This is a genomic window from Roseomonas sp. BN140053, from assembly GCF_047690175.1.
Lineage (GTDB): Bacteria > Pseudomonadota > Alphaproteobacteria > Acetobacterales > Acetobacteraceae > Roseomonas.
Map to the genome: position 1 here is coordinate 1 of NZ_JBLLEB010000024.1, position 56,260 is coordinate 56,260.

50 protein-coding genes (1 of these 50 cut by a window edge) are annotated in these 56,260 nt (G+C 73.9%); 25 read left to right on the forward strand and 25 right to left on the reverse strand.

The window, feature by feature from the left end; all coding sequences use genetic code 11:
- The 7 genes from ACLIBK_RS18215 to ACLIBK_RS18245 all read right to left on the reverse strand — a co-directional run.
- The coding region (locus tag ACLIBK_RS18215; RefSeq protein ID WP_415388764.1) for a transposase at positions 1-76 on the reverse strand (76 nt) is incomplete at its 3' end.
- Between the two features lie 92 nt (positions 77-168).
- Positions 169-735 (reverse strand): acyltransferase, encoded by a 567-nt coding sequence (locus ACLIBK_RS18220; RefSeq protein ID WP_415388714.1) that lies wholly within the window; start codon positions 733-735, stop codon positions 169-171.
- 67 nt (positions 736-802) lie between these two features.
- Positions 803-1,573 (reverse strand): competence/damage-inducible protein A, encoded by a 771-nt coding sequence (locus tag ACLIBK_RS18225; RefSeq protein WP_415388715.1) that lies wholly within the window; start codon positions 1,571-1,573, stop codon positions 803-805.
- A 110-nt stretch (positions 1,574-1,683) separates the two neighbouring features.
- The gene (locus tag ACLIBK_RS18230) at positions 1,684-2,718 is read right to left on the reverse strand and encodes a bifunctional GNAT family N-acetyltransferase/(deoxy)nucleoside triphosphate pyrophosphohydrolase (protein ID WP_415388716.1); all 1,035 of its coding nucleotides are present in this window, start codon (positions 2,716-2,718) and stop codon (positions 1,684-1,686) included.
- Positions 2,706-5,939 carry an Rne/Rng family ribonuclease gene (locus ACLIBK_RS18235; protein ID WP_415388717.1) on the reverse strand — a complete coding sequence of 1,078 codons (3,234 nt, stop codon included), beginning with the start codon at positions 5,937-5,939 and terminating at the stop codon, positions 2,706-2,708. The genes ACLIBK_RS18230 and ACLIBK_RS18235 overlap by 13 nt, the downstream gene beginning before the upstream one ends.
- Positions 5,940-6,511: 572 nt before the next feature.
- Positions 6,512-7,648, reverse strand: a complete 1,137-nt coding sequence (locus ACLIBK_RS18240) for a hypothetical protein (protein ID WP_415388718.1) — start codon at positions 7,646-7,648, stop codon at positions 6,512-6,514.
- A gap of 14 nt (positions 7,649-7,662) precedes the next feature.
- On the reverse strand, positions 7,663-8,178 hold the full coding sequence (locus tag ACLIBK_RS18245; RefSeq protein WP_415388765.1) for an adenine phosphoribosyltransferase: 516 nt from the start codon (positions 8,176-8,178) through the stop codon (positions 7,663-7,665).
- A gap of 258 nt (positions 8,179-8,436) precedes the next feature.
- On the opposite strand from ACLIBK_RS18245, the gene ACLIBK_RS18250 reads away from it, so the two are divergent.
- The 3 genes from ACLIBK_RS18250 (at position 8,437) to ACLIBK_RS18260 (ending at position 11,479) form a co-directional block, all read left to right on the forward strand.
- Positions 8,437-9,003 (forward strand): LemA family protein, encoded by a 567-nt coding sequence (locus ACLIBK_RS18250; RefSeq protein ID WP_415388719.1) that lies wholly within the window; start codon positions 8,437-8,439, stop codon positions 9,001-9,003.
- Positions 9,004-9,013: 10 nt separating this feature from the next.
- Complete coding sequence (locus ACLIBK_RS18255; RefSeq protein ID WP_415388720.1) at positions 9,014-10,198, forward strand: M48 family metalloprotease; 1,185 nt, start codon at positions 9,014-9,016, stop codon at positions 10,196-10,198.
- A 117-nt stretch (positions 10,199-10,315) separates the two neighbouring features.
- Positions 10,316-11,479 carry an SMP-30/gluconolactonase/LRE family protein gene (locus ACLIBK_RS18260; protein WP_415388721.1) on the forward strand — a complete coding sequence of 388 codons (1,164 nt, stop codon included), beginning with the start codon at positions 10,316-10,318 and terminating at the stop codon, positions 11,477-11,479.
- 386 nt (positions 11,480-11,865) lie between these two features.
- Here the strand turns inward: ACLIBK_RS18260 and ACLIBK_RS18265 are convergent, their stop codons facing one another.
- From ACLIBK_RS18265 to radA, 3 genes are all read right to left on the reverse strand, one after another.
- Positions 11,866-13,143, reverse strand: coding sequence for an MFS transporter (locus tag ACLIBK_RS18265; protein ID WP_415388722.1), 1,278 nt, complete (start codon positions 13,141-13,143; stop codon positions 11,866-11,868).
- Between the two features lie 160 nt (positions 13,144-13,303).
- Positions 13,304-13,669: a hypothetical protein gene (locus ACLIBK_RS18270; RefSeq protein WP_415388723.1), complete on the reverse strand. Its 366-nt coding sequence runs from the start codon at positions 13,667-13,669 to the stop codon at positions 13,304-13,306.
- A gap of 49 nt (positions 13,670-13,718) precedes the next feature.
- Positions 13,719-15,125 carry a DNA repair protein RadA gene (gene radA / locus ACLIBK_RS18275; protein WP_415388724.1) on the reverse strand — a complete coding sequence of 469 codons (1,407 nt, stop codon included), beginning with the start codon at positions 15,123-15,125 and terminating at the stop codon, positions 13,719-13,721.
- A 391-nt stretch (positions 15,126-15,516) separates the two neighbouring features.
- Here radA and ACLIBK_RS18280 point away from each other — a divergent pair, with 391 nt between their 5' ends.
- Both ACLIBK_RS18280 and ACLIBK_RS18285 read left to right on the forward strand, forming a co-directional pair.
- The gene (locus tag ACLIBK_RS18280) at positions 15,517-16,356 is read left to right on the forward strand and encodes a PstS family phosphate ABC transporter substrate-binding protein (RefSeq protein WP_415388725.1); all 840 of its coding nucleotides are present in this window, start codon (positions 15,517-15,519) and stop codon (positions 16,354-16,356) included.
- Positions 16,353-18,212 (forward strand): putative bifunctional diguanylate cyclase/phosphodiesterase, encoded by a 1,860-nt coding sequence (locus ACLIBK_RS18285; protein WP_415388726.1) that lies wholly within the window; start codon positions 16,353-16,355, stop codon positions 18,210-18,212. Before ACLIBK_RS18280 ends, ACLIBK_RS18285 begins: the two co-directional genes overlap by 4 nt.
- 355 nt (positions 18,213-18,567) lie before the next feature.
- Here ACLIBK_RS18285 and ACLIBK_RS18290 read toward each other — a convergent pair whose 3' ends face one another.
- Positions 18,568-19,410 carry a DUF4743 domain-containing protein gene (locus ACLIBK_RS18290; protein WP_415388727.1) on the reverse strand — a complete coding sequence of 281 codons (843 nt, stop codon included), beginning with the start codon at positions 19,408-19,410 and terminating at the stop codon, positions 18,568-18,570.
- Positions 19,411-19,514: 104 nt separating this feature from the next.
- Here ACLIBK_RS18290 and ACLIBK_RS18295 point away from each other — a divergent pair, with 104 nt between their 5' ends.
- The 4 genes from ACLIBK_RS18295 to ACLIBK_RS18310 all read left to right on the forward strand — a co-directional run bounded on the left by ACLIBK_RS18295 (position 19,515) and on the right by ACLIBK_RS18310 (position 23,061).
- Positions 19,515-21,428: an ABCB family ABC transporter ATP-binding protein/permease gene (locus ACLIBK_RS18295; RefSeq protein WP_415388728.1), complete on the forward strand. Its 1,914-nt coding sequence runs from the start codon at positions 19,515-19,517 to the stop codon at positions 21,426-21,428.
- Positions 21,429-21,463: 35 nt separating this feature from the next.
- Positions 21,464-21,745: a hypothetical protein gene (locus ACLIBK_RS18300; RefSeq protein ID WP_415388729.1), complete on the forward strand. Its 282-nt coding sequence runs from the start codon at positions 21,464-21,466 to the stop codon at positions 21,743-21,745.
- A gap of 160 nt (positions 21,746-21,905) precedes the next feature.
- Complete coding sequence (rpmB, locus tag ACLIBK_RS18305; RefSeq protein ID WP_415388730.1) at positions 21,906-22,202, forward strand: 50S ribosomal protein L28; 297 nt, start codon at positions 21,906-21,908, stop codon at positions 22,200-22,202.
- Between the two features lie 46 nt (positions 22,203-22,248).
- Entirely contained in the window at positions 22,249-23,061 is an 813-nt protein-coding gene (locus ACLIBK_RS18310; RefSeq protein ID WP_415388731.1) for a sensor histidine kinase, read from the forward strand.
- A gap of 28 nt (positions 23,062-23,089) precedes the next feature.
- Here the strand turns inward: ACLIBK_RS18310 and ACLIBK_RS18315 are convergent, their stop codons facing one another.
- Positions 23,090-24,031 carry a threonine/serine dehydratase gene (locus tag ACLIBK_RS18315; protein WP_415388732.1) on the reverse strand — a complete coding sequence of 314 codons (942 nt, stop codon included), beginning with the start codon at positions 24,029-24,031 and terminating at the stop codon, positions 23,090-23,092.
- Positions 24,032-24,177: 146 nt separating this feature from the next.
- On the opposite strand from ACLIBK_RS18315, the gene ACLIBK_RS18320 reads away from it, so the two are divergent.
- The 5 genes from ACLIBK_RS18320 to ptsP all read left to right on the forward strand — a co-directional run bounded on the left by ACLIBK_RS18320 (position 24,178) and on the right by ptsP (position 28,407).
- Positions 24,178-24,666 (forward strand): HPr kinase/phosphorylase, encoded by a 489-nt coding sequence (locus ACLIBK_RS18320; RefSeq protein ID WP_415388733.1) that lies wholly within the window; start codon positions 24,178-24,180, stop codon positions 24,664-24,666.
- Entirely contained in the window at positions 24,663-25,652 is a 990-nt protein-coding gene (gene rapZ, locus ACLIBK_RS18325; protein ID WP_415388734.1) for an RNase adapter RapZ, read from the forward strand. Before ACLIBK_RS18320 ends, rapZ begins: the two co-directional genes overlap by 4 nt.
- Before the next feature lie 46 nt (positions 25,653-25,698).
- Positions 25,699-26,145, forward strand: coding sequence for a PTS sugar transporter subunit IIA (locus ACLIBK_RS18330; RefSeq protein ID WP_415388735.1), 447 nt, complete (start codon positions 25,699-25,701; stop codon positions 26,143-26,145).
- Between the two features lie 158 nt (positions 26,146-26,303).
- The gene (locus tag ACLIBK_RS18335; protein ID WP_415388766.1) at positions 26,304-26,570 is read left to right on the forward strand and encodes an HPr family phosphocarrier protein; all 267 of its coding nucleotides are present in this window, start codon (positions 26,304-26,306) and stop codon (positions 26,568-26,570) included.
- Positions 26,560-28,407, forward strand: coding sequence for a phosphoenolpyruvate--protein phosphotransferase (ptsP, locus tag ACLIBK_RS18340; RefSeq protein ID WP_415388736.1), 1,848 nt, complete (start codon positions 26,560-26,562; stop codon positions 28,405-28,407). Before ACLIBK_RS18335 ends, ptsP begins: the two co-directional genes overlap by 11 nt.
- 361 nt (positions 28,408-28,768) lie before the next feature.
- On the opposite strand, the gene ACLIBK_RS18345 is transcribed toward ptsP, so the two are convergent.
- Genes ACLIBK_RS18345 through ACLIBK_RS18380 form a run of 8 tightly spaced genes read right to left on the reverse strand, consistent with a single transcriptional unit; the run spans position 28,769 to position 40,345 of the window.
- Positions 28,769-30,670, reverse strand: a complete 1,902-nt coding sequence (locus ACLIBK_RS18345; RefSeq protein ID WP_415388737.1) for a response regulator — start codon at positions 30,668-30,670, stop codon at positions 28,769-28,771.
- Positions 30,667-32,373 (reverse strand): response regulator, encoded by a 1,707-nt coding sequence (locus tag ACLIBK_RS18350; protein WP_415388738.1) that lies wholly within the window; start codon positions 32,371-32,373, stop codon positions 30,667-30,669. The genes ACLIBK_RS18345 and ACLIBK_RS18350 overlap by 4 nt, the downstream gene beginning before the upstream one ends.
- Positions 32,370-33,440 (reverse strand): chemotaxis protein CheB, encoded by a 1,071-nt coding sequence (locus ACLIBK_RS18355; protein ID WP_415388767.1) that lies wholly within the window; start codon positions 33,438-33,440, stop codon positions 32,370-32,372. The genes ACLIBK_RS18350 and ACLIBK_RS18355 overlap by 4 nt, the downstream gene beginning before the upstream one ends.
- A gap of 38 nt (positions 33,441-33,478) precedes the next feature.
- Positions 33,479-35,998 carry a response regulator gene (locus ACLIBK_RS18360; protein WP_415388739.1) on the reverse strand — a complete coding sequence of 840 codons (2,520 nt, stop codon included), beginning with the start codon at positions 35,996-35,998 and terminating at the stop codon, positions 33,479-33,481.
- A gap of 19 nt (positions 35,999-36,017) precedes the next feature.
- Entirely contained in the window at positions 36,018-37,685 is a 1,668-nt protein-coding gene (locus ACLIBK_RS18365; RefSeq protein WP_415388740.1) for a methyl-accepting chemotaxis protein, read from the reverse strand.
- 5 nt (positions 37,686-37,690) lie between these two features.
- Entirely contained in the window at positions 37,691-38,275 is a 585-nt protein-coding gene (locus ACLIBK_RS18370) for a chemotaxis protein CheW (RefSeq protein WP_415388741.1), read from the reverse strand.
- Positions 38,276-38,279: 4 nt separating this feature from the next.
- A complete protein-coding gene (locus ACLIBK_RS18375) occupies positions 38,280-39,788 on the reverse strand; it encodes a CheR family methyltransferase (RefSeq protein WP_415388742.1) in 1,509 nt (502 codons plus the stop codon).
- Entirely contained in the window at positions 39,785-40,345 is a 561-nt protein-coding gene (locus ACLIBK_RS18380) for a chemotaxis protein CheW (RefSeq protein WP_415388768.1), read from the reverse strand. The genes ACLIBK_RS18375 and ACLIBK_RS18380 overlap by 4 nt, the downstream gene beginning before the upstream one ends.
- A 290-nt stretch (positions 40,346-40,635) precedes the next feature.
- On the opposite strand from ACLIBK_RS18380, the gene ACLIBK_RS18385 reads away from it, so the two are divergent.
- The 3 genes from ACLIBK_RS18385 (at position 40,636) to ACLIBK_RS18395 (ending at position 42,921) form a co-directional block, all read left to right on the forward strand.
- Entirely contained in the window at positions 40,636-41,316 is a 681-nt protein-coding gene (locus ACLIBK_RS18385; RefSeq protein WP_415388743.1) for a 3-oxoacid CoA-transferase subunit A, read from the forward strand.
- A gap of 130 nt (positions 41,317-41,446) precedes the next feature.
- On the forward strand, positions 41,447-42,154 hold the full coding sequence (locus ACLIBK_RS18390; RefSeq protein ID WP_415388744.1) for a 3-oxoacid CoA-transferase subunit B: 708 nt from the start codon (positions 41,447-41,449) through the stop codon (positions 42,152-42,154).
- Positions 42,151-42,921 (forward strand): enoyl-CoA hydratase/isomerase family protein, encoded by a 771-nt coding sequence (locus tag ACLIBK_RS18395; protein WP_415388745.1) that lies wholly within the window; start codon positions 42,151-42,153, stop codon positions 42,919-42,921. The genes ACLIBK_RS18390 and ACLIBK_RS18395 overlap by 4 nt, the downstream gene beginning before the upstream one ends.
- 130 nt (positions 42,922-43,051) lie before the next feature.
- On the opposite strand, the gene ACLIBK_RS18400 is transcribed toward ACLIBK_RS18395, so the two are convergent.
- Both ACLIBK_RS18400 and ACLIBK_RS18405 read right to left on the reverse strand, forming a co-directional pair.
- Positions 43,052-44,020 carry a tripartite tricarboxylate transporter substrate-binding protein gene (locus ACLIBK_RS18400; protein ID WP_415388746.1) on the reverse strand — a complete coding sequence of 323 codons (969 nt, stop codon included), beginning with the start codon at positions 44,018-44,020 and terminating at the stop codon, positions 43,052-43,054.
- Between the two features lie 8 nt (positions 44,021-44,028).
- A complete protein-coding gene (locus tag ACLIBK_RS18405; RefSeq protein WP_415388747.1) occupies positions 44,029-45,156 on the reverse strand; it encodes an LVIVD repeat-containing protein in 1,128 nt (375 codons plus the stop codon).
- Between the two features lie 387 nt (positions 45,157-45,543).
- Between ACLIBK_RS18405 and ACLIBK_RS18410 the strand changes: the two genes are divergently transcribed.
- From ACLIBK_RS18410 to ACLIBK_RS18430, 5 genes are all read left to right on the forward strand, one after another.
- On the forward strand, positions 45,544-46,890 hold the full coding sequence (locus ACLIBK_RS18410) for an amidase family protein (protein WP_415388748.1): 1,347 nt from the start codon (positions 45,544-45,546) through the stop codon (positions 46,888-46,890).
- Between the two features lie 83 nt (positions 46,891-46,973).
- Positions 46,974-47,417, forward strand: a complete 444-nt coding sequence (locus tag ACLIBK_RS18415; protein ID WP_415388749.1) for a hypothetical protein — start codon at positions 46,974-46,976, stop codon at positions 47,415-47,417.
- A 132-nt stretch (positions 47,418-47,549) separates the two neighbouring features.
- The gene (gene metX / locus ACLIBK_RS18420; protein WP_415388769.1) at positions 47,550-48,695 is read left to right on the forward strand and encodes a homoserine O-acetyltransferase MetX; all 1,146 of its coding nucleotides are present in this window, start codon (positions 47,550-47,552) and stop codon (positions 48,693-48,695) included.
- A gap of 135 nt (positions 48,696-48,830) precedes the next feature.
- Positions 48,831-49,109, forward strand: coding sequence for a PGPGW domain-containing protein (locus tag ACLIBK_RS18425; RefSeq protein ID WP_415388750.1), 279 nt, complete (start codon positions 48,831-48,833; stop codon positions 49,107-49,109).
- Between the two features lie 17 nt (positions 49,110-49,126).
- On the forward strand, positions 49,127-49,840 hold the full coding sequence (locus tag ACLIBK_RS18430; RefSeq protein ID WP_415388770.1) for a 3-keto-5-aminohexanoate cleavage protein: 714 nt from the start codon (positions 49,127-49,129) through the stop codon (positions 49,838-49,840).
- Between the two features lie 73 nt (positions 49,841-49,913).
- Here the strand turns inward: ACLIBK_RS18430 and ACLIBK_RS18435 are convergent, their stop codons facing one another.
- The 3 genes from ACLIBK_RS18435 to fsa all read right to left on the reverse strand — a co-directional run bounded on the left by ACLIBK_RS18435 (position 49,914) and on the right by fsa (position 52,254).
- Positions 49,914-50,852: a tyrosine recombinase XerC gene (locus ACLIBK_RS18435; protein WP_415388751.1), complete on the reverse strand. Its 939-nt coding sequence runs from the start codon at positions 50,850-50,852 to the stop codon at positions 49,914-49,916.
- Positions 50,849-51,502, reverse strand: coding sequence for a hypothetical protein (locus tag ACLIBK_RS18440; protein WP_415388752.1), 654 nt, complete (start codon positions 51,500-51,502; stop codon positions 50,849-50,851). The genes ACLIBK_RS18435 and ACLIBK_RS18440 overlap by 4 nt, the downstream gene beginning before the upstream one ends.
- Before the next feature lie 89 nt (positions 51,503-51,591).
- A complete protein-coding gene (gene fsa, locus ACLIBK_RS18445) occupies positions 51,592-52,254 on the reverse strand; it encodes a fructose-6-phosphate aldolase (protein WP_415388753.1) in 663 nt (220 codons plus the stop codon).
- A 35-nt stretch (positions 52,255-52,289) separates the two neighbouring features.
- Here fsa and ACLIBK_RS18450 point away from each other — a divergent pair, with 35 nt between their 5' ends.
- The 3 genes from ACLIBK_RS18450 to ACLIBK_RS18460 all read left to right on the forward strand — a co-directional run.
- The gene (locus ACLIBK_RS18450) at positions 52,290-54,515 is read left to right on the forward strand and encodes a primosomal protein N' (protein WP_415388754.1); all 2,226 of its coding nucleotides are present in this window, start codon (positions 52,290-52,292) and stop codon (positions 54,513-54,515) included.
- Between the two features lie 251 nt (positions 54,516-54,766).
- On the forward strand, positions 54,767-55,744 hold the full coding sequence (locus tag ACLIBK_RS18455) for a tripartite tricarboxylate transporter substrate binding protein (protein ID WP_415388755.1): 978 nt from the start codon (positions 54,767-54,769) through the stop codon (positions 55,742-55,744).
- Between the two features lie 50 nt (positions 55,745-55,794).
- Positions 55,795-56,260: the 5' portion of a cupin domain-containing protein gene (locus ACLIBK_RS18460; protein WP_415388756.1), read on the forward strand. It continues 416 nt past the right edge of the window; only the first 466 of its 882 coding nucleotides appear in the window; its start codon is at positions 55,795-55,797; the stop codon falls past the right edge of the window.

Consider the following 56,260-nt stretch of genomic DNA (forward strand, 5'->3'; position numbering starts at 1 on the left):
GCAGCAGCACGAGGTAGGGTGCGACCAGACCCCATTCCTCATCGGATACGTCGGACGGATAAGCCTTGCGGGTCATCCCGCAAATCTGGACCTCCCCTCAGTCCACAACAGCCTCTAGGGTGTATCGAGGCAGAGGGTAGCATTCTGCTCCTCCCGTATCGCTGAATACTATTCCTTCCAGCGGATCCCCTGCCGCACCACCCGCGCCGGGGAGCCCACCGCCAGGCTGGCGGGCGGGATTTCCCCGTTCACGATGGACCGCGCCCCCACCGCGCTGTCCGCGCCCACCCGGGCGTTGCGCAGCAGCAGCACGTCCTCGGCCAGCCAGACCCGGTCGCCGACCTCGATGTTGCCCGGCGGGTTCAGCACCTCGCCCGAGGCCGCGTCCATCAGCGTGTGGCTGTCGGAGGTGCGGAACTTCACGTTGGCAAACAGGCAGTCGTCGCCGATGCTGACGAAGCCGCCGGTGACGTTCATGAAGATGCCCGTCCGCGCGCGTAGGTTGCTGCCGACCGTGACGCGGGCGCCGGGCGACTTCATGTGGATGTCGCCCCGGGCAATGCTGCGGTCGCCGATTTCCAGGATACAGTCGGGCGAGCGGATATGCACGGTCAGGCCGGCCAGGACGCAGTCCGTGCCCAGGCGCACGCGGCAGCCCCGGCTGTGGAAGTGCAGCCGCAGCCCCTGGCTGTGGCCCTCCACGGTGTTGTCGTCGGTGTTGCCGAGAATCTCCATCACATCCTCCTCGCGGCTTCGCTACGCCGCGACGGGTATCCCGGATGCGACAAATTCCAGTGAAGCCTCAAGGCGCCGGGGCCGGCTCGCCGAACTGCGGCACCAGTCCGAGGTCGCGGATCAGCCCGGCCATGGCCTCCGCCGCGGCTTCGGCGCGCGCGGCATCGGTGCCCTTGGCCACCAGCGCCACGCCGTTCCCCGTCGGCCGCTCATAGGGGTAGGAGCCGATATCGAGGTCGGGAAAGCGTGCCTGGATGGCCGATAGCCCGTCGGCGATCCGCCCTTCCAGCAGTCCGACCGCATGCACGCTGCGCGACTGCACCGGCGCGCCGCCCACCAAGCTGGGGGCCAGCGCCTCGAACATGGACTGCATGATGCGCGGCACGCCGGCCATGACGTACACGTTGCCGATGATAAAGCCCGGGGCCACGGACACCGCGTTGGGGATCAGCGTGGCGCCGCGCGGCATGGTGGCCATGCGGCGGCGGGCGGCGTTGAACTCGCTGCCGGTCTTCTCGTAGTGCGCGCCCATGATGGCCATCGCCTCGGGGTGCTCTTCCCAGGGCACGCCGAAGGCGGCGGCGATGCATTCCGCCGTGATGTCGTCATGGGTCGGCCCGATGCCGCCGGTGGTGAAGATATAGGTGAAGTTGGGCCGCACCGCGTTCAGCGTGTCCACGATGGTGTCGCGGACGTCGGGGATCACGCGCACCTCGCGCAGCGGGATGCCGAGCTCGCCCAGCCGGGTCGCGAGGAACTTGATGTTGGCGTCCTGCGTGCGGCCCGAGAGAACCTCGTTGCCGATCACCAGCAGGCAGGCCGTGGGATTGCCGCTCATACCCGCCCGCTCCGCAGCGCGGCCGTGCCTCTGAGCCCGGCCGGGATGATGGAGGGGAGGGGCACGGATCGCGGCAGGTCGGGCATGGGGCTTCCTCGTCGCCCCGGAAGTTACAGGAAGTCCCGCAGCAAGGCCACCAGCGGCCGGTCCGCCGGGGGCATGGCGTAGTCCGCCAGCTTGTTGGGCCGCACCCAGGCCAGGGCCTGACCTTCGCGCGCGGTGGGGTTGCCCTCCCAGCGGCGGCACAGGAACAGCGGCATCAGCAGGTGGAAGCCCTCATAGGCGTGCGAGGCGAAGGCGAAGGGTGCCAGGCAGTTGGCGGACACGTCCACCCCCAGCTCCTCGCGCAGTTCGCGGATCAGGCCGGCCTCCGGGGTTTCGCCCGGCTCCACCTTGCCGCCGGGGAACTCCCACAGCCCCGCCAGCGCCTTGCCCTCGGGGCGGCGGGCCAGCAGCACGCGCCCGTCAGAATCGATCAGCGCGCAGGCCGACACCAGCACGAGGCGCGATCCCGCCGCGGCGCCCGGCACCGCCTCAGGCGCGGCCGGGGGCACGGCTTCCGCCGGAACCGAAAGCTCCGCCCGGCCGGCGCGGAAGCGCAGCACGGGCAGGCGGGCGTTGCGGGCCATGAACTCCGCCTCCCCGCGGCCATCCTCGCGGAAGCCGATCCGGCGTAGCACGGCGGCGGAGCGCGGGTTCTCTTCCAGCACGCTGGCGGACACCCCGTCGATGTCGAGATTGGCCAGGCCCCAGCGCGCCAGCCGCCCGGCCGCTTCCGTGGCCAGCCCCTCGCCGCGGTGGCGGCGGCCCAGCCAGTAGCCCAGCTCCGCATCCCGGCCCGCCAGGGTCAGGCCGACGCAGCCGATCAGCGGCCCGTCATCCGCCTCGCCGCGCACCACGGCCAGGTGAAAGGCGCGGCCGTCGGCGATCTCCTCGCGCGTGGAGGCGATCCAGGCGGCCGCCAGCTCGCGCGGGTAGGGGAAGGGGACGCGCGACAGCATGCGCGCCACCTCCCAGTCATTGACCAGACGGTGCAGCTCCGCCGCGTCGCCGTCGCGCAGCGGGCGCAGCACCAGCCGCTCCGTGCGCAACGGCGCGAAGGGCACCGCCTTCTCCGGCGGCGCTGCGCCGGTCAGCGCTTCCACCACCCCCGCCGGCGCGGTGCCGCATCGGCCGGGGCGCCGTCCAGCAGCACCGGCTGCACGACGGGGCCGGCCACCGGCTCCGCCGGGGTGGCCGGTGCGGCGGCCGGTTCCGGCTGGTCCGCGGTGGTGGCGGGCTCGGTGACCGTCTCGGCCGGCGCGGGAGCGGCGGCTTCCGGGGCAGCGCCTTCCGGGGTGGCCGCTTCGGGGGCCGTGGCTTCCGGCGCGGTGCTTTCCGGTGCAGCGCTCTCGGGCGCGGCGGCTGCCGCAACCTCCGGGATCTCCGCCTCGGCGCCGGGACCCTCGGCCGTCACGGGGGCTTCCGCCGCCGGCGACGCGGCCGCGGGCTCCGCGTCCGGGGTGGCGTCGGCCCAGCCCCCCGCGGCGGGGCTGGCTTCGGCCACCGGCGGCGCGCCGCGGCTGCTCACCGCCGCATCGCCGCGGGTGGCGCGCTGCGCGGCCGCCTCGGCCGCCGCTTCCGCCGCGGCCATGGCGTCGAACACGTCGTCATAGGTGCCGGCGAAGGGATCGGCCGGGGTGGGGCCGGAGTAGCGCGGCGCCGTGGGCTGCGGCGGCATGGCAGCGGCTTCCGGTTCCTCGGACGGGGTGGCGGCGCCGGTGGCGGACAGGCCTTCCTCCTGGCGGCGACGGCCACCGCGGCGGCCACGGCGACGGTTGCGCGGCTCCTCGCCGGCACGCTCGCCGGCAGCGTCCTCGGCCGGAACCTCCCCGGCGGCCGCCTCCATGATGGCAGCCTCCCCGACAGGGGCCTCCCCGGTAGGGGTATCCTCGGCGGCGGGCGTGGCATCCTCCTCCTCGGGGCCGGTCTCCTCCTCGTCCTCGCCCTCATCGGAGGCGCCCTGGCCGTTGGCGGCTTCGGCGGCGGTGCCGTCCTCGCGCCGGCCGCCACGGCGGCGGCGGCGGCGGCGGCGCCCCTCGGCGCTGCGGCTCTCGGCGCTGTCCTCGGCCCTCGCCTCCTTGGCGGGCTCCTCCGCGCGAACCGCGGCCGGTGCCGGGGCGACGGGCGCCGCTTCCTCTTCCGGCTCTTCCCAGTCCTGGGTGGATTCCGGGGCGTAGTCCATGCGCAGCGCCGGTGCCCGGTTGGGCGCGATCGGCACGTTGGTCGCGACCTGCGCCCGGGTGCGCTCGATCCGCAGGTTGGCCTCGGCCAGCTCGCGGTCGGGCACCAGCAGCACGCACATGGCGTGGCGCGCCTCGATGGCGGTCAGGCGGTCGCGCTTGCGGTTCAGGATGTGCAGGGCCACCGGCTCGGCGGCGCGCACGGTGATCTCGGCGGCGCGGCGCTTGGCGCCCTCCTCCTCGATGGCGCGCAAAACGTGCAGCGCGCTGCTTTCCAGCGAGCGGACGATGCCGCGCCCCTGGCAATGCGGGCAGGTGGAGAAGGCGTGCTCGGTCAGGGAGGGGCGCAGCCGCTGCCGGCTCATCTCCAGCAGGCCGAAATGCGAGATGCGGCCGATCTGGATGCGCGCGCGGTCCAGGCGCAGCGCGTCCTTCAGCTTGCGCTCCACCGCGGCGTCGTTGCGGCTGGACTCCATGTCGATGAAGTCGATGACGATCAGGCCCGCGAGGTCACGCAGCCGCAGCTGCCGGCCGATCTCCTCCGCCGCCTCGCAGTTGGTGCGGAAGGCGGTGTCCTCGATGTGGCGGTCGCGCGTGGCGCGGCCGGAGTTCACGTCGATGGCGACCAGCGCCTCGGTCTGGTTGATCACGATGTAGCCGCCGGACTTCAGCTGCACCACCGGGCTCATCATGGCGTCGAGCTGCTGTTCCACGCCGGCACGGGCAAACAGCGGCACGGCGGGGTCGCGGTACAGCCGCACGCGCTTCTCATGCGTGGGCATGATCATGCGCATGAAGTCGCGCGCCTGCTTCCAGGCTTCCTCGCCCTCGACCTCGATGTCCTCGATGTCGCGCCCGTAGGTGTCGCGGATGGAACGCTTGATGAGGTCGGCTTCCTCGTACACCAGCGCAGGCGCGGTGGAGGCCATGGTGCGCTCGCGGATGTCGTCCCACAGCCGCAGCAGGTAGTCGCCGTCGCGCTTGATCTCGGGCTTCGGCCGCTGGGCGCCGGCGGTGCGGACGATGATGCTCATGCCCTTGGGCAGGTGCATCTCCTCCACCGCCTCGCGCAGCCGCTTGCGGTCGGCGACCTGGGTGATCTTGCGGCTCACGCCGCCGCCGCGCGGCGAGTTCGGCATCAGCACGGAGAAGCGGCCGGCGAGCGAGATATAGGTGGTCAGCGCGGCGCCCTTGTTGCCGCGCTCCTCCTTGACGACCTGCACCAGCATGATCTGCCGGCGGCGGATCACTTCCTGGATCTTGTAGTTGCGCAGGAAGCGGGAGGGGATGCGGCGCTCACGCACGCGCTCCTCGCCCTCGCCGTTCTCGCCCTCGTCGCCCAGGGTTTCCGGCGGCGGCTCGTCGGCCTCCACGGTCTCGGCGATCTGGCCGCGCGGCGGGGCATCGCCCTCGGCCACGCGGTCCACATGCATGGACATCGGCTGCGCGCGCCCACCGGTCGCGGCGGGGTCGGCACCGCTGTCCGGGCCGGCTTCGGGAGCGGCGCCGGCTGGGTGCTCGGGAACCTCGGGGGAGGGTTCGCCGAAGACCTGGCGCGGGGCTTCCGCCGCGACATCCTCGCTGGCGGGAAGGGCCGCGGCGGCCTGCGGCGGCTCCACCGCGGCGGCCGGCTGGCCCGGGGCGTCGCCGGACGGCGCGGCAGCTTCGGTGCCGGCACCGGCCAAGGCGCTGCCCTCGGTGGACAGCACGGGCGCTTCCTCGGCCTGGCTGGTGCCGGTCAGGCTGTCGAACACCGGCTCGGCCGCCTCGTGCTGGCCGGCCAGGTCGCGGTCGTCGGCGGGGGCGAGGCGCTCGGCGGCGGTGTCGACCTCGGCCTCGTTGTCCTCTTCCTCGTCGTCCTGCGCCTGCATCTCCAGCAGGCGCTGCCGGTCGGCCACGGGGATCTGGTAGTAGTCCGGATGGATCTCGCTGAAGGCGAGGAAGCCGTGGCGGTTGCCGCCGTACTCGACAAAGGCGGCCTGGAGGCTGGGCTCTACGCGGACGACCTTGGCGAGGTAGATGTTGCCCTTGAGGGGAAGGCGGTCAGCCGCCTCGACGTCGAAATCCTCGATCCGGTTGCCGTCCAGCACCACCAGCCGGGTTTCTTCCGGGTGGGATGCGTCGATCAGCATGCGCTTGGTCATGGAAGCGATGGCTCCGCGACGGCAGGCCGCGCGGTGGCGCGGCGGCGTCGGCTGGGGTGGCGGGTGCGGAGCGGAAGCGCGCGGGCGATGGGATCGCGGCCATGCTGGAACTTCCGTCCTTCTCTCGGCGGGCGGCCCGATGGGGCCGGCCCGATGTTGGGCGCGCCGCGCGCTGGCCCCGCGGTTCGCGCCACCACCGAACGGCTTTCCGGGGGAACACCCCGGGAAGGGCGGGCGCGAGCGGGCCGGCAACGCGGCGCAACGCGGGCCAGCCGCGATTCCCAGTGTGCTGGTTCCGGCGGATAAACCCGTGCGCGCCGCAAAACGCGCCGGTGAGGGAGGCGGGGCCACGCGCCGCCCGGGAAAACGGTGCACCGCGAGGCCCTGCGGGCGGCGGCAACCAGTCCAGGTACGCGGAGCCGGGCCGGTCGGTGCTGCCGACTTCGCCCTCCATCTCCCCACCGGCGACGAACTTGCCGGGGCAATGCACCATACGCAGGCCCCCCCTGCGCCACAAGGCCGCAGGCGCGGGGGATATTTCCTTGCCTGTGGCGGCCCGGCGGGGGCGGAGTTCAGGCGGGGCGCCAGCCCAGCCGGCGCGACAGCCAGTCGCGCCAGGCCAGCACCGCATCCGGCCGCGGCGCCAGCGCGGCCAGCACCGCCGCGGCCTCGCTGCCCACCAGCGGCTGGCCTTCGGCCGGGGCGGCGCGCTCGGCCTCGCGCCAGCGCGCCGCGCCCTGCCGCCAGGTCGCCACCACGTCCGCGGCGGTCAGCGGCGGCAGCATCAGCCCGGCATGCAACTGGGCGCTGCCCAGCACCGCGCCGACGGCGTCGCGCAGCGGGGACGCGGCGGGCAGCAGCGTCGCGAAGCCCGGCACCTCCGCGTCCACGGTGTCCCAGCCGAACCAGGGGGTGGCGCCCAGGGCGCGGGCGCGGGCCGCCGGGTCGGGGCCGAACAGCAGCAGCGCGTCCAGCGCCCCGCCGGCGAAGCCCGCCTCGGCCAGGGCCCCGGCCTCGCCGGCCGGCGGCACGGCGGTGGGCGCCACGGCCAGCCCCAGGGATTCCAGCGCCAGCAGCGCCCCGGCCTCCGGCGCTTCCGGGCCGGGCAGCGGGAAGCGCAGCGGCGGCCGGCGCTGGGTGGCCACCGGCATCGGCCCGCGCCCCGCCACCAGCGCCCGGCCCCAGGACAGGCAGAGCGGCGTCCAGCCCGAAACCTCGTAGCCGACCCGCGCCGAGCCCGACAGCCGCGCCAGCAGGGCGGCGCCGGTCAGCACCAGCAGCAGCTGTCCGTCCGGCGCCTCGGTGGTGGCGAAGCGGTTGGCGGCGGTCACCCCGTCCGGGCCGCCGGTGACGCTCAGCTGCGGCGTGCCGATGCCGGGCAGGCGGCCGACGCAGTGCGCCAGGCGGGTGGCCCAGCGCATCGCGGCGCCGTTTTCCGGCCCGGGCACCAGCAGCACCGGGGCGGTGCCGGCGGCCCGCGCCGCGCCGGCCAGCAGGCCGGGCGGCAGCGCCAGCAGGGAACGTCGCGACAGGAAAGGGCCGCCGATCATCCCGGCAGGCTGGGCGGCGCCGGCGGCAGCATTGTGGCAGCCGGTCCGGGGCACCGCGGCGGCCCCGGGCGCGGGCGCCGCGCCCGCGGGGGGCGCCGTGCCCGCGGGCGGAACCGCCGCGCGGCGCTCGCGCAGCTGGGAAAGGGGATGCGCGACCAAGCCCGCGGCTCGCCTCAGCTGTCGTAGCTCACCAGGGCTTCCACCGGCACGGGCAGCCGCTCGCGCCCGCGCAGGAAGCTCAGCTCGATCAGCGCCGCGGCGGCGGGCACCTCCGCCCCGGCATTGCGCAGCAGGGCGATGGAGGCGGCGAGGGTGCCGCCGGTGGCCAGCAGGTCGTCCAGCACCACCACCCGGTCGCCCGGCCGCACCGCGTCGGCCTGCATCTCGATGCGGTCGGTGCCGTATTCCAGCGCGTAGTCCAGCCCCACCGTGGCGCCGGGCAGCTTGCCGCGCTTGCGCAGCATCACGAAGCCCAGCCCCAGTTCCAGCGCCAAGGGGGCGGCCACCAGGAAGCCGCGGCTCTCGATCCCCGCCAGCACGGTCGGGGCATAGGGGCGGATCTGCTCGCCCAGCCGGCGCATCGCCACCCGCCAGGCCAGCCCATGCCGCAGCAGGGTGGAGATGTCGTAGAACAGGATGCCGGGCTTGGGGAAATCCGGGATGCCCCGGATGTGCTGCTTCAGGTCCAGCGCCTCCTCCTCGGCGGAGGCCGGGGCCGCGGCGGGCTGGGCGACATGGTTCATGGCGGGCACGGTCCTGGCTGGCTCAGGGGGCGGGGGAGGGGCGCAAGCTACCCGGCCGGGCGGGGCGGTGACTAGGGCGGGGGCGCGGCCGGGGAAAAGGTGGGATTTCGACCCCGAAGGCTCGTGACGATAGCCAAACGTTCCGCTAGGAGGCGCTCCGGGTTCCGGGCCGCTGCGGCCCGCCCATCGGAGTGTGTTCCCCGCATGAGCTGGACCGCCATCATCCTTCTCGGCCTCGCCGCGCTGCTGCTCCTGTGGCTGGTCACCGTGTACAACCGCATGGTGGCGCTGCAGCAGGCCACCAGCCAGGCCTGGAGCGACGTGTCGGTGCAGCTCAAGCAGCGCCACGACCTCGTGCCCAACCTGGTGGAAACCGTGAAGGGCTACGCCACGCACGAGCGCGGCACGCTGGAGGCGGTGGTGCGCGCCCGCAACGCCGCGCTGACGGCCCAGGGCCCGGCGGCGCAGGCCGCGGCGGAAGGCCAGCTGCAGGGCGCGCTGCGCGGGCTGCTGGCGCTGACGGAAAGCTACCCCGACCTCAAGGCCAACACGAACTTCCTTCAGTTGCAGGCGGAACTGGCCGACATCGAGAACAAGATCGCCGCCGCGCGCCGCTTCTTCAACAACAGCGTGGCCGAGTACAACGCAGCCACGCTGCAATTCCCCGCCGTGCTGCTGGCGCGCAACCTCGGCTTCAGCAGCCGCAACTTCTTCGAGCTGCCGGAAGGCGAGATGGCCGCGGTGCAAGCCGCCCCCCAGGTCCGGTTCTGAGCCGCCGCCGATGATGCGCGCCGTCGGGCTGAAGACGCATATCTGGAACAACCAGCTCCGCTCGGGGCTGCTGCTGGCAGGCTTTCCCGTGCTGCTGGCGCTGCTGTGCTTCGCCCTGTCCCTATTCCTGGCGGCCGACAACAAGCACGGCCCCGCGGCCGGCCTGCGCGAGGCGCTGCGCGTCCTGCCGGGCGTGATCGTGTTCGCGCTGGTCGCCTCGGCGCTGTGGTTCGCGATCGCCTGGAAGGCGCACCAGTGGATCCTGGACGTGGTCACCGGCGCCCGGCCCGTGACGCGCGCCGCCGAGCCGCGGCTGTGGAACACGCTGGAGAACCTGTGCATTGCCCGCGGCCTGCCCGTGCCGCGGCTCACCATCATGGAAACCGCGGCGCGCAACGCCTTTGCCAGCGGGCTGTCGCCGGACAAGGCTTCCGTGGCAGTGACGCGCGGCCTGCTGGACGCGCTGGACGACCGCGAACTGGCCGCCGTGCTGGGACACGAGCTGACGCATATCCGTAACGGCGACGCCCGGCTGGCGGTGATCGCCGCGGTGTTCGCCGGCATCATCAGCCTGACGGCGGAGCTGATGCTGCGCGGCGTCCGCTTCGGCGCCGGCTCCTCCTCCCGCAGCGGCGGCAAGAGTGGCGGGGCCGGCTGGCTGGCCCTGCTGGCCGTGGCGATCGCGGCCCTGGCCTGGGGGCTGGCCGCGGCGCTGCGCCTGGCGCTGTCGCGCAACCGCGAGTTCCTGGCCGATGCCGGCGCGGCCGAGCTGACGCAGGACCCGGACGCCATGATCACCGCGCTGCGCAAGGTGGCCGGGCATTCGGACGTGGCGGGCGTGCCGGCGCAGGTGCGGGCGATGTTCCTGGACGACGCCGAGGGCACCCGCGGTTCCTGGATGCGCGCCACGCACCCGCCGCTGGAAGCGCGCATCGACGCGCTGGTGCGCTTCGCCGGCGGCCGCGACCCCGGCCCGCTGCCGGAGGTCGCGCCCACCGTTTCACCGCCCGGCACGCAGGAACGACCCGCCCCCCTGCCGCCCGGCGCGGCCGCGTCGTCCGACCTGCCGCAGCCGGCGTCCTGGCCAGGACCGGAGCCGGAAGCCCGGCCCCTCCCGGTCCCCGACCCCGACGCGACCCTGCCGCCGGGGCAGTCGCCGCGCGGGCCCTGGGGCAGCCCGTCCCGCGCGGCCTGAGGCGCGCCCGCGCGGGCGGACCGGGGCGCGGGCCGCGGCGCTGGCGGGACGCCGGCCCAACCTTCCGGGCCGGTGCGGCGTTCTGCCGGCATCCCCCCAGCCCGGACAATGCACATCATGGCCGACGCCCCATCGCCCGCCCTTGCCGGCCGCCGCGCCGCCCTGCTGGCCGCAGCCGCCGGTGGCTTGGCCGCCGCGGCACGCCCGGACGCCGCCCGCGCGCAGAACGCCGCCTCGCCGGCGCAGGGCACCGAGGCCGCGCTGGAACGCGTGGCGCAGTTCGAGCAGCAGGTCACCGGCGTCGCCGTGTCGCGCAACGGCCGCATCTTCGTGAACTTCCCGCGCTGGGAGCAGGACGTGGAAATCTCCGTGGCCGAGGTCGGCCGCGATGGTTCCCTGCGGCCCTTTCCCAACGCGCAGTGGAACAGCTACCGCAACCGCGCACCCAGGCCGCTGACCGAAACCTTCGTCTGCGTGCAGAGCGTCACGGTGGACCCGCAGGGCTTCCTGTGGATCCTCGACCCCGCCGCCCCCGGCAACGAGTTCAACAAGCCCGGCGGCGTGAAGCTGCTGAAGGTGGACCTGAACGGCGACCGGGTGGTGCAGACGATCCTGTTCGACACCCGCGTGGCGCCGCAGGGCAGCTACCTCAACGACGTGCGCGTTTCCCCCGACGGGCGCTGGGCCTTCATCACCGATTCCGGGCAGCGCGGCGCCCTGGTGGTGGTGGACCTCGGCAGCGGGGCCGCGCGTCGGGTGCTGGACGGCCATCCCTCCACCCAGGCCGAGCCCGACGTCATCGTGCACGCCGACGGGCGCGAGCTGCGCCGCACGGATGGCCGCCCCACCCTGTTCTCCGCCGACGGCATCGCGCTGGATGCGGAAGGGCGCAACCTGTACTGGCAGGCGCTGACGGGAAAGACGCTGTACCGCTTGCCGGTGGCGGCGCTGATCGACCCCGACCTGCCCGCGGCGCGGCTGGAAGCGGCGGTGGAGAAGCTGGGCACCACGGGCGTCGCCGACGGGCTCTGGATGGACGGCCGCAACAACCTCTACGTCACCAGCCCCGAGGACAACGCGCTGAAGCTGCGCACCCCCGACGGGCAGATGCGGACCCTGATGCAGGACCCCCGGCTGCGCTGGCCCGACAGCCTGGCCGAAGGCTCCGACGGGTCGATCTTCGTGACCACCTCGCAGATCCAGGACGTGGCGCAGTACCACGAGAAGGGCAGCGCCCGGACCCAGCCCTACGGCCTGTGGAAAGTAACCCCGGCCCGCTGAACCCGGCGGGCCGCCGGGAACGGTTCGCGGGTCGCTGCCCGGCGGGGCTTGGTGGGTCTGGTTGCTCCATGATGCTCCGACCGTGGCCAGGGGCGCTGCCCCTGGACCCCAGGGCAAAGGCTCTGCCTTTGTCCGAGCCGGGGAGTTGCGAACTCCCCGGACCCCGTGTTGAGTGCCTCCGGCGGGGGCGGGCCGGGACATGTTTTCCGGGTGGACAACGTGAGCCAACCCGCCCCCGCCGGAGGCACTCATGAGGTCCAGGAGCCTAAGCTCCTGGCGGGGTGTCCAGAGGGGCAGAGCCCCTTTGGCCTCGGCTCGAACATCATGGACCGACCAAACGCACCAGCCCCGCCGGGCAGCGACCCGCGAGCGTCACGCCCCGGCGGTCAGCTGCGGGCCGCGTCCCGCAGCGGCACGGCCAGTTCGGGCATGGAGTCCTCGGGCCGGAGGGTACGCAGGTCCAGCTGGCGCAGCTTCGGCGCGAGGCAGGCAGTGACGGCCACCACGGCCAGGGTGACGAGGCCGCCGCCCCAGACCGCGGCGGGCGCGCCCAGCAGGCTGGCAGCGAGGCCGCTCTCGAAGGCGCCGATCTCGTTAGAGGAGCCGACGAACACCGACTTCACCGCCGAGATGCGGCCGCGCATCGCCTCGGGCGAGGCGAGGCGCAGGATGGCGCGGCGGATCACCACCGAGGTGCCGTCGCACAGCCCGGCCGCGAACAGCGCCGCCAGCGACAAGGGAAGGGAGGTGGACAGGCCGAACACCACGATGGCCACCCCGAAGCCGGCGATCACCCAGAACAGCGCCGCCCCCGCGCGGTGCTGCGGCAGGAAGCGGCCGGCCAGGATCGCCGCCACCAGCGCCCCGGCGCCGGAGGCGCCCTGCAGGAAACCGTAGCCCACCGGCCCGGCCTGCAGGATGTCGGTGGCGAAAACCGGCATCAGCGCCGTGGCGCCGCCGAAGAACACCGCGAACAGGTCCAGCGCCATGGATCCCACCAGCACCTGCGAGCGGAACACGGTGCGGATGCCGTCGCCGATGCGCTGCCACACGCCGGCGCCGTCCTCCGCCTCGTGGGCGAGCGGCTTTTCCGCCACGCCGAGGAATAGCGCCAGGCAGGCTAGGCCGAACAGGACGGCGATGGAGCCGTAGGTGTCGCGCGGCCCCAGCGCGTGCCAGGCGAAGCCGCCCGCCACCGGGCCGAACACGTCGGCCAGCCGCCCCACCGTGGCCAGCAGCGCCACGCCGCGCAGCAGCCCTTCCAGCGGCACCACCTGGGCTTCCAGCCCGGTGGCGGCCGGGCTCTCGAAGGCGCGGATCACGCCGGACAAGAAGCCGGCCAGGAACAGCAGGTGCAGCAGCCCGCCGGGTGCGGCGTGCGACAGCAGCGCGATGGCGGCTGCCAGGGCACATAGCGCCCCGGTGGTCCACAGCACGATCCGGCGCCGGCTGTGCCGGTCCGCGACGTGGCCGCCATAGAGCACCAGCGTGACGCCGGGGATGGCCTCGATCAGCCCGAGCCAGCCGAGATCCAGCGGATCATGGGTGAGGTCGTAGACCTGGAAGCCCAGCAGCACGGTCATTGCGGCCGCGGCAAAGCGTTCCAGCGTGTTGGCGACCAGAAAGGCGCGGAACTCGCGGTCGCGCAACAAGTCCATCGTCATGCCGGAAACGAGCACCCCCCGGGAACGGACCCCACGTCGCGCGGGGTCCACCGCAGCCAGTGATCCCCGGCGTGCAGGCGCGCAAGGGAGGGCAGGGCAGGGAATAAAGGATTCCCCGCCCACGCAAGGCGGCCATGCGCGGAACGGCCGGGCGGGAGCCTCAGAGCCGGTTGAGTGGCCAGCGTGCCGGCGGTTGCGACGGCGGGGCGGGCGGCGTGTCGGCCATCGGGCGGGGCGGCGGCAAGCCCGGCGGCAGCGCGGTCCAGCAATCCACCGACCCGATCGAGCGGGTGCAGAGCGCGACCGGTGCGGGCGGCGGCGGATCGGGGCGGCAGTAGTGCCGCTCCCCGCCATCGACATAGGCGAGGGAACAGTCCCGCCCGGTCACCGCGGACACGATGATATCCGGCCCGGTGCGGCCGGTCAGCGGCAGCAGCACGGCGTTGACCCCCAGGAAGGGTCCGATCGCCGCTTCGCAACCGCCCAGCAGGAGCAGCAGCGGCAGCAGGTGGTGGGTGGCGCGCACACCCTCATCCTTCCATGCCCAGGCTTAACGCCCGGTGCAGGCGCCGCTGTCAGGCCGCCGCGGCGGCTTTCTTGCGCGGCGCCGCGGCAAACTCTGCCACCACGTCGGCCAGGTGCCCGGCCTCCGCCAGCTTCAGCCCCTCCGGCGCACTCAGTGCCCGCCCGCCGCGCGCCACGCGGCGGGGCAGGGTGGCGGCGTTGAAGCCCAGCTTGGCCGCTTCCCGCAGCCGGGTTTCCATCTGCGACACCTGCCGCACCTCGCCGGACAGGCCAACCTCGCCGAAGAACACCATCCCCGGATCGGTGGGCCGGTCGGTGGCGGCGGACACCAGGGCCGCGGCCACGGCCAGGTCGGCGGCCGGCTCCGTCACCCGAAGGCCGCCGGCGATGTTCAGGTACACGTCGTTCTGGCCGAGGCTCATGCCGCAGCGGCTTTCCAGCACCGCCAGCAGCATGGAAAGCCGCCCGGAGTCCCACCCCACCACTTGCCGCCGCGGCGAACCGCCGGAGGAGGGCGAGAGCAGCGCCTGCACCTCCACCAGCACCGGCCGCGTGCCTTCCAGCCCGGCGAACACGGCGGAGCCGGACACGTTGCCGCGCCGCTCCGCCAGGAACAGGGCGGAGGGGTTGGGGACCTCCATCAGCCCGGCCTCGGTCATCTCGAAAACGCCGATCTCGTCCGTGGCGCCGAAGCGGTTCTTGGTGGCGCGCAGAATGCGGAACTGGTGGCCGCGGTCGCCTTCGAAATACAGCGTGGCATCCACCATGTGCTCCAGCACGCGCGGGCCAGCCAGCGTCCCTTCCTTGGTGACATGGCCCACCAGCACCAGGGCGAAGCCGCGCGACTTGGCGAGCCGCCCCAGCTCGGCGGCGCAGGCGCGCACCTGGGACACGGTGCCGGGGGCGCTGTCCAGGCTGTCCAGCCACACCGTCTGGATGGAGTCCATGATCACCAGCCCGACCTCGTGCTCGGCCTCCAGGCTGGCGATGATGTCGCGCAGCGAGGAGGCTGCTGCGAGGCCGAGCGGCGATTCCGCCACCCCCAGCCGCAGCGCCCGCATCCGCACCTGCTCCACCGCCTCCTCGCCCGACACGTAGAGGGTGCGCCGCCCGGCCGTGGCCACCTTGGCGGCCGCCTGCAGCAGCAGCGTGGACTTGCCGATGCCGGGATCGCCGCCCACCAGCACCACGGAGCCCGGCACGAAGCCGCCGCCCAGCACGCGGTCCAGCTCGGCGATGCCCACCACCGTGCGGGCCGGCGGGGCGGCACGGCCCTTCAGTTCCACGAACTCCACCTTGCGGCCGCCCAGGGTCTTGCCGGCGGGACCGGGAGTGCGCGCTTCCACCACCTCCTCGGCCAGGGTGTTCCAGGAACCGCAGCCCTCGCACTTGCCCTGCCATTTCGGGTGCACGGTGCCGCAGGACTGGCAAACGAAGCGGGCTACGGGCTTGGCCATCAGCACCTTCCGGGACGAAACGGGAACATAACACCGGATATTTGGCCGCGACCACCGCCTGTTTGAAGCGCCGCCGTGGCAACGCGGCCCGGGCGACGCCGGCCCCGGCGCCGCGCCCGCCGCAGGTCGCGCGACGCGGAAAGCACCGCCGCAACGACGCCCTGCTGCGGATCGCACGACCGGGAATGGACCACCGCGACGCCGTGCCTGCTGCGCACCAGCGATGCGGAACAGGCGGCTGCGAGGCCGCACCCGCCGCGGATCAGTCCCCTGCGGCGCCGCACCCACCCCATGCAGGACCGGCCGCCGCGGCGCGGCAAGCGGCGCCGTTCATCCCGTGTTGACCGCTGGGGCGCCAGGATGCCCGCGGCAGGATGAAGGCCGAGCCTGAATGGAGTCCGCGTTGCTTCCCCGGGAAACGCTGCCGCGGCGCGCGATGCTGGCGCTGCCGTGGCTGGGCATGCCGCCCGCCCGGGCTGCCGCGGCACCCCTGCGCGTCAACGGCGGCGGCAGCGCCCTGGCCACGATGCGGCGGATCGGGGCCGGCTTCGCCCGCACGGAAGGCGGCGTGGCGCTGGAGATCGGGCCCTCCCTGGGCGGGGTCGGCGGGCTGGACGCGTTGCTGGACGGCCGGCTGGACGCGGTGCTCAGCGCCCGGCCGCTGAACACCTGGCACGGGGCGCGCGGGCTGACCGCCATGACCTATGCCCGCAGCGCGCTCGTGTTCGCCACCCATCCCGGCGTCGCGGCGGAGGGGGTGACGCAGGAAGAAGCGGGGCGGATCCTGGCCGGGACGCTGCGCTTCTGGCCGGACGGCTCGCCCATCCGGGTGGTGCGGCGCTCGGCCAAGGACATGGACACCGTGCTGCTGCGGACGCAGCTGCCAACCCTCGGCCCGGCGCTGGCCGCGCTGGCGGAACGCCCCGGCCTGCTCACCGCCGGCAATGCCGAGGAAAATGCCGACACGCTGGAACAGCTCCCCGGCTCCTTCGGCATCCTCCCGCTCGGCCAGATCGCGGCGGAAGGGCGGCGATTGCGGCCCCTGGCCCTGGACGGGGTGGCACCGGGCCTGACCAGCAGCAACACGGGCCGCTACCCCGCCGTGAAGACCTTCCAGCTGGTGCTGCGGGCCGACGCGCCGCCCGCCGCCCTGCTGCTGCGCGACTACCTGGCGGGGCCGGAAACCCACGCCCTGCTGGAAAGCCTGTCGCAGGGGAGCCCCTGGGTATGAGCCACGCCGGAGGGTTGTTCCGGGCGGCGCCGCGCTCGCCGGAGGTGGAAGCGAGCCTGGCCCGGGCGGTGAGCGCCTTCGCGCTGGCGGTTGCCGTGGCCCTGGCGCTGGCCGTGCCGGTGATCCACCACCTGTCCGGACGCGCCCTGCTGCAGGCCGAGCTGCGGGCCTACGGCCAGGTCGAGAGCGTGCTGGTGTCGGAAGCCATCAGCCGCAACCCGGAACTGTGGCGCTATGAGCGCGGGCGGATCGAGGGGCTGCTGGCGATCGGGCAGGCGCAGCCGGAGGTGCCGGTGCAGCGGCGCGTGGTGGACTCCGCAGGCAGCACGGTGGCCGAGATACCGGCCGACCTCGCGGGCCCCTTGTTCACGCTGCAGCTGCCGCTCTACGACTCCGGGCACCCGGTGGGCACGCTGGAAGTGACGCGCTCGCTGATGCCGCTGCTGCGCTCCACCGTGCTGGTGTCGCTGCTGTCGCTGGCACTGGGGCTGGCCGCCTTTCTGGGGCTGCGCTTCGCGCCGATGCGGCTGCTGCGGCGGGCGCTGATCCATGCCGCCCACCTGTCCACCCACGACGCCCTGACCGGCCTGCCGAATCGGGTGCTGTTCCGCGACCGGCTGGCCCTGGCCCTGGCGGCCGCCCGGCGGCAGCCGGGCAGCGGCGTGGCCGTGCTCTGCCTGGACCTGGTCCACCTCAAGGAGGTGAACGAGTCGCTGGGGCAGGCGGCGGGGGACGACCTGCTGTGCCAGGTCGCCGCCCGGCTGCGGGCCACCCTGCGCGACGCCGATACCCTGGCACGGCTGGGCAGCGACGAATTCGCCGTGGTGCAGCCCATCACCCGCCAACCGGCGGAAGCGGAAGCCCTGGCGAGGCGGCTGATCGAGCGCCTGGACGCGCCCTTCATGCTGGACGGCATGCCGGTGTCCATCGGCATCAACATCGGCCTGTCCATGGCCGAGGGCGAGGCGGGCGTGGAGCCGGAGCGGCTGCTGCGCGAGGCCGACCTCGCCCTGGGCCGCGCCAAGGAGGACGGGCGCGGCGCCTGGCGCTTCTTCGCCACCGGCATGGACGCCGCCTTGCGCACCCGCAAGGTGCTGGAAGCCGACCTGCGGCGCGCCATGGGACGGGGCGAGTTCCGCCTGCACTTCCAGCCGCAGGTGGCGCTGGAGGACGGCGCGGTGACCGGGGCCGAGGCGCTGCTGCGCTGGCGCCACCCCGAGCGCGGCACCGTGCCGCCCGACCTGTTCATCCCGCTGGCGGAGGAAACCGGGCTGATCGTGCCGATCGGCGCCTGGGTGCTGCGCGACGCCTGCCGCCAGGCGATGGGCTGGCCGCGGCCGCTGCGCGTGGCGGTCAACGTGTCGCCGGCGCAGTTCCGCCACGGCCGGCTGGTGGACGAGGTGGCCGCGGCACTGGAGGAAAGCGGCCTGCCGCCGTCGCGGCTGGAGCTGGAGATCACCGAGAGCCTGCTGCTGCAGGACACCCCCGACACCCTGCTGACCCTGGAACGGCTGCGCCGGCTGGGCATTTCCGTCGCCATGGACGATTTCGGCACCGGCTACTCGTCGCTGGGCTCGCTGCGGAAGTTCCGCTTCGACAAGATCAAGATCGACCGCTCCTTCATGGCCTCGCTGGGCGAGGACCCGCAGGCGGTCGCCATTATCCGGGCGGTGATCGGCATGGGCCGCGCCCTGGGCGTCCGCACCAACGCCGAAGGCGTGGAAAGCGAAGCCCAGGCGACCCGGCTGCGCCTGGAAGGCTGCGAGGAAGGCCAGGGCTACCTGTTCGGCCGCCCCATGGAAGGCGACGCCTTCGCCGCCCTGCTGCTGCAACCCGAAGGCGCCGAGGCCGCCTGATCGCGCCGGTCCGGCTGACGGGGGCGGGGCTTCGGGCTGGTGGTGTCGTTGGTTCCTGAGTGTGCAGGCCGTGGCCAGGGGCGCTGCCCCTGGACCCCAGGGCAAAGGCGAAGCCTTTGTCCCGAGCCGGGGAGTTTAAACTCCCCGGACCCCACGTTGAGTGCCTCCGGTGGGGGCGGGTTGGACGGCATTGTCGATGATGACCGACGTGGGCCATCCCGCCCCCGCCGGAGGCACTCATGAGGTCGAGGAGCCTAAGCTCCTCGCGGGGTGTCCAGAGGGGCGGCGTCCCTCTGGCCCAGGCCCAAACACTCAGGACCAACCGGCACCACCAGTCCCGAAGCCCCCGCAACCCTCAGCGGAAGCGGCTCAGGCCGGCGCGCAGGCTGCCGTCGGGGTCGGACAGCAGGTTCTCGCGCAGGAACAGGTCGATCAGCACTAAGTTGACGTTGAACTTCACCGTGTCGCCGTCGCGCACGGCGTCCAACACCCGGGCCGCCGGCCAGAGCTCGAAGCGCTCCACCTCGTCGTCGTTGGGGCGGGGCTGGAAATCCTCGGGCAGCTCCAGGTCGAAGCAGTGCAGCACGTCGCGGCGCAGCCCTTCCTCGTTCAGCATGACGTAGGAAATCTGCCCGACAGGGCGCGCCCGGGCGGCCAGTTCCGGGGGCACGGAGGCTTCCTCGCCCGCTTCCTTCAGCAGCGTGTCCCAGGGGGACAGCCCCGCCGGCACGCCGCCGGCCACGATGTTGTCCAGCTGGCCAGGCGCCACCGCCTTGTTGCGCGCCCGCCAGCCCACCCACAGGTGCAGCCCGTCCGCCCGGCGCACCAGGCCGTTGCAGTGCGCCCCGCGGCTGAGGATGCCCAGCGGCGCCACGGCACCGCGGTCGATCCGGGCCAGCGCCTCCGCCTCGGGGGCCGGGCGGACGTCGAAGGCTTCGCAGCGCAGGCGGAACAGCCCCCGGGCCGCCAGGCTGGCGGCGATCCCGGCCAGGGCCTCCGACCGGGAATCGGGCGTGTCCAGGGCGGGGTCCAGAGCTACGGCCTCCGCCGTAGCGTGCAGCCCCGGCAGGTCGCGCATGGCCGCGGCGATCGCCGGACGCAGCCAGCCGACGGGCTGCCCGCCCACGAGGAAGGGCAGGAGCCCCACGAAGGAGGGGAGGTTGTTGCAGGCGGCGATGTGGCGGGCAAAGGCGTCCATCCCCCGCAAATGCGGCGCGCCGGGCAGGGCTGCAACCGGGGCTGCTTCTCCCCGCGGGCCTCGGACCCCATCTTGCACCGGAACAGAACCGGACCTCTTCCAGCATGGCGTCGCCGCCCGACCGCGAACGCGGCCATTTCCAGACCCTGCGCTCCCTCGCGCCCTATCTGTGGCCCAAGAACGAGCCCGGCCTGCGCGCCCGGGTGGTGATCGCGTTGGGGCTGCTGGTGCTCGCCAAGGTCGCCAACGTGCTGGTGCCCATCGCCTACGCGCGCGCGGTGGACGCGCTGACGCCGCACCTGGGCAGCGGCGCCGCGGCCGGCACCATGGCAGTGGCCGTGGTACCGGTGGCGCTGGTGGTGGGCTACGGGCTGCTGCGCGTGGCGTCCTCCGCCTTCGGGGAGTTGCGCGACGCGGTGTTCACCAAGGTGCAGGCCCGCGCCACCCGGCGCATCGCGCTGCAGGTCTTCCAGCACCTTCACGCGCTGTCCTTGCGCTTCCACCTGGACCGGCAGACCGGCGGCCTGTCCCGGGTGATCGAGCGCGGCACGCGCGGCATCACCTTCGTGCTCGACTTCATGCTGTTCAACATCGTGCCCACGCTGTTCGAGATCCTGCTGGTGGCGGGCATCCTGTGGAAGCTGTTCTCCTTCTCCTTCGCGGCGGTGACGCTGGTCACCATCGGGCTCTACATCACCTTCACGCTGATGTTCACCGACTGGCGGCTGCGCTTCCGGCGGGAAATGAACAGCACCGACCAGGAGGCCAACACCAAGGCGGTGGACAGCCTGCTGAACTTCGAGACGGTGAAGTATTTCGGCAACGAGGCGCACGAGGAGCGCCGCTACGACAGCTCGCTGGAACGCTACGAGCGCGCCTATGTCCGCTCCGAGGTCACGCTCAACGCGCTGAACATGGGCCAGGCGGCGGTGATCGCGGTGGGGCTGACGGCGGTGATGCTGATGGCCGCCAACGGCGTCGCCGCGGGGCGGATGAGCGTGGGCGACTTCGTGCTGGTGAACACCTACCTAATCCAGCTCTACCTGCCGCTGAACTTCCTGGGCTTCGTGTACCGCGAGATGAAGCAGGGCCTAACCGACATGGAGGCCATGTTCACCCTGATGCGCGAGGAGCGCGAGGTGGCCGACATCCCCGGCGCGCAGCCGCTGCCCGCCGGCCCCGGCGAGGTGCGCTTCGAGGACGTGCATTTCGGCTACCGCCCGGACCGCGAGATCCTCAAGGGCGTCAGCTTCACCGTTCCCCCCGGCCGCACGCTGGCCATCGTCGGGCCGACGGGGGCGGGCAAGTCCACCGTGTCACGCCTGCTGTTCCGCTTCTACGACGCCTGGTCCGGCCGCGTGGTGATCGACGGCCAGGACGTGCGCGAAGCGACGCAAGCCAGTGTGCGCGCCGCGATCGGCGTGGTGCCGCAGGACACCGTGCTGTTCAACGACACCATCCGCTACAACATCGCCTACGGACGCCCCGGCGCCTCGCAGGAGGAGGTTGAGGCGGCCGCCCGGCTGGCGCAGGTGCACGACTTCGTCATGCGCTTGCCCGACGGCTACGACACCACCGTGGGCGAGCGCGGGCTGAAGCTGTCGGGCGGCGAGAAGCAGCGCGTGGCCATCGCCCGCACCATCCTGAAGGACCCGCGCATCCTGATCCTGGACGAGGCGACCTCGGCCCTGGACACCCGCACGGAGCAGGAAATCCAGGCGGCGCTGCGCGGCGTGTCGCGCGGCCGCACCACCGTGGTGATCGCGCACCGCCTGTCCACCGTGGTGGAGGCGGACGAGATCATGGTGCTGCAGGAAGGCCGCGTGGCCGAGCGCGGCACCCACGCCGCGCTGATCGCCGCCGACGGCCTCTACGCCCAGATGTGGCGCCGGCAGTCCGAGGCGGTGGCGGCGGCGGAAGCCGCGGCGGCCATCGGCGCGGAGGCGGACCTGCTGACGCCGCGCGACCCGGCCTCGACGCGCGACCGCCTCGGGTCTTCCGCCGCGGTGCCGGCGTGACCATCTGCCGCCAAACAGCGAGGGAGCCCCGCTAGATGCCTTCCGATTCCCAGGGGTCCGGCAACCAGCTGCCCGGCGCCGACGGCATGACGCCGGAGGACCTGAGCCACGCAGGTTCCGTGGTGGACAAGGCGGTGGAATACATGACCGGGCAGAACATCGCCCCAATCTCCATCGCCTCGGCGCTGCTGGGCGGGGCGCTGGACCTGATGTCGCGCTCCATGGAGGACCGCGCCATCCTGCGCGTGCTGCGCTCCGCCGTGGATTCGGTGGAAAGCGGCGAACTGCGCGCCATGCAGCAGCCGCGCCCGTCCTGAACGATCCGGCTTCCTGAACGGCCCGGCTTCCCGAACGGTCGGGCCGCGCCCGGACGGCCCGGCTGCCCTGCCGCTCGTGACTTGACGAAGGGCGGGTGGCTAGGCCATACGCCCGCCTTCCTGTTTCAGACCCGTTTCTGCTTTTCCAGAGGTTTTCGCCATGTCCCGCCGCTGCGACATCACCGGCAAGGGCGTGCTGACCGGCAACAACGTCAGCCACGCCAACAACAAGACGCGCCGGCGCTACCTGCCCAACCTGCAGCAGGCGTCCTTCTTCTCCGACGTGCTGGGCACGGCGGTGCAGATGCGGCTGTCAACCAACGGCATCCGCACGGTGGAGCACAATGGCGGCCTCGACGCCTTCCTGCTCGGCACCCCTGACCGCAAGCTGATCGGCGAGGCGCTGACCCTGAAGCGCCGCATCGAGCGCGCCCAGGCCAAGAAGCAGGCGGCCTGACCGCCTCTTAGCACTTCCTTGAGCGGCCCCTGCTAGAAGCAGGGGCATGGACCTCGCGGCACCCTTCGCGCTGCCGCTCCTGCTGTGCTTCCTGGTGATGCTGGGGCTCGCCGCGGTCTGCATCCTGCAGGCCCGGCGCGCCCGCGTCGCATCCGCCGCCCAGGCAGAGCTGGGGCGCCTCGCCGCCGATCGCAGCCGGCGGCTGAGCCTGCTGGCGCGGGAAATCGCGCAGCCCGGCCTCGTGCTGCTGGGCATTGCCGACCGGCTGGACGGCGCCCCCGAAGGCGCCTGGCGCGACAGCGTGCCGGCCCTGCGCGGCGAAGCGGCCCGGCTGCTGCAACTCTCCGACGAGATTTCCGACGAGCTGGCGGCCCAGTCCCAGGGTCGGGCGCTGCACCTGCGCGAGGAAGCCCTGTCCCTGTCCGCCCTGCTGGACCAGGCGATGGACGAGGTGCGCCGCCCCTTGGGCGAGGGGGCGCGCCACTGGCAGGCCGCGCCGGAACTGGCGGATGTGCAGGTGATGGGCGACCGCCGCGCCCTGGGCCGTGCCCTGGTGCAGGTGCTGGCCCGCGCCGTGCGCGACACCGGCCCGGGCGATTGCATTTCCCTGCGCGTGGTGCGCGGCCCCGATGCCCTGGCCCTGGTGGTGGAGGATGAGGGCGCCGGCATGCCGCCGGGCGACCTCGGCGCCGGCCTGCCGGGCGGCAGCGGCACGCGCGGCCTGGCACTGGGGCTGGCCACGGCGCGCGACCTGGTGCGGGCGCATGGCGGCGACCTGCAGGTGGAAGCGGCGGCGGGCATCGGCACCCGCGCCTGGCTGACCTTTCCCCTGTCGCGGATCGTCCCGGCCCCGCCCTGACGCGGCGCCGGGCGGGACGGCGCCCCGTTCAGCCCGCCACGGTGGCAGGGTCGGTGTTGGCGCCGCACACCACCACCCCGACGCGCGCCCCCGCCGGCGGCACCCAGCGGCCGCTCAGCAGGGCGGCCAGGGCCGCGGCGCCGCCGGGCTCGCTGACCAGCCGGCAGGCGGACCACAACCGGCGCTGGGCCTCGCGGATGGCCTCGTCCGGCACCAGCACGGCAGTGCGGATCTGCTTCTGTGCCACCGCGAACATCAGCTGCCCGACCTGCCGCGGCCCCAGGCTGTCGGCGGCGATGCCGCCCACCGGGCTGTCCACCGGCTCCCCGGCCGCCAGCGCGCGGAACAGGGTGGGGCAGCCTTCCGGCTCCACGCTCACCACCTCGCAACCGCTGCCGGCGTACCATGCCGCCATGCCGCCGATCAGCCCGCCGCCGCCGGTGGCCACCAGCACATGGGTCAGCTCCGGCGCGTCGGCCTCCAACTCCAGCGCCACCGTGCCCTGGCCGGCCAGCACCTCGGGCTGGTCATAGGCGTGCACGGACAAGGCGCCGGTTTCGGCCATCCGCGCCTCGCTGGCGGCCAGCGCCTCGGCATAGGTGCTGCCGATCTGCACCAGCGCCGCCCCGGCCTCGCGGATGCGGGCGACCTTGGCGGGGGAGGAGATGGTGGGCACGAAGATCTCGCCCCGGACGCCCAGCACCTGCGCGGCATGTGCCACCGCGGCGCCGTGGTTGCCGCCGGAGGCCGCGATCACCCCCGCCGCCGGCAGCGGCGCGGAGAGCATGCGGTTGAAGGCACCGCGCGGCTTGAAGGAACCGGTGCTCTGCAGCAGCTCCAGCTTCAGTACCACCTCGCCGATCGCCGGGGACAGGCCCAGCGCCGCGGGGGCGAGCCGCAGGATCGGGGTGCGGCGGACATGCCCGGCGATCCGGGTGGCGGCGGCCTGGATATCGGTGCGGCTGATCATGGCGGCACAGGTGCCAGGGGTGCGCGGGATGGGCAACCGCCGGTTGGTGGAGGGCAGGGCCGCGGGCCCGCCGGGGCGGGGGAGGCGGGGGCGGCGCCGCGGCGGCCCCCCTTCCCCTCGGCGCCGCCGCTTGCCATGAACGCAGCGTGACCCAACCGTTACCCGACCCGTCCGCCGGTCCGACGCGCCTCCAGCACGGCAGCTGCGCCGCGCTGGACGGGGTGGGCGTGCTGCTGCTGGGTCCCTCCGGGGCGGGCAAGTCGGACCTGCTGCTGCGGCTGCTCGGGGCGGGGTGGCGGCTGGTGGCGGACGACCAGGTTTCCCTGTCGCGGCGCGGCCCGGCCCTGGTGGCGGAAGCCCCGGCTGCGCTGCGCGGCATGATCGAGGTGCGCGGCCTGGGCCTGCTAGGCGGGCTGGAAGCGGCGGCGGCGCCGCTCGGCCTGGCGGTGGACTGCGTGGCGCGGGACGCCGTGCCGCGCCTGCCGGAACCGCGCCGCTGGGAAGCCCTGGGCGCCGCGCTGCCACTGGTGGCGCTGCACCCGTTGGACGCTTCGGCGCCCGACAAGCTCGGCTTAGCCCTGCGCGCCGTGCGCGGGCGGGTCGCCTGCACCGCCGGGGCCTTCGCGCCGGCATGAGCGACCCCTCCCTCCCGCCGGGCCCGGACGTGCCGCGGCGGCCCGTGGTGGTGGTCACCGGGCTGAGCGGCGCCGGCAAGCTATCCATCCTGCGGGTGCTGGAGGACCTGGGCTACGAGACGGTGGACAACCCACCGCTGTCGGTGCTGGGCAGCCTGATCACCGGACCGGGCGACACGCCGCTGGCCGTGGGCGTGGACGCCCGCTCGCGCGGCTTCGACGCCCAGGCGCTGATCACCGGTCTGGGCTCGCTGCGCGCGCGGCCGGAACTGGCGCTGGACCTGGTCTTTGCCACCGCCGACGAGGAAGCGCTGCTGCGCCGCTATTCCGAAACCCGGCGCCGCCATCCCATGGCCCCCGAGGGCGGCGCCGGCGGCGTGGCCACCGGCATCGCGCGGGAGATGGAGCTGATCCTGCCGCTGCGCGAGGCGGCGGACTGGGTGGTGGACACCACCGGCCTGCCGCTGCCCGAGCTGCGCCGCACCGTGGAGCGCCGCTTCCGCCTGCCCGCCGGGCCGGGCGCCTCGCCGCCCATGTCCGTGGCGGTGCGCTCCTTCGCCTTTCCGGCCGGCCTGCCGCGGGAAGCAGATCTGGTGTTCGATATGCGCTTCCTGCGAAACCCGCATTACGACCCCATATTGCGACCCATGACGGGGCAGGATGCCCCGGTGGCGGCCTTTATCGAGGCCGACCCTGATTTCGCCCTGTTCTGGGACCACATGACCGCGCTGCTGAACCCGCTGCTGCCCCGCTACGTCGCGGAGGGCAAGAAGTACCTGACGGTCGCCTTCGGCTGCACCGGCGGCAAGCACCGCTCCGTGTTCGCGGCCGAACGGCTGGCGGGGCACTTGCTGCGCCAGGGCTGGCACGTGGACCTGTCGCACCGCGAGTTGCGGCCGGGCGCCGTTGCGGCGCCGGAGAAGCGGCCGCAAGACGAGCCTGGTTCCGGTCCGGAAGGGCGGCGCGACGCCGCGGTCCGGACATGACGGGCCAGGCAAGCGTGACCGGGTTTCCCGGGGAGGGTGTCGTTCGATGATCGGCATGGTCCTGGTGACCCACGGGGCACTGGCGGAGGAGTTGCGCCTGGCGATGGAGCACGTCGTGGGACCCCAGAAGCACGTCAGCGCCCTGTGCATCGGGCCGGAGGACGACATGGAAACCCGCCGGGCCGAGCTGCGCGCCCGCGTCGCCGAGGCCCGCCAGGGCAGCGACGGCGTGGTGGTGCTGACCGACATGTTCGGCGGCAGCCCCGCCAACCTCGCCATCTCCATGCTGGACGAGGGCGACGTGGAGGTGATCGCGGGGGTGAACCTGCCGCTGCTGGTCAAGCTCGCCCGCCTGCGCGGCACCGAGCCGATGGCCGAGGCGGTGGCGCATGCCGTGGCCGCCGGGCGCAAATACCTCGGCACCGTGGCCGACCTGCGGTCCGGCCCCTATGCGGGCACGGCGAAGCCCGCCGCGCCGGGAGGCCAGTCATGAGCCTCTGGCCCCGCCGCTCCGCCGCAGTGCGGCCGGCCCACCCCGCGGAAGAACCCGCCGCGATCCGGCCGGTGCCGGCGCAGGAAGCCCGGCCCACGCCGCTTCCCGCCAGCCCGCCGCCCGCCCCGGAACCGCGCGCCGACGAGGCGCGCGGCGCGGTGCTGCGGCGCGACGTCGTGATTCCCAACAGCCGCGGCCTGCACGCCCGGGCCGCGGCCAAGCTGGTGACCCTGACCGAGCGCTTCTCCTGCTGCGTCAACATCCAGCGCGACGGGCAGAGCGTGCCGGCCTGTTCCATCATGGGGCTGATGATGCTGGGCGCGGGCAAGGGCAGCACCGTCACGGTCGAGGCCGAGGGCTGGGAAGCCCGCGAAGCCCTGGACGCGGTTACCGGCCTGATCGAGGCCGGGTTCCATGAAGACTGAAGGCAAGCCCAGCAAGCCGAGCGACAAGCCCGCCGAGGGCAAGCGCGTGCCCCGCCGCGGGCGGGAGCTGGTGGTGCGGGGCATCCCGATCTCCCCCGGCGTGGCGATCGGGCCGGTCTTCGACACCACCGAGAGCCCGGCCGAACCGCCGCGCCGCCAGATCAAGGCCGGCGAGGAGGAGGCGGAGAAGCAGCGCCTCGCGGCGGCGGTGGCGGCCTCGCGCAAGCAGGTCAACAAGCTCAAGGCCCGGCTTTCCGTGCTGCCCGAGGAAGCGCAGGGCGAGCTGGAACCGCTGCTGGACGCCTACGCGATGATGCTGGGGGAGTCCCGCCTGCTGCGCGGCGCCCGCAAGCGCATCGAGGCGGAGCTGCTCTCGGCCGAAACCGCCGTGGTGGACGAGGCCATGGCCATCGCCGAGGCCATCATGGCCGCGCGCGACGACGACAAGGCCGGGCTCAAGCGCCGCGCCGGCGAGGTCTACGAGATCGCCCGCCGGCTGACGCGCAACCTCACCCATGCCGGCTTCCGCTCCTTCAAGGAGGTGCCGGAAGGCTCCATCCTGGTGGCGGAGGAGCTGACGCCGGCGGATGCGGCGCTGCTGGACCCCACGCGCATCGCCGGCGTCGCCACGGAGGAAGGCGGCGCCGACGGCCACACCGCCATCATGCTGCGCGCGCTCGGCATCCCCTCCGTGCTGGGCTGCCCCGGGCTGACCGAAGCCGCCCAGCGCGGCGACAAATGCGTGCTGGACGGCACGGAAGGCACGGTGGTGCTGCGCCCCAGCGAGGCCGCGCTCTCGGCCGGGCGGGAATCGCTCACCGCCCACGCCAAGGAACGCGGCCGGCTGGCCAAGCTGCGCCGCCTGCCCGCCGTTACCACCGACGGTGAGGCGGTGGATCTGCAGGCCAACCTGGAAATCCCGGCGGAACTGCCGCTGATCGCCCAGGCCGGCGCGCACGGCATCGGCCTGCTGCGCACGGAGTTCCTGTTCCTCAACCGCGACACCCTGCCGGACGAGGAAGCCCATTTCGAAGCCTATCGCCCCATCGTGGAAGCGATGCACGGCGACGAGGTGACCATCCGCGTCCTGGACTGGGGCGGCGAGAAGGACATGGAAGCCCTGGCGCAGGGCATGGGACCCACCCATTCCGGCACCAACCCGGCGCTGGGCCTGCGCGGCATCCGCATGCTGCTCAAGCGCCCCGAGCTGCTGGAGGTGCAGTTCGCCGCCATCCTGCGCGTCGCCGCCCTGGGCCCGGTGCGGGTGCTGCTGCCCATGGTCACCATCCCCGAGGAGGTGCAGCAGGCGCGCGAGATCTACGAGCGCGTCGCCCGCCGCCTGCGCCGCCGCACGGTGACACTGCCCGAGCGCATGCCGCCGCTGGGCGCCATGATCGAGACTCCCGGCGCCGCGCTGGCCGCCGACGCCATCGCGCTGGAGGCGGATTTCTTCGCCATCGGCACCAACGATCTGGCCATGTACACGCTGGCGGTGGACCGCGCGGAAACCGAGGTCGCGCATCTCTACGACCCGCTGCACCCCGCCGTGCTGCGCCTGATCCAGTTCGCCACCGAAGCCGCCCTGCGCCTGCGCATGCCCGTCTCGGTCTGCGGCGAGATGGGCGGCAACCCGCGGCTGGTGCCGCTGCTGCTGGGCCTCGGCCTGCGGTCACTGTCCATGAACGCCTCCGCCGTGCCGCGGGTGAAGCAGGCGGTGCGCAGCCTGAACATCGACGACTGCGCCCGCTTCGCCCGCCGCGTCATGGAACAATCCGACCCACGCCGCATCCAGCAGCTGGTCATGGGCTTCGGCACCGTCTCCGAAGACCGCAGCTGACGCCGCCCGGCTAATCCGGACGCGGGTCGCGGATGGTGCCGGGGTTAGGGCCGCGTGGTTCCGGTCGCTCTTGGATGTTCGGGCGTCGGCCAGGGGCGCTGCCCCTGGACCCCGCCGGGGAGTTACGAACTCCCCGGACCCCGCGTTGAGTGCCTCCGGCGGGGGCGGGATGATCCACGTCGGTCATGGCGGGCACCCTCGGCCATCCCGCCCCCGCCGGAGGCACTCATGAGGTCGAGGAGCCTAAGCTCCTCGCGGGGTGTCCAGAGGGGCAGAGCCCCTCTGGCCAAGGCCCGAATCTCCGAGACGAACCGAACCCAACGGACCTCGACCCCGGCACTATCCGCGGCCCGTGTCCGGATCAGCGCCGGGCGGCGACCAGCAACTCAGCGACGCTGCGAGCCAGGTCGTCCTGCTGGAAGGGCTTCTGCAGCACGGGGTGGTCGCGCGGGATCTTGTCCTGCTCGGCGTAGCCGGTGACCAGCAGCACCGGCAGCTGGGGCCGCAGCTGGCGGGCCTGCACGGCCAGCTCCGCCCCGGTCATTTCCGGCATCGCGAGGTCGGCCACCATCAGGTCGATGGTGGGATCGGAGCGCAGCAAATTCAGGGCGACGGTGCCGTTCTCGGCGCCGCGGGTGCGGTGGCCGAGGTCGTTCAGGAAGCCCAGGGTGACTTCCCGCACCGTGGGGTCGTCATCCACCACCAGGATGCAGCCGGCGCGGGCGTCGTCGGGGGTGGCGGCCTGGCTGCCGTCGTCCACCGCCTCCGCCGGGGCGGCGGAGCGGGGCAGGAACATCTCCACGCAGGTGCCCTCGCCGGGGGTGCTGCGGACCCGCACGGCGCCGCCGGCCTGGCGGCACAACCCGTAGACCATGCTCAGCCCCAGCCCGGTGCCCTTGCCGACCTCCTTGGTGGTGAAGAAGGGCTCGAAGACGCGGGCCAGCACCTCGGGCGTCATGCCGGTGCCGGTGTCGCACACGGACAGCACGGCGTAGTCGCCCGCCGCCAGCTCGCCTTCCTCCGCCTCCAGCCGGGCGTTGCGCGTGGCCAGCGTCAGCGTGCCGCCACCGGGCATGGCGTCGCGCGCGTTGATGCACAGGTTCAGCAGCGCCAGTTCCAGCTGGCCGGGGTCCACGGTGGCGGGCCACAGCTCGGGCGCTGGGGCGTGCCGCACCTGCACCGTGCCGCCCAGGCTGCGCGTGACCAGGTCGTCCATCCCGGCCACCAGCTGGTTCATGTCCACCGCGCGCATCGCCAGGTCGCGCTGGCGCGAAAAGGACAGCAGCCGCTGCGTCAGGGCGGAGCCGCGTTCCGCCGCCAGCGTCGCGTTGCGCAGCATGCGGTCCAGCCGGACGGGGTCGCCGGCATGGCGCGCGGCCAGATGCAGGCTGCCGAGGATGGCGGTGAGCAGGTTGTTGAAGTCGTGCGCGATGCCGCCGGCCATGGTGCCCAGCGCCTGCATCTTGTCGGCCTGGCGCAGCCGCGCTTCCAGGCGGCGGCTTTCCGTGACCTCGCGCTCCACCGAGACCAGGAATTCCGGCGCGCCACTGCCGGGGCGGATGGGGGTGCGGCTGACCTGCCACCAGCGCGGCTGGCCGTCGCTGCCGGGGCGTTCCTCCAGGGTCTCCTGCGCGGTGCCGCTGTTCATCGCCGCGGCTTCCGCCAGGGCCAGGGCGGCGGCGGCCTCGGGCGCCAGAAAGGCGGCCTCGCGCCGGCCCAGCGCCTGCGCCACCTCGGTGCCGAGCTCGGCGGCCTTGTGGGCGTTCAGCCGCACGAAGCGCCCCTGGGCGTCCTTGAAGCTCAGCGCGTCGGCGGAATTGTCCAGCAGCCCGCGCAGCAGCGCCTGCTCGGTTTCCAGCGCGCGGGTCAGCTGCCAGCGGGAATAGGCGCTGGCCACCATGGCGCGCAGCGCCGGCGGGTCCCAGGGCTTGGCCGAATAGCCGGCGATGCGCCCGTGGTTCAGCGCCGCCACCACCGCTTCCAGGTCGGCATAGCCGGTTAGCATCAGCGCCTCGGCCCGCGTCAGGTCGCGGGCGCGCGCCAGGAAGGCATCGCCGGTCAGGCCGGGCATGCGCTGATCGGACAGGATCACCGAAACGGTCTGCCCGCGTTCCAGCAGTGTCAGCGCGTCGAAGGGCGAGGTGGTGGCGAGGACCTCGTACTCGTCTTCCAGCAAGTCCTGGAGCGCGGTGAGGATTTCGGCCTCATCGTCGACGAGCAGGATGGTTCCCCGGGCCTCTTCGGGGAGAAGGCTGCTGCTCATGGCTCCTGTCTGACCGGAACGGAGATGGTGAAGCGGGCGCCGCCCCCCGGGCCCGTCCCTACCGAGATGGTGCCGTCATGGGCCTGCACGACGTTGTAGGCAATGGCCAGCCCCAGCCCAGTGCCGGAGCCGACGGGCTTGGTGGTGAAGAAGGGCTCGAAGATCCGCTCCATCAGGCTGTCCGGCACGCCGGGGCCAGTGTCGGTGATCTCGATCTCGTAGCGCTCGGCATCGTCGCGCGTGGTGATAGTGACGGTGCCGAAGCCCTCGATCGCATCCGCCGCATTGCCGACGATGTTCATCACCACCTGGTTCAGCAACCCCGGCGAGCAGACCAGCTCCGGCGTCGCGTCGTAGTGCCGCTCCACCGTGATGCGGTCGGACAGCTTGTGGGTCAGCAGCGCCAGCACCGTGTCCACGGCTTCCGGCACGTTGACGCGCTGGAAGCCGCCGGCATCGAGGCGGGAGAACTTCCGCAGGTTGAGCACGAGGTCCTGGATGCGCTTCAGCCCCAGCGCCATGGACTGCGACCGCTGCCGCGCCTTGAGCGTCAGCGGCCCCAGCGCCGGGTCGGCCGCGGTCTGGTCGCCGATCTGCCCCAGCAGCCGCTCCACCGTGTTCTGGTGGCCGAGGATAAAGGCCAGCGGGTTGTTGATCTCGTGCGCCAGCCCCGCCACCAGCTCACCCAGCGAGGCCATCTTGGCCGCCTGCACCAGCTTGGCCTGGGTGTCGCGCAGCTGGTGGTTGGCGGCTTCCAGCTCGGCATTGGTGCGCGCCAGGGCCTCGGCCGCGGCGGCCTCGGCATGGGCGCGCTCCACCGCGCGCTCGCGCTCGCGCAGCTCGGCATCGATGCGGCGGTTCTCGTCCTGCAGCAGCTTGCGGCGCACCACCGCGCGCAGCCGCAGCCGCAGCGCCTCGGCCTGCTGGGTGCCGGGAACCAGGTCGTCCGCCCCGGCCTCGAAGACCTGGGCCGGCAGGGCGGAGCCGTCGGCGCCGTCGCCGTCCAGCGCAATGATCGGGAAGGACGGGCCATCGCCGCCCGTGCCGCGGCGGCCGTCCAGGGCGCGGCATAGCGCCAGCCCGTCGAAGCCGATGTTCTCCAGCTCCACCACCACCCCATCCGGCGGGGTGGCCAGGGAAGCCAGCGCAGCCTCCGGCCCGGCGGCCGCATCCACCGAGAAACCGTCCTGTTCCAGCAGCCCGGCCAGCCGGGTGCGGCGGGGGGCGTCGTCATCCACCAGCAGGATGCGGGCGCGGCGGAAGGCGGTGCCGGACACGTTGCGCGGCGTTTGCTCGCCGCGGCGCAGCAGGGCCTTGATGCGCAGCAGCAGCAGGTCGCGCTCGGCCGATTTGGGCACATAGGCGTCGGCGCCGCTTTCCAGCCCCTGGCGTTCCAGCTCCCGCTCGTCAGTCAGCATCAGCACGGGGATGCCGCGGGTGCGGACATTCATGCGGATCTGGCGCGACAATTCGTCGCCGTTCATGCCCGGCAGGTGGAAATCCGCGATCACCAGCGCCGGGACGTATTCGTTCAGCGCTTCCAGCGCGGCTTCGGCGGTGGCAACGCGGCGCACGGCGAAGCCCTGGGTTTGCAGCATGCGACGCAGTTGCAGCGCCTGGGTCTCGGAGTCCTCCACCAGCAGGATGTCCGAGGGGGCGGCCGCCACCGGCGCGGCGTTGCCCACCAGCGGATCGGCGGTCACGACGCCACCGCCCGCAGCAGGCGCGGCGCCACCATCTCCAGCGGCAGGCTGGCGGAGGAGGCGCCGAGGCGCTGCGCCACCCCCGGCATGCCGTAGACCACGGCGGTGCTCTCGTGCTCGGTGATGCACAGGCCGCCGGCGCGGCGCAGCGCCAGCAGGCCCAGCGCGCCGTCCTCGCCCATGCCGGTCAGCAGCACGCCCATGCCGCGGGCGCCGGCATGCTCGGCCAGGGACTGGAACAGCACGGTGGCGGCGGGGCGCTGGCCGCCCACCGGGGCTTCGGCGGACACCCGCAGGTGGCCGGTGGCGGTCAGCGACAGGTGCCGGTCGCCCGGCGCGACGTGGACCTGGCCGGGCTGCGGCACGGCGCCGTCGCGCGCCAGACCGACGCTGAGCGGCACCAGCCCGTCCAGCCAGGAGGCGAAGCCTTCCATGAAGGGTGCGCCCATGTGCTGCACCAGCAGGATCGGCAGGGGATAATCCGCCGGCAGGCCGCCCAGCACCCGCGCCAGCGCCGGCGGGCCGCCGGTGGAAGCCGCCATGCCCAGGATCGACGGCCGCACGGCGGGCACCGCGGCCGCCGGCGCCCCGGTCGCCAGGGAACCCGGCGCGAGGGCGCCCGGAATGGCATCGCCTGCCCGGCGCAGCCCCAGCGGCGCGCCCAGGGCGCGGCGGCGGATCACCGGCACCTGGCTCATGATGAAGAGCTGGGTGCAGATCGTGTCGGCGATGGTCTCGTAGGACCCGCTGCTGAGCCCCACCGGCTTTTCCACCACCGCCAGGGCGCCGGAGCGCAGCGCGTTCATGGACATGCGCGACGCGTCGCCCACGGCCTCGGCCACCACCACGATGGGGGTGGGCTGTTCCGCCATGATGCGGCGGGTGGCTTCCAGCCCATCGATCCCGGGCAGGCGGATATCCATGGACACCACGTCCGGCCGCACCCGCGACATCTCCCGCAGCGCTTCCTCGGCCGAGCCCACGGCGGCGGCCAGCACCAGCCGCGGGTCGCGCGCCACGATATGGGCGAGCAGCTGCCGCACCACGAGGCTGTCTTCCACGATCATCACCCGCACCGGGCGGGGCTGGGGCAGCGGCGGCGCGCTCACAGCACCTGGCCGACCGTGGCCAGCAGCTCGCCCTGGTCGAAGGTCCGCTTGTTGAGATAGGCGTCGGCGCCGAGCTCCAGCCCGCGCTGCACGTCCGCCGGGTCGGCGCGCGAGGTCATCATGATCACCGGCAGGCGGTTCAGGCGCGGGTCGGCCTTCATCGCTTCCAGCAGCCCGAAGCCGTCCAGCCGCGGCATCTCCACGTCGGCGATCACCAGGTCCACCGGGAGGTCGCCACCGCGCAGCCGGTCCAGCGCGTCCTGCCCGTCCACCGCCAGCACCACGCGGTAGCCGCTGGCTTCCAGGATGCTCTTTTCCAGCGTGCGGGTGGTGATGGAATCGTCCACCACCAGTACGGTGGCGGCGGGGCGGACCGTGGCTGCCTCGGCGCCGGGCAGGCCCGCCAGTGCCTGGGCGCCGAGCCGGGCCTCGTCGCGCATCCAGCGCTCCACCAAGCTTTCCGGACGCAGCACCAGGGCGATGCCCTCGTCTTCCAGCAGCGCGGCGCCGGCCACCAGTTCGGTATCCAGACCCGGCACATCCACCTCGTTCACTAGCAGCGTCCGCACGTCCCGCAGCGCGGAAACGGCGACCACGCAGCGCCTGTCGCCGCGGCGCAGAAGAATGGCGTTCATGTATCCCGCCTCGATGGGCGCCTTGCCGCCAGGGCGACCGAGCAACGTGGCGAGACCCACGACCGGTGCCATAACGCGGCTCGACCCGAGTTCGATGCGCGCCACCGGCCGGCCGCCGACGCTTTCCAGCGCGGCCACCGGCAGGCGCAGGATGCGCTCCACCCCCGGCGCCGGCAGGCCGAAGACCTGCCCCTCGGCCTCCACCAGCAGCAGGGACTGCCGCGCGGTGAAGAAGGGCACGGTGATCACCACCTCGGTTCCGCCCTGCCTCACCCCGGTCCCGCCCTGCGGGACCCCGGTCCCGCCCTGCGGGATTTCCGTGCCGCCCGGCGGGGCGGGGCGGGGGCGCAGCCGCACCGTGCCGCGCAGCGCCCGGGCCGCTTCCGCCACCACCGACAAGCCGATGCCGCGGCCGCTCAAGCGGTCCACCGCGCCGGCGGTGGAGAAGCCCGGCTCGAACACGAGGTCCAGCAGGTGGTCGGCCGCGGGCGGCGGCGCGCCGGGGGCGCGGGCGGGCAGCAGGCCGCGCCGCACCGCCACCGCCTCGATCCGCCCGAGATCCGGGCCAGGGCCGTCGTCGAAGACCCGCAGCTCCAGGCCGTCGCGTCCCTGGGCCAGGCTCAGCCCGACCTCGGCCCGCGCCGGCTTGCCCTGCGCCAGGCGCTCGGCCTCCGGCTGCGCCCCGTGGCCCACGGCGTTGCGCAGCAGGTGCAGCACCGGGTCCTTCAGCGCCTGCAGCACGCGGCGGTCGGCCTGGATGTCCAGCCCTTCCAGCCGCACCGCCACCTCCCGGCCTTCGCCGCGGGCGAGGTCGCGCACCGCGCGGCCCAGCGCGCCCAGCACGCTTTCCGCCGGCACCAGGAACAGTTCCTCCACGCCTTCGCGCAGGCGGCGCATCGCCTGGTCGGTGTTCCAGCCATCCGCCCGGCCCTGGCGCGACAGGGCGGCGGCGCGGCGCAGCAGCGCGTCCAGCTCCGCCCCGAAGCCCTGGGCCTGGGCAGGGGGCAGGGCGGTGCCGCCACCCCCGTCGCGCAGCGCGTCCCAGCTCCGCCGTAGGGTGCGCAGGTCGCGTTCCAGCAGGCGCAGGGCCGCGCCGTTGGCGTCCTGGCGCTGCAGGAAGCCGGACAGCTCGTGCATCGTGCCGGACAGCGCCGCCACCCGCCCGGCTTCCACGCGCAGGTATTCCGGGGCGGCGGGTGCCGCGGCCGGGGCCGCGACCGGCGGGGCGGAGGCGGCTTCAGCGGGGGCGGGGTCCCGCACCGCAGCGGGCACAGGCTGGGGTGCAGCAGGCACGGACGGAGGACCAGCGGGCGAGGCTGCCTGCCCCGGCGGTGCTGCGACGGGCGGTGCCGCCGTGGGCGGCGGGGCGGCCGGAGCGGTTGGCGGCGGTGCGGCAACGACGGCCGGCGCAGTGGGCGACGCGGCGACATCCGCCGGCCCAGGCGCTCCCACGCCCGGCGGTGCGGCCGCGCCCGGCTCTGCGGCCGGGGGGGCCGCCGGCGCCGGGTCCAGCGCCCGCTCCAGCGCGGCCAGCACCTCGGGCGGCGCCACCGGCGCGTCGTCCCCGGCCGCCTGCGCCGCCACCAGCCCCTCGATCCCGTCCAGCGCCAGCTGCACCGCGGGCACCGCCCCGGCCAGCGGCACCTGCCCTTCGGCGATGCGGGCCAGCAGGGTTTCCAGCCGGTGCGCCACCTCCTCCACCGCCGGCAGGTCCACCGCGCGGGCGGCACCCTTCAGGCTGTGGGCGCGGCGGAAGATGTCGCGCCCGTCCACCGGCCCGCCGCGCTCGGCGGCGTCCAGCGCGGCGCGAATGGCGTCCAGGTGCTCGCGATGCTCGATCGCGAAGGCCGCGAGCAGCTCCTGGCGAAAATCCTCCGACATGCGGCCGGCGCTCCGCGCGTCAGGTCCGGTAGCGGTCGGCCAGCGTCACCAGCTGCTGCGACAGGTCCGACAGGTTGGCCGCCGCGCTGTCCAGCTGCCGCGTGCCGGAAGCCGTCTGCTGGCTGGCAGTGCGGATGTTCTGCAGCGCCACCATCACCTGCTCGATGCCCAGCTGCTGCTGGTTGGTGCTGGCCACGATCTGCTGAAAGGTCTGCACGCTTTCCTGGATGCGGCCGGTGATCTCCTGGATCGTGCCCTGGGTGGTGTCGGTGCGGGTCTTGCCGGCGGCCACGCGCTTCACCGCCTCCTCCGTCAGCATCACCGACGAATTGATGCCGCGCTGGATGTCGCCCAGGATCGAGCGCACCTGCGCGGTGGCGTCCTTGGCCTGGTCGGCCAGCGTCTTCATCTCCGCCGCCACCACCGCGAAGGAGCGGCCGTTCTCGCCCGCCGCCGCCGCCTCGATCGCCGCGTTCAGCGCCAGCAGGTGCGAGCGTTCCGAGATGTCGTTGACGGTGGCGATGATCTCGCTGATCGCCGCGGTCTTCTCGCTCAGCGCCACGATGTTGCCCGCCACCGCCTCGGCCTGCTCGCGGATCGCGTCCATCGCCTGGCCGGTGTCGTCCACCGCGCGCAGGCCGGCGGTGCTGGTCTGCGCCGTGGCCTGGGCGGCGGCGATCACCTCCTGCGCGCGCTTGCCGATCTGCGCGCCGGCATGGGTGATCTCGTCCATGGTGGCGGCGGTTTCCTGCACCGCGGCCAGCTGCTCCTCCACGCTGGCGGCCTGTTCCTGGGTGGAGGCGCGGATCTCGGCCGCCGCGGCGTTGAGGTTGTTGGTGACCTCGCGGCTCTGCGTCGCCAGCTGGCGCAAACCCTCCACCATGCCGTTGAGCGTGCTGCCCAGGCGGCCGATCTCGTCGCGCCCTTCGCCGGCCGCGCTGCCCGACAGGTCGCCGCGGCCGACGCGGCCCACGAACTCCATGAAGGTGGCCAGCGGGCTGACCACGGTCAGCCGCACCAGCAGGGCCAGCCCGAAGCCCAGCAGCACCGCCACGCCCAGCACCGCCAGCACGGAAACCCGGCTTTCGCCGTAGATCTCGGCGATGCCGCGCTGCCCGGCATCCAGCGCCTCGTCCAGCGCGGAATCGGCGCGGTTCAGCGCCTGGTCCAGCTCCGCCGCCACCGGCGTCAGCGTGCGCCCGGCGGCAAAGGCGCCGTCGATGTCGTTGTTGCGTATCGCCTCGAACTGCGCATCGGTCTGCGCCTGCAGCTGCTGCAACAGGGCGGTGGCCTGGCCCAGCGCCTGGCCGACGCGCTGCCAGGCGCGCGAACGGGCCTCGTTCACCGCCTGATCGCCGAAGCGGGTCACGTTGGCGGAAGCCTCGGCCAGGGACGCGCTGGTGCGCTCGAAGGCCCGGCTGTGCGCCAGGAGCGGGTCGGCCCCCGTCACCGGGCGGCCCAGGGCGCGCACCAGGAACTGCGTCAGCGCGGTGTTGCGGGCGTCGCGCATCGCCACCCGGTCGGCGCGCACCTCGTTGAGCTGCCGGATCATGGCCACGTCGCGCCCGACCACGGTTTCCATCGTGTTGCGCACCACGCCGAGCTGCCGCAGCCCGTAGCTGCCCAGCCCCGCCATCAGCAGGATCAGCAGGGAGAAGCCGAGAAGGATGCGGTTGGCGATGGACACGCGGTTCAGGCTCCGGAAAGCGGGGCGGCGGGAAGGGGGCCGCGGAAAGGGCGTAGCAGCCGGTCGAGGTCCAGCACAGCGACGGCGGTTTCCCCCGCGCCCAGCTGGCCGGCTGGCGCCAGGCCGTGCGCCGCCACGGCACCGGTCCCGGCGCCGCGGTCCAGCAGCGAAACCTCCACCGCGGCCAGGGCCCGGTCCACCCGCAGCGCGAGGCCCCGCGGACCGCCGCGCAGCAGCACCCAGTGGCCGGTGCCGGAGGTTTCGGGCCTGGGCGCCCCGGGCTCCGCGGCGCCCACCAGCAGCCCGAGGTCCAGCACGGCGAACAAGCGCGCCGAGCGGCCGAACAGCCCCAGCAGCGCGGGCGGCGCGCCCGGCACCGGTGCGGGCGCGCCGGCGGGGATCACGCCGCCCAGCGCGGCCAGCGGCAGGCCGTAGCATTCCCGCCCCACCGCGCAGGCCAGCACGGCCGCGCGCGCCACGGCGGGCACCGGGGCGCCGCGCCGGGCCAGCTGTTCCGTGCGCTCGTCCAGCAGCCGCTCGGCGCGCGCCGCATCCAGCGAGGGTTCCGGCGCGAGCAGGCGCAGCACCATCGCCTCAGCCCCCGGCCGGGCCGGCGGGCCGCGCCACGCGGCGGCGCAGGGTGGCGGCGGTCATGCCGTCGGTTTCCTCCAGCACGGCCTCGTCGGGCAGCGGCGCAGCCAGGCGCGCGGCGTTGTCCAGGGCGCGCTGCCCGGCCTCCGCCCGCCCGGTGTCGAGCAGCAGCAGCCCCAGCTGGTAATGCGCGGCCACGAAGCGCTTGTTGAGGTAGATCGCCCGCCGGAAAGCGCGCTCGGCCTCCTCCGGCAGGCCCAGGCCGCGGGCGGCCAGCCCGTCATAGTGGTGCAGCGCCGCCGCCGCGGGCGCGGTTTGCAGCCCATCGCGGCACAGGCGGCGGGTGGCGCCCAGCTGCCCCGCATCGGCCAGGGCGCGCACCTGTTGCAGCAGGGCCTCCACCTCGGCTGGCGTCGCGGGAAGCGCGCCGGCCGTCGTGGGAACCGCGCCGGATGTCACAGGAACCGCGCCGGATGTCACGGGAGCCGCGCCGGGCGTCGGGAAGGCCGCGGTGCCGCGCCCCGGCGGGGCAGAACCGGCGTCGCCGCGCCGCGCCGGGCCGCGGGCCCTGGCCGCCGGTGCGGAGGGCAGCAGCGGCGCCCAGGTGGTGGCGGCGGATGCCTCGGCCGCGACGGGCGGCGGTGCTTCCGGCCGGGGCCGGAAGGCCACCGTGCCGGGCAGCGCCACGGTGCGCAGGAAAGGCGCATAGGCCGGGCTGGTTTCGGCATGGCCGAGCAGCATCCAGCCTTCCGGGTGCAGCTGCTCGCCCAGGGCGCGCACCAGCCGCACCACCGTGTCGTGCTGGAAATAGATCAGCACGTTGCGGCACAGGATCAGGTCGCAGCGGCCCAGCCCCGCCGGTGGGCGGCCGTCCAGCAGGTCCAGCAGGTTGTGCCGCTCGAACTGCACGCCCGCGCGGTATTGCGGCCGCAGGGTCCAGCTGCGCCCGTCGGGGGCGGGCAGGAAGTCCCGCGCCCGTTCCGTCGCGTCCAGCGTCCGCAGCGCCCAATCGCCGAACTGCGCGCCTTCCGCGGCCGCCAGGAACTCCGCGTTCAGATCGGTGCCGAGGATGGAGCAGCGCCACTGCGGCATCTCCTCGCCCAGCAGCCGGTGCAGCAGGATGGACAGAGAATAGGGTTCCGCCCCCGTGGCGCAGCCAGCGCTCCAGATCACCAGGCGCCGGGTGTCGCGGTTGCGCGCGAGGAGGTCGGGCAGAACCGTGTCGCGCAGCGCGGCGAACTGCTCGGCGAAGCGGAAAAAGAAGGTTTCGCCGATGGTGATCGCCGCTTCCAGCGCCCCCCATTCCGCCGGCCCCGCCGCGGGGTCGCGCAGGCGCTGCAGGTAGCTTTCCAGGCTCGGCGATCCCGTGGCCAGCATGCGCTGCCGCAGCCGCTCGCCCAGCAACTCGTCCTTGTCGGCGTAGAAGAAATGGCCGGTGCGCTCGATCACCAGCTGCTTCAGCGTCGCGAAGCAGCCCGGCTCCCCGTCCCGGGGCGAGGGTGGGCGGATCACGTCGGGGTCGCGTCCCAATCGCGCAGCCGGCGCTGCGCGTCCTCCGCCAGCGCTGCCAGGATCGCCGCCTCGCCTTCCCGCAGCAGCCGGTCGGGGGCCAGCAGGTGCACCAGGGCGGCGCCCAGCGGGATCTCGGCCTCCACGCAAGGGTCGGCATGGCCGTCCGGCGGCGTCGCGGGCTGCGCGGGCGGCGGCACGAGGTCCAGCACCCGGTCCACCAGCAGCGCCACCCGGCCGGACCCGCCGCCCGGCCGCGGCAGGGTGTGGTTCAGCACGATGATGTGCCGGTACAGCCCGCCGGCGACGCGCCGGGCTTCCTCCGTCCGGTTCAGCAGCCGCGCCAGGGCCAGCACCGGCACCGCCTCGCCACCCAGGTTGAGAAAGCCCGCCACCGGCCGCGGCAGGCCGGGCGGGGCGGACAGGCGGGGCAGGGGCAGCAGTTCCCGCACCGCGGGGCGGCGCAGGGCGCACACGGTGCCGCCCACGGCGAACAGCAGCAGGGGATCGCCGCCCGGCGCGTCGGGGCCGCCCGGGGCGTTGGGGCCGGAGGAGGGCAGGGGCGCGGGGCGGGAAAACAGGTCGGCCAGGCTCGCTCACCGGCGCCCGGCGGGCGCGTCGCCGCCTGCGTAACACGCCGGGGCGTGGGGGGCCATCGCCGCACCGGGGTGCCAGGGAGGCACCGGCGCCAGGGGGCATCGCGACGCCAGGGCGCCAGAGGGCTATCGCCACGTGCGGCGTACGGAGCCACCGCGCGCCCCACCGTTCCACGCCGCTTCCCTCCGCCGGGCGCGCGCGCTAGCAACCCGGCTGGACGACAGCGGCAAGGCCAGGGGAGAAGAGCGGGCGCATGATCGACAAGACGGTTCGCAGCATGGCCGAGGCCCTGGAGGGCGTGCGCGACGGCTCCACCGTGCTGGTGGGCGGCTTCGGCGCCGTGGGCCAGCCCGACGACCTGATCGAGGGCCTGATCGAGCAGGGCGCCAAGGAGCTGACGGTGGTGGCCAACAACGCCGGCACCGGCCGCACCGGCCTGGCCCGGCTGATGGAGCTCGGCCGTGTCCGGCGCATCATCTGCTCCTTTCCGCGCTCCTCCGGCTCCGTGGTGTTCGAGGAGCTCTACCGAGCCGGCAAGCTGGAGCTGGAGATCGTGCCCCAGGGCACCCTGGCCGAGCGCATGCGCGCCGCTGGCGCCGGCATCCCCGCCTTCTTCACCCCCACCGCGGCCGGCACGCGCTTAGCGCAGGGCAAGGAGGTGCGCGAGTTCAACGGCCGCCCGCACGTCATGGAACTCGCGCTGCACGGCGACGTGGCGCTGGTGGAAGCCTGGGAAGGCGACCGCTGGGGCAACCTCGCCTACCGGGATTCCGGGCGCAACTTCAACCCGGTGATGGCCACCGCCGCGGCGCTCACGGTGGCCCAGGTGCAGCACCTGCGAAACCTCGGCGAGATCGAGCCCGACCGCGTGGTCACCCCCGGCCTCTTCGTGCAGCGGGTGATTCGCGTCGACCGCGGCGCGCCCTGGGCCTGATGCCGTCCCGCGCGCACCGCGTCGCCGCGCTGCCGCCCCGCCGGACGGCGGCCGCGCCGTGCCCGGCCGCGCGCCCACCAGTCCCGCCGGTCCGACCGGCATGAGTGCAACACCCGAAGCGGAGCCCCGCATGACACCCTGGACGCGCGCGCAGATGGCGGCCCGAGTGGCGGCCGACATTCCCGAAGGCTGGGCCGTAAACCTCGGCATCGGCATTCCCACCCTGGTGGCCGACCACATCCCCGCCGAGCACGAGGTCGTGCTGCACAGCGAGAACGGCCTGCTCGGCATGGGTCCGGCGCCGGATGCGGAGCACGCCAACCCCTGGCTGATCAACGCCGGCAAGCAGCCGGTGACGCTGCGGCCCGGCGGCTCCTTCTTTCACCACGCCGACAGCTTCGCGATGATCCGCGGCGGCCATATCGACCTCTGCGTGCTGGGCGCCTTCGAGGTCGCGGCCAATGGCGACATCGCCAATTGGGCCACCAGCGAGAACGACAGCGCCCCCGCCGTGGGCGGCGCCATGGACCTCGCGGCCGGGGCCAAGCACGTCTGGGTGGTGATGGAGCACACCACCCGCGACGGTGCGGCCAAGCTGGTGGAGCGCTGCTCCTACCCGCTGACGGCCGCGGGCGTGGTGGGCCGGGTCTACACCAACCTCGCGGTGCTGGACGTGGTGCCGGGCGAGGGTTTCCGGGTGCGCGAGCTGGCCCCGGGCGTGACGCCGGAACTGCTGGCCGAGCGTACCGGCGCCCCCGTGCTGCCGGCCGAAGCGCCGCAGGGCACCGTGCAGGCCGACGCGCTGCGAAACGGCGCCCCGCAAGGCCCCCGGGCGTGAGCGACGCCGCGCGCCTGGAGCAGGCGCGCCACGGCGCCGTGCTGGTGCTGACACTGGACGACGCGGCGCGGCGCAACGCCCTGTCGCTGCCGCTGCGCGAGATGCTGGCCGACGCGCTGGAAGCCGCCGAGGGCGACCGCTCCGTCCGCGCGATCGTGGTCACCGGCGCTTCGGGCAATTTCTGCTCCGGCGGCGACCTGGTGGGCATGCAGGTGCCGGACGCCCTGGCCGGGCGGGAACGCCTCCGCCGCGTCCACCGGCTGATCCGCCTGCTGGTGGCCGGCTCCAAGCCCGTGGTGGCGGCGGTGGAGGGCTGGTGCGTCGGCGCCGGCCTGTCCCTGGCCTGCGCCTGCGACCTGGTGGTCACGGCCGAGAACGCCCGCTTCCTGGCCGCCTTCAACCGGGTGGGGCTGATGGCCGATCTCGGCCTGGGCTGGACCCTGCCGGCCCGCGTCGGGCTGGGCCGGGCCAAGCGCATCCTGTTCCTGGGCCAGCAGATCACCCCCGCCCAGGCCGAGAGCTGGGGCCTGGCCGACGAGGTGGTGCCCAGCGGCAGCGCCCTGGCCACCGCACTGGAACGGGCGCAGTTCCTGGCCGCCCAGGCCCCGGCCCCGATGGCGATGACCAAGACCATGCTGGCCGCCGGTCTGGACGCGGCACTGGAAGCCGAGCGCCATTACCAGACGCTGCTGTTCCTCTCGGCCGACCACGCCGAAGGCCGCAGCGCCTTTCTGGAAAAGCGCGAACCGCGCTTCGGGACGGAATAGGCCGGACCGGAGCGACGGCGCGGGGCGCGCGACAGGGCTATCGGCCTGCCGCCTGGCCGGGTGCCACGGTGGCACCCGGCCGCCAGCTCGGCGCAGCACCCAGCCGGGAAGCCGGGCCGCAGCGCGCCCTCTACTGCGCGGTGATGCCCGCCGCCCGCGCCACCTCCGTCCAGCGCAGCACCTCCGAGCGGAAGAAGGCACCGTACTCGGCGGGGGTGGTGGCGATGGGTTCCACCGCCAGCGCCTCGATGCGAGCGCGGGTGTCGGGGGCGGCCATCACCTGCGCAATGGCGCGGTACAGCGTGTCCACCATCTCCGGCGGCGTGCCGCTGCGCACCAGCACGCCCTGCCAGGCCTGCACCTCCAAGCCGTCGCCCAGCCCGGCTTCGGTGATGGCGGGAATGTCGGGATAGCTCGGCAGGCGCTCCCGGCCCATCACCGCCAGGGCGCGGATGCGGCCTTCCTCGATGTACGTGCGGGTGGCCGGCTGCGGCGTGTCGCAGAGCAGCTCCACGTCGCCCGTCAGCAGCGACTGGATGGCGGGCCCGCCGCCGCGATAGGGCACGTGCACCAGCTGCACGCCGGTGCGGCGGGCGAACAGCTCCGGCGCCAGATGCGCGGAGGAACCCACCCCGCCCGAGGCATAGGTCACCGTGCCCGGCGCCGCCCGGGCCGCGGCCACCACGTCGGCGATGCTGCGGAAGGGCGCGTTGCCGGCGGCGAACATGAACACCGGCACCCGCGCCACCTGCGACACCGCGGTCAGGTCCACCAGCGGGTCGAAGCTCAGCCGCATCAGCGCCGGCGCCACGGCGTGGGAGAAGACGCCGTAGAGCAGGGCCGTGCCATCCGCCGGGCCGTGCGCCACGGCCTCCGCCGCCAGGTTGGCGCCGGCGCCGGGGCGGTTCTCCACCACCACCTGCTGCCCCAGCACGGGCGTCAGCCCCTGCGCCAGGATGCGCGCCACCGTGTCCACCGTGCCGCCCGGCGCGAAGCCCAGCACCAGCCGCAAGGGACGGTCGGGATAGGCGGCGCGGGCGGCGCGCGGCGCGACGGCTGCCGCGGCCAGCAGGGCGCCGAGGCCACGACGGCCGGTCAACGCGCCGCTCACGCCACAGCCTCGATCACATGCACGCCGCGCTGCCGGTCGGTCAGGTAGATCAGCCCGCGCGCGTCGGTGGTCACGTCGTTGGAGGAGGCGCGCTCGCAACCCGGCGGCGGGTCGGGCCGGAAATGGCCGACCTCCTGTGGGCGGAAAGGATCGGCGAAGTCGACGATCCGCAAGCCCTGGGCAAACCAGGCGAAGGGAATGCGCGTGCCGGTAAACACTTCCGAGGGCTGGTGGCAGCCGGTCATGTTGGGCTGCGGCGAGCCGTCGCGGTCCAGCCCCGGCACGTCGAAGGTGGCAATGGGCATGGGCTGCCGCTCGTCGGTGATGTCGTAGACCCAGGAAAAGGCGGGCGGGGAAGGGCGCAGCTTGGACACGTCCTCATCCGCCACCACCATGATCTGCCGCCCCTTCAGCGGCTGCGGGATCGGCAGGCAGGTGTGGGTGGGGTGCGGGTGCGCCGGGCTGCTGTTCATCGCCGACACCAGGCTGGGCCGCGACAGGTCGGAAATGTCGAGGATGAAGAAGCCGTGGTGCCAGTAGCTCACGTAGAGCCGGTCGCCCAGCCGCAGCGGATGGTGGCAGCGCGGCTTCGGGTAGTCGGCGGGCCAGGGATACTCCTCGCCGGCGGCGGCGTTCTGGCCGGGGATCCACCAGCGCCCGGCCTCGCGCGGGTTGGCGGGGTCGAGCAGGTCCAGGATCATCACGAAGTTGCCGATGAAGCCGTCGGCACTCGGCGAAATGTAAGCGTAGCGCCCGTCGAAATCGAAGCGGTGCACGCCGGGGCCGCCGGTGCGCCACTTGGTGATCTGGCGCGGCCGCGTCGGGTCGGACACGTCGTAGATGCCCAGGCCGCCGCCGAAGCCCATGTCGGCATCGGGCTTCTGCCGCTCGTGATTCACCAGCATCAACCCGTCGCGCACGCGCACCTTGTGGGAATGCCAGCCGGCCGGCATCTCCACCGTGCTCAGCAGCCGCGGGTTCCTCGGATCGGCGATGTCGAAGATCGAGGTGCCCGCGGGCGCGCTCATATGCGCCACGAACAGCGTGTTGCCCTCCACCCAGACCTGGCCGCCGCCGGGGCAGTCGATGGAACTCAGCAGCCGGGTGTTGCGGGCATCGGGCATGGGCGGAACCTCCGGCACTGTGGCGGCGGACCCGGTTGCGCAGGGCCGGCGCGGGCCCGGGCGGCCCTTTGCCGATGCGGAACCGCATTCGCCGAAACGGCAGGCAACCAGCCGGGACCGGCAGTGTCAATTCGGCGGAGGTTCCCGGGCCAGGCCGGCGCAGGGCATGACACGGGCCCTTAGCCTGAGCGGCGGCAAGGCGGACCCGCAGCGTCCGAACCAGGCCAGCGCCACCGCCGAATCGCATCCCCTCGACACCCCGGCGGCGCTTCCGGACAGTGCGGCCCGCAGCCACACGGGGACGCGCGAACCGCATGACCGAGTTCTGGCGACTTTCCGCCGCCGCCATCGCCGCCGGCGTGTGCGCGCGACTTCTCCGCCGAGGAAGTGGCCCGCGATGCCCTGGCACGGCTGGACGCGGCCAACCCCGCGATCAACGCCGTGGTGGACCACCGTCCCGCCGAGGTGCTGGCCGACGCCCGCGCGGTGGATGCTGCGGTGGCCGGCGGCGAGGACCCCGGGCCGCTGGCCGGCGTTCCCGTGACGATCAAGGTCAACACCGACCAGGCCGGCTTCGCCACCACCAACGGGTTGCGCCTGCAGCGCGAGCTGATCGCGCGCGAGGACAGCCCGGTGGTCAGCAATCTCCGCCGCGCAGGCGCCGTGGTGCTGGGGCGCACCAACACGCCCGCCTTCTCCCTGCGCTGGTTCACCCGCAACGGGTTGCACGGCCACACCCGCAACCCGCACGATCCCCGGCTGACGCCCGGCGGTTCCTCCGGCGGGGCGGCGGCGTCGCTGGCGGCGGGGATCGGGGCGATCGCGCACGGCACGGATATCGGCGGCTCCGTGCGCTACCCCGCCTATGCCTGCGGCGTGCACGGCTTGCGGCCGACGCTGGGGCGGGTGGCGGCCTTCAACGCCTCCGGCCCGGAACGGGCGATCGGGGCGCAGCTGATGGCGGTGTCGGGGCCGCTGGCGCGCTCGATCCCCGACCTGCGCCTGGCCCTGGCCGCCCTGGCGGCGCGCGACCCGCGCGACCCCTGGTGGGTGCCGGCGCCCCTGGAAGGCCCGCCCGCCGCCCGCCGCGCCGCGCTCTGCGTCCGCCCGGAAGGGCTGAACACCGCGCCGGAGGTGGAACGCGCCCTGCGCGCCGCCGCCCTGCAACTGCAGGAGAAGGGCTGGACCGTGGTGGAAACCCCGTGCCCGCCCCTGCGCGAGCCCGCCCGCCTGCAAGCCATGCTCTGGCTGGCCGAGAGCCGCCGCGGGTCGAACGCCGCCCTGGCGCGGGAAGCCCACCCGGATGCCAGCTTCGTGTTCGCCCGCATGGAAGCCCTCTGCCCCGTCCCCGGCGAGAACGGGTTGACCGACGCCCTGCAGGCCCGGGCGGGCTTCCTGCGGCAATGGAGCCTGTTCCTGGACCGCTACCCCGTGCTGATCCTGCCCGTCTCGGCCGAGCCGCCCTTTCCCGACCTGCTGGACGTGGAAAGCGAGGCGGCGTTCGACCGGGTGATCGAGGCGCAGCTGTGTCAGATCGGCCTGCCGCTGATGGGGCTGCCGGGGCTCAGCGTGGCCACCGCCGCGCGCCCGGCCCCGGGGCAGGCGGCGCCCGCCGCGGGCAGCCCGATGGGGGTGCAGCTGGTGGCGGGCCGGTATCGCGAGGACCTGCTGCTGGCCGCCGCGGAAGTGATCGCGCCGCTGCCCATCGCACCCGTGGAACCCGTTACGATCTGACACAATTCGCCGCGCGACGGAGGCAGCCGCGCCTCGATTTCGCCACCGCCCAACACCATTTTGTCGGGTGAGGAGTTCAACACATGCGCAGTCTCACTCGCATCACCACGGCAGCTCTCGGGGCCCTGGCCCTCGGCATGGCCGTCAGCGCGCCCGCCCATGCCTGGAGCCGCTACGACCGCGGTTATCACGGCCACGGCTACTACGGCCATCGCGGCTACGACCGCGGCGGTGCGTTGGCGCTTGGCCTGGGCGTGGGCGTGCTGGGTGGCCTCGCCCTGGGCCTGGCGGCACCGCCGCCCGCGGTGGTCTATGCCCCGCCGCCGGTGGTCTACGCCCCGCCCCCGCCCGTCGTGTACCAGCCGCCGCCGGTGGTGTACCAGCCGGCCCCGGTCTACGCCCCGCCGCCGCGCTACGCGCCCGGCCCGGCCTATGCCCCGGCGCCCTCCTATGCCCCGGCCCCCGGCTATTCCCCGCGTGCCGACTACGACTCCAGCTACGGCACCGCGGTGGGATCCTGGAAGTAAGCACGCAGGTCCGGGGGCTTCGCAGCCCCCGGTTCCGCACCGCCGGCGCGGCTTCGTGTTGACCCGGCGGGTTCCCCCTGCCGCGTCCCGGCGCTAAGCCTTGCCGCCGTGAGCGAAGCACCTCTCGCACCCTTGCCCGCCGCGGCGCCCGCCGCCGACCACCAGCGCGCCGTCTTCGCGGACGGCCTGGCGCTGGATTGCGGCACCGTGATCGCGCCGCTGGCCGTGGCTTACCGCACCTACGGCACGCTCAACGCCGACCGTTCCAACGCCGTGCTGGTGTGCCATGCCCTGACCGGCGACCAGTACGTGGCGGAAACCCACCCGCTGACGGGACGGCCGGGCTGGTGGCAGGGCGTGGTGGGACCGGGCGACGCGATCGACACCGACCGCTACTTCGTGATCTGCGCCAACGTGCTGGGCGGCTGCATGGGCTCCAGCGGCCCGCGCGAGGAGATGACCGACGCCGCCGGCCGCGGCCTCGGCCGCCCCTGGGGCACGGATTTCCCGCACGTCACCATCCGCGACATGGTGCGCGCCCAGGCCCGGCTCGTGGAGCACCTCGGCATTTCCCGGCTGCTGGCCGTGGTGGGCGGTTCCATGGGCGGGATGCAGGCGCTGGAATGGGCGGCGACCTTTCCCGACCGCGTCTTCGCCTGCGCCCCCATCGCCACCGCGGCGCATCACAGCGCCCAGAACATCGCCTTCCACGAGGTCGGCCGCGCCGCCATCCACGCCGACCCGGACTGGCGCGGCGGCCGCTACTGGGAGGACGGGCTGATCCCCGCCCAGGGCCTGGGCGTGGCGCGCATGATCGCGCATATCACCTACCTGTCGGAACAGGCGCTGGCGCGGAAGTTCGGCCGCCGGCTGCAGGGGGCGGCGGCGCTGACGCTGCTGGAAGACACCTTCGCGGTGGAAAGCTACCTGCGCCACCAGGGCTCGACCTTCGTACGGCGCTTCGACGCCAACTCCTACCTGACCATCACCCGCGCCATGGATTACTTCGACCTGGCCGCGGAACACGCGGGCGACCTCAGCGCCGCCTTTCGCGGCACGGCGACGCGCTTCCTGCTGGCCTCCTTCTCCTCCGACTGGCTGTTTCCCACGGCGGAATCGCGCGCCGTGGTGCGGGCGCTGAACAAGGCGGCCGCCAACGTCTCCTTCGTGGAGATCGCCTCCGACAAGGGCCACGACGCCTTCCTGCTGGAGGAGCCGGAGTTCCGCCACACCCTGGCCGGCTTCCTGCGCGGCGCGGCGGAGCGTCTGGGCGTTTGAGAGCGTCCGGGTGTTTGAAAGCATCTGGGCATTTGAACGCCGCGGCGCGGGAAGCCGCAGGGCGCCGCGCGCGTTGATCGGGGAAACGGCCCGCCCCGCGCGGCCCACCCCCGACCGAGATGGAGGCCGCCCCGCGTGGACATCCGACCGAGTGCGACCCGGAAAGCCATTGGCTGGTCCCTGCTCGTACTGGGCGTGCTGGGCTGCGTGCTGCCCTTCCTGCAAGGCTTCCTGTTCCTGGCCCTGGGCGTCTTCGTGCTGCGCGACCAGCATGCCTGGGCGGCCCGCGGGTGGGGCTGGCTGGCCCAGCGCTGGCCGGGCGCCGTGGCGCGCGTCGAGGCGATGGAGGAAGGGCTGACCCGGCGCCTGAGCGACTGGGGCCGGCGCGCCCGCCGGATGCTGGGACGCGCCTGATCCGTATCCAGGCCTGCCTGAACGGGGCGAGGCCGGCGGGCTTCCATCCCGCCCTGCCGCTTTCCCCCGACGACCTGGCCCGCGATGCCGCCGCCTGCGCCGCGGCGGGCGCGGTGGCGCTGCACCTGCACCCGCGCGACGCGGCCGGGCGGGAGTCGCTGCGGCCGGACGCCATCGGTGCCGCCGTCGCCGCGGTGCGTCGGGCCGCGGGGCTGCCGGTCTCGGTGTCCACCGGCGCCTGGATCGCGCCCGACGATGCCGCGCGCCGGGCGGCGCTGCGCGGCTGGGCCGGCCTGGGGCAGGACCGGCCGGACGAAGCCTCGGTCAACCTGGGCGAGGCCGACGCCCCGGCGGTCATGCTCGCCATGCACGAGGCCGGGATCGGGGTGGAAGCCGGGCTGGCTTTCCCCGCCGATGCCGAGCGCTTCCTGTCGCTGGGGATCGCCTGCCGCCGCGTGCTGCTGGAAGTGCCGGACCTGCCGGAACCAGAGGCACTGGCCCTGGCCCGCGCCATGCTCGCCCGGCTGGACGCGGCCGGGCATCCGGCGGAACGGCAACTGCACGGGGAAGGCCGCAGCGTCTGGCCCTGCTTCGACCTCGCGGCCGGGCTGGGGCTGATGGCGCGGCTGGGGCTGGAGGATGGCGACCACCTGCCAGACGGGAGGGTGGCCGCGGGCAACGCCGCGCTGGTGCGGGCGGGGCTGCGGCGGGCCGGGCCGGGGCCCGCCTAGCGGCCCACCTGGAGACGTCGCCGCCGCTCCTCGCCCCAAACTGACGGCCGCGTCGCGAAACCAGCCGGCGCGGCTAACCCTCCGCCCGGGGATGGGCGCTGCGCCAGGTGTCCAGCAGCTTGGCCGCGTCCACCGCGGCGTAGCGCTGGGTGGTGGACAGGCTGGCATGGCCCAGCAATTCCTGGATCACCCGCAGGTCGGCGCCGCCCCCCAGCAGGTGGGTGGCGAAGGAATGCCGCAGCGCATGCGGCGTCGCGTGTTCCGGCAGCCCGGCCAGCCGGCGGAAGCGCTGGATCACCGCCCGCGCCACCGCGTCGTTCAGCCGGCCGCCTTTGGCCCCCAGGAACAGCGGCTCATCCGGCGCGGCGCCGGGCCGGTGCCGCAGCGCCAGCGCCACCGCCTCGGCCACGGCCGGCAGCACGGGCACCAGCCGTTCCTTGTCGCCCTTGCCGCGCACGCGCAGCGCCCGGTCCGCCCGGGGGGCATCGCCCACGTTCAGCGCCAGCGCCTCGGAAATGCGCAGCCCGCAGCCGTAGAGCAGGGTGAACAGCGCCACGTCGCGCGCCGCGAGCGCCGGGTCGTCCTGCCCTTCGCCGATCTCGGCCGACACGCTGCGGGCCTGGTCCGGCGTCAGGGCGCGCGGCACCGGCGGGCGGGCGCGCGGCCCGCGCAGCCCGGCCAGCGCCAGCGGCGCCACCCCGTGCCGCTTGCCCAGCCAGTGCAGGAATCTGCGCACCGCCGCCAGCTGCCGGGCCCGGGTGCTGTTGCCCGCCCCCGCCGCGGCGCGATGCGCCAGGAAGGCGCGCAGGTCGGCCGGGCGCAGCGCGGCGATGGCGGCCAGGTCCGGCTCGCCGCCGAGGTGGTGACACAGGAAGCCCAGCAGGTCCGACAGGTCGCGGCCATAGGCGGCAAGGGTGTGGCGGCTGGCCCGGCGTTCCCGCGCCAGCCAGTCCAGGAAGGCTTCCCGCGCCTGCAGCCCGGTCAGCACCGCGGCGGTTCCGCCCTCGCTCACGGGCCGCCCGCGGCGGCGTCCCGGGTGGCGCCCAGGGCAGCGGCCGCGGCCTGGGCCAGGAACAGCAGCGCCGGTCCGGCGCCGCGGCGCGGCAGCAGCGCGGCCTCCCGCGTGCCCAGGGCCAGCAGCATCCCGGGGCGCAGCCGCAGCAGCGCGTCGCGCGCGATCAGCGGCGCCGCTTCGGCGTGCAGGGTGGCGGCGTCGGGCAGGGCGGGGGCGTCGCGCAGCACCCAGTTGCGGCTGGGCGGCAGCAGCCGGGCGAGGCTGCCGGCGGGTAGGGCGCGCCAGTGCCGCGCCGCCTCGCCCTCGCGGCACAGGGTCACGGCGTCCAGGCCCAGCAGCGCCGGCCATTCCGCCGACACGGTTTCCGCCGGGTCCGGGCTGCGCAGCAGCGCCAGCACCGCGCGTTGCACCCGCGCCAGCAGGGCGTCGCCCTGCCGCAGGTGCAGCGCGACGTCGCGGCTGGCGTCGCGCTCGGCCGCCAGCATGGCGGCCATGTGGTCGGCCAGGACCTCGCCATGCACCCGGCGGGGCGGCACGAGGCGGCGATACAGCGTGGGCCGGTCGACCAGGAAGCGGGGACGGGCGGCGAGCCAGGTGGCGACCTGCTCGGCCTCCTCGTCTTCCGCGGAACGGGGAAGGGAAGGCATCCCCGCCATCCTGCCCGGTCCCGCCGCGGCCGGCTACGGTCCGCCGCGGCCGGCTACCGCGCGTCCCCGACCGTTACGTGGTGGGACGGTTACGCGGACAGGATGCTCTGCCCGGTCTTCGTCCAGTCCGCCATGAAGGCATCCAGCCCCTTGTCGGTCAGCGGGTGCTTGACCAGGGAACGGATCACCGCTGGCGGCAGCGTGGCGACATGGGCGCCCAGCTTGGCCGCCTGCAGCAGGTGCACGGGGTGCCGGATGGAGGCCGCCAGCACCTCGGTCTTGAGGTGCGGGTAGGCCTTGTAGATCTGCATGATGTCGGCGATCAGCCCCATCCCGTCCTGGCCGATATCGTCCAGCCGGCCGATGAAAGGGGAGATGTAGGTGGCTCCGGCCTTGGCCGCGAGCAGCGCCTGCACCGCCGAGAAGCACAGGGTCACGTTGACCATGGCCCCTTCGTTCACCATATGTTTGCAGGCGCGCAGCCCCGCCTCGGTCAGCGGCAGCTTCACCACGACGTTGCTCGCGATGCGGCGGAGGTGCTCGCCTTCCCGCATCATGCCGTCGTAGTCGAGCGCCGTGACCTCGGCCGAAACGGGGCCCGGGGTGATCTCGCAGATCTCGGCGATGACCTCGGCCATCGGACGGTTGGCCTTGGCGATCAGGGAAGGGTTGGTGGTGACGCCGTCGAGCAGGCCGGTCTCGGCCAGGGCGCGGATCTCGGAGACCTCCGCGGTGTCCACGAAGAACTTCATCGGTGCCGCCTTGCGTTGTGCGGCGCACCCATAGCATGCCTTCCCCGGTGAAAAAGCCCGTTGGGCCGCTGCGCCCGCGCGTCAAGGTGCTGCTGCCCCTGCCGCTGGACGGCACCTACGACTACCGCGTGCCCGAGGGCATGGCGGTACCGGAACCCGGCACCTTCGTGGAGGTGCCGCTGGGCGGGCGCGAGTTGCAGGGCGTGGTCTGGGACGGCGTGCCCGACCCGACGCTGAAGGAAGGCCGACTCAAGGACATCCTCGGCACCCTCCTCGTGCCGCCGATGGCCGAGAGCCTGCGCCGCTTCGTGGACTGGGTGGCTGCCTACACGCTCGCACCCCCCGGCGCGGTGCTGCGCATGGCCATGAGCGTGCCCTCCGCCCTGGAACCTCCCGGCCAGCAGGCCGGCTGGCGCCTGAGCGCCGGTGGCGAAGCCGCCAAGCGCGGCGCCCCCGGCTACCGCCTCACCGAGGCGCGCCGCCGCATCCTGGACGTGCTGCTGCCGGGCGAACCGCGCGCGGGCGCCGAGATCGCCGACGAGTCCGGCGCCTCGCCCGGCGTGCTGCGCGGCATGGCCGATGCCGGGATGATCGAGCCGGCGCTGCTGCCCCGCCCGGTGGCCTTTCCACGCCCCGACCCCGAGCACCCCGGCCCCTCCCTGATGCCCGAGCAGGCTGAGGCCGCGGCCTCCCTGATCGCGCTGGTGCGGGAACGCGCGTTCGGGGTGACGCTGCTGGCCGGCGTCACCGGTTCCGGCAAGACCGAGGTCTACCTGGACGCGGTGGCGGAGTGCCTGCGCCAGGGCCGGCAGGCGCTGGTGCTGCTGCCGGAGATCGCCCTTTCCGCCCAGTGGCTGGAGCGCTTCCAGACCCGCTTCGGCTGCCCGCCCGCCCTTTGGCATTCCGAGCTGGGCGGCCGCCGCCGCCGCAACACCTGGCGCGCCGTGGCGGAAGGCGAGGTGCAGGTCCTGGTGGGCGCCCGCTCCGCCCTGTTCCTGCCCTTTCCCGACCTCGGCCTCCTCATCGTGGACGAGGAGCACGAGACCGCCTTCAAGCAGGAGGAGGGCGTGATCTACCACGCCCGCGACATGGCCGTGGTGCGCGCCCGCCTGGCCGGCGCCGGCTGCGTCCTGGTCTCCGCCACGCCCTCCCTGGAAACCCTGAACAACGCCGAGACCGGCCGCTACACCGCGCTGTCCCTGCCGCGCCGTCACGGCGGCGCCGGCTTGCCGGAGGTCGGCGTGCTCGACCTGCGCAAGGTCCCCCCCGAGCGCGGCCGCTTCCTCAGCCCGCCGCTGGTGCAGGCGGTGCACGACACGCTGGCGCGCGGCGAGCAGGCGATGCTGTTCCTGAACCGCCGCGGCTACGCGCCGATGACGCTGTGCCGCTCCTGCGGCCACCGCATGCGCTGCCCGAACTGCACCGCCTGGCTGGTGGAGCACCGCGCCCGCCGCCAGCTGCAGTGCCACCATTGCGGCCACACCGAGCCCACCCCGCAGTTCTGCCCGGAATGCGGTGCGGAAGGCAGCCTGACCGCCATCGGCCCCGGGGTGGAGCGGGTGCAGGAGGAAGCGGCCGCGTTGTTTCCCGAAGCGCGCCGCCTCGTGATGGCCTCCGACACCATTCCCGGCCCGGCGGCGGCGGCGGAAGCCGCGCGGCAGGTGGCGGAGCGCGAGGTGGACCTGGTGATCGGCACCCAGATCGTCGCCAAGGGCTGGCACTTCCCGCACCTGACCCTGGTGGGGGTGGTGGATGCCGACCTGGGCCTGGCCGGCGGCGACCTGCGCGCGGCGGAACGCACGGTGCAGCTGCTGCACCAGGTGGCCGGCCGGGCGGGACGCGCGGAGAGCCCGGGCAAGGTGCTGCTGCAATCCTGGGTGCCCGAGCATCCCGTGATGAAGGCGCTGATCTCCGGCGACCTCGACAGCTTCATGGTGGAGGAAGCGGCCTCCCGCCGGCCCGGCGGCTGGCCTCCCTTCGGCCGCCTCGCGGCGTTGATCGTGTCCTCCGAGGATGAGCGCGCCGCCGACCGCGTGGCCCGCGACCTCGGGCTGCAGGCGCCGGGCGGGGACGGGGTGCAGGTGCTGGGCCCCGCGCCGGCGCCGCTGGCCATGCTGCGCGGCCGGCACCGGCGGCGGCTGCTGCTCAAGGCCCGCCGCGACGTGGCGGTGCAGCCGCTGCTGTGGGACTGGCTCAGCCGCGTCGAGGTCCCGGCCGCGGTGCGGGTGCAGGTGGACGTGGACCCCGTCAGCTTCCTGTAGGCGCCGCTCCCGCGGCGGTGAAGCCTTCCCCTCCGGAGCGCGTGCCGCGCCGTGCGGGAAAGAACTGGGATACGGTCCGCCCGGCGGGGTGGAATCCGGCATTGGGAGGTATTGCCCCGATTTGACAGGGCGGCAGCCTTGCTCGCAGGCTCATCCCCGAGGTGCTGCGCCGTATCGCTCCACCTCCGAGAAAATGGCCGCGCCCCGGATAAACTTCCGGCAGGAGCGCGGTTCGGGGAGGAAGGCCGTTTATGCTGTCCCGCCGTTCGATCCTGGCCGGAAGCGCCGCCGCGTCGCTCGCGCCGGCCTTGCCGGCCCCGCTCCGGGCCCAGTCCCTCTCCGGCCGTCCCGTGACGGTGGTGGTCGGCATCACCGGCGGCACCACCACCGACATCCTGGCCCGGCTGATCGCCGACCGCCTGCAAGGACGTTGGCACCAGCCCTTCGTGGTGGACAACCGCGCCGGCGCCAGCGGCAACATCGCCGCGCAGAACGTCGCCCGCGCCGCTCCCGACGGCCATACCCTGCTGATGGCGGTGAACACGCTGGTGATGAACCCGCCGCTCTTCGCCACGCTGCCCTACGACCCCGTCCGCGACTTCGCGCCGATCACCCTGGTCGGCACCAGCCGCGCGGCGCTGGTCGTCCACCCGTCCTTGCCCGCGCGCAGCGTGGCCGAACTCGTGCGCCTCGCGAAGGAGAAGCCCGGGGTGATCGACTACGCATCTCCCGGCGTCGGCACGCCCTTCCACATGGGGATGGAGCTGTTCAAGCTGCGCACAGGCACGGAGCTGACGCATATCCCCTACAGGGGCAGCGCCATGGCGTGGCAGGACTTCGCCGGCGGGCGGGTGAAGGTGATGTTCGCGAGCCTCGCCACGGCCCTGTCGCTCGCCAAGGAGGGGAATGCCGCGCTCCTCGCCCTGTCGGGCGACCGGCGCTCGCCGCTGGCGCCGGCCGTACCGACACTGGCGGAGGTGGGACTCGGCGACGTGGACGCGGGCAGCTGGTACGGCGTGGCGGCACCGGCCGGCACGCCCGACGAGATCCTGGACCGCTACAACGCCGCCATCCGCGAGATTATCGCGGAGCCCGCGATCCAGGAGCAGATGGCCGGGCGCGACGTTTCCCTGACCGGAACATCGCGCCAGGAATTCGCAGGGATCATCGCCGCCGATCTGCGTCGCTGGACGGAGGTCGTGCAGCAGGCCGGGATCAAGCCGGAATAGGGGTGCCTCGGCCAGCCTTCATCGCGCGAAACATAAGGGAGGACACGATCGTGAAAATCGTCGCCATCGAGGAGGTCCCGATGATCCGGGGCCTGGAGCACCGCAAGGGTGGCTTCCGGTCCCAGACGGTCCTGGAAGGCACGCCGGGGACGCCGGGCAACTTCAAGTTCTCCGTGTCCGAGGTCGGCGCCGATTTCTACTCGCCGCGCCACCGGCACAATTTCGACCAGTTCCGCTACGTGATGCAGGGCACCTCGGACTTCGAGCGGGAAGGGCGCATGAAGCCCGGCATGCTCGGCTACTTCCCCGAGGGCACGCCCTACGGCGCGCAGACCAACCCGGAGCCCTGCACCATGGCGGTGCTGCAATTCGGCGGCGCGAGCGGCAGCGGCTACCTGCTGCCCCGTGAGGTCAAGGCGGCGATGAAGGAGGTCGAGGCCTTCGGCGAGTTCCGCGACGGCATGTTCTTCCGCCACGGCGAGACCAAGCCGGGCCGCGACGCCTACCAGGCGATCT

What these genes read in the sequence shown, in the direction of transcription:
- ACLIBK_RS18260 (WP_415388721.1), top strand. Translation starts at nt 10,316, where the DNA reads ATGGCCGACGCCCCATCGCCCGCCCTTGCCGGCCGCCGCGCCGCCCTG.
- ACLIBK_RS18440 (WP_415388752.1), bottom strand. Translation starts at nt 51,502, where the DNA reads ATGCCTTCCCTTCCCCGTTCCGCGGAAGACGAGGAGGCCGAGCAGGTC.
- ACLIBK_RS18370 (WP_415388741.1), bottom strand. Translation starts at nt 38,275, where the DNA reads ATGGTGCTGCGCCTGCTCGCGCCGGAACCCTCGCTGGATGCGGCGCGC.
- ACLIBK_RS18390 (WP_415388744.1), top strand. Translation starts at nt 41,447, where the DNA reads ATGACACCCTGGACGCGCGCGCAGATGGCGGCCCGAGTGGCGGCCGAC.
- ACLIBK_RS18355 (WP_415388767.1), bottom strand. Translation starts at nt 33,440, where the DNA reads ATGATCGTGGAAGACAGCCTCGTGGTGCGGCAGCTGCTCGCCCATATC.
- ACLIBK_RS18345 (WP_415388737.1), bottom strand. Translation starts at nt 30,670, where the DNA reads ATGAGCAGCAGCCTTCTCCCCGAAGAGGCCCGGGGAACCATCCTGCTC.
- ACLIBK_RS18405 (WP_415388747.1), bottom strand. Translation starts at nt 45,156, where the DNA reads ATGCCCGATGCCCGCAACACCCGGCTGCTGAGTTCCATCGACTGCCCC.
- ACLIBK_RS18290 (WP_415388727.1), bottom strand. Translation starts at nt 19,410, where the DNA reads ATGGACGCCTTTGCCCGCCACATCGCCGCCTGCAACAACCTCCCCTCC.
- ACLIBK_RS18385 (WP_415388743.1), top strand. Translation starts at nt 40,636, where the DNA reads ATGATCGACAAGACGGTTCGCAGCATGGCCGAGGCCCTGGAGGGCGTG.
- ACLIBK_RS18265 (WP_415388722.1), bottom strand. Translation starts at nt 13,143, where the DNA reads ATGACGATGGACTTGTTGCGCGACCGCGAGTTCCGCGCCTTTCTGGTC.
- ACLIBK_RS18255 (WP_415388720.1), top strand. Translation starts at nt 9,014, where the DNA reads ATGATGCGCGCCGTCGGGCTGAAGACGCATATCTGGAACAACCAGCTC.
- ACLIBK_RS18220 (WP_415388714.1), bottom strand. Translation starts at nt 735, where the DNA reads ATGGAGATTCTCGGCAACACCGACGACAACACCGTGGAGGGCCACAGC.
- ptsP (WP_415388736.1), top strand. Translation starts at nt 26,560, where the DNA reads ATGAAGACTGAAGGCAAGCCCAGCAAGCCGAGCGACAAGCCCGCCGAG.
- ACLIBK_RS18360 (WP_415388739.1), bottom strand. Translation starts at nt 35,998, where the DNA reads ATGTCGGAGGATTTTCGCCAGGAGCTGCTCGCGGCCTTCGCGATCGAG.
- ACLIBK_RS18450 (WP_415388754.1), top strand. Translation starts at nt 52,290, where the DNA reads ATGCCTTCCCCGGTGAAAAAGCCCGTTGGGCCGCTGCGCCCGCGCGTC.
- ACLIBK_RS18295 (WP_415388728.1), top strand. Translation starts at nt 19,515, where the DNA reads ATGGCGTCGCCGCCCGACCGCGAACGCGGCCATTTCCAGACCCTGCGC.
- ACLIBK_RS18330 (WP_415388735.1), top strand. Translation starts at nt 25,699, where the DNA reads ATGATCGGCATGGTCCTGGTGACCCACGGGGCACTGGCGGAGGAGTTG.
- ACLIBK_RS18315 (WP_415388732.1), bottom strand. Translation starts at nt 24,031, where the DNA reads ATGATCAGCCGCACCGATATCCAGGCCGCCGCCACCCGGATCGCCGGG.
- rpmB (WP_415388730.1), top strand. Translation starts at nt 21,906, where the DNA reads ATGTCCCGCCGCTGCGACATCACCGGCAAGGGCGTGCTGACCGGCAAC.
- ACLIBK_RS18225 (WP_415388715.1), bottom strand. Translation starts at nt 1,573, where the DNA reads ATGAGCGGCAATCCCACGGCCTGCCTGCTGGTGATCGGCAACGAGGTT.
- ACLIBK_RS18280 (WP_415388725.1), top strand. Translation starts at nt 15,517, where the DNA reads ATGGAGTCCGCGTTGCTTCCCCGGGAAACGCTGCCGCGGCGCGCGATG.
- rapZ (WP_415388734.1), top strand. Translation starts at nt 24,663, where the DNA reads ATGAGCGACCCCTCCCTCCCGCCGGGCCCGGACGTGCCGCGGCGGCCC.
- ACLIBK_RS18415 (WP_415388749.1), top strand. Translation starts at nt 46,974, where the DNA reads ATGCGCAGTCTCACTCGCATCACCACGGCAGCTCTCGGGGCCCTGGCC.
- ACLIBK_RS18455 (WP_415388755.1), top strand. Translation starts at nt 54,767, where the DNA reads ATGCTGTCCCGCCGTTCGATCCTGGCCGGAAGCGCCGCCGCGTCGCTC.
- ACLIBK_RS18250 (WP_415388719.1), top strand. Translation starts at nt 8,437, where the DNA reads ATGAGCTGGACCGCCATCATCCTTCTCGGCCTCGCCGCGCTGCTGCTC.
- radA (WP_415388724.1), bottom strand. Translation starts at nt 15,125, where the DNA reads ATGGCCAAGCCCGTAGCCCGCTTCGTTTGCCAGTCCTGCGGCACCGTG.
- ACLIBK_RS18285 (WP_415388726.1), top strand. Translation starts at nt 16,353, where the DNA reads ATGAGCCACGCCGGAGGGTTGTTCCGGGCGGCGCCGCGCTCGCCGGAG.
- ACLIBK_RS18300 (WP_415388729.1), top strand. Translation starts at nt 21,464, where the DNA reads ATGCCTTCCGATTCCCAGGGGTCCGGCAACCAGCTGCCCGGCGCCGAC.
- fsa (WP_415388753.1), bottom strand. Translation starts at nt 52,254, where the DNA reads ATGAAGTTCTTCGTGGACACCGCGGAGGTCTCCGAGATCCGCGCCCTG.
- ACLIBK_RS18235 (WP_415388717.1), bottom strand. Translation starts at nt 5,939, where the DNA reads ATGACCAAGCGCATGCTGATCGACGCATCCCACCCGGAAGAAACCCGG.
- ACLIBK_RS18310 (WP_415388731.1), top strand. Translation starts at nt 22,249, where the DNA reads ATGGACCTCGCGGCACCCTTCGCGCTGCCGCTCCTGCTGTGCTTCCTG.